Annotated in this window: 55 protein-coding genes (1 of these 55 cut by a window edge); 36 read left to right on the plus strand and 19 right to left on the minus strand. The window is 71.0% G+C overall.

Annotation, left to right across the window (positions count from 1 at the left end):
* Nucleotides 1-329: 329 nt before the first annotated feature.
* The 3 genes from JI739_RS23490 to flgA all read right to left on the minus strand — a co-directional run bounded on the left by JI739_RS23490 (nt 330) and on the right by flgA (nt 1801).
* Nucleotides 330-722, minus strand: a complete 393-nt coding sequence (locus JI739_RS23490) for a hypothetical protein (protein ID WP_201686460.1) — start codon at nt 720-722, stop codon at nt 330-332.
* Nucleotides 722-1024 (minus strand): flagellar biosynthesis anti-sigma factor FlgM, encoded by a 303-nt coding sequence (flgM, locus tag JI739_RS23495; protein WP_201686461.1) that lies wholly within the window; start codon nt 1022-1024, stop codon nt 722-724. Before flgM ends, JI739_RS23490 begins: the two co-directional genes overlap by 1 nt.
* Before the next feature lie 72 nt (nt 1025-1096).
* The gene (flgA, locus tag JI739_RS23500) at nt 1097-1801 is read right to left on the minus strand and encodes a flagellar basal body P-ring formation chaperone FlgA (RefSeq protein WP_201686462.1); all 705 of its coding nucleotides are present in this window, start codon (nt 1799-1801) and stop codon (nt 1097-1099) included.
* A 130-nt stretch (nt 1802-1931) separates the two neighbouring features.
* Between flgA and flgB the strand changes: the two genes are divergently transcribed.
* The 11 genes from flgB to flgL are packed head-to-tail and all read left to right on the plus strand — an operon-like array spanning nt 1932 to nt 11790.
* A complete protein-coding gene (gene flgB, locus JI739_RS23505; RefSeq protein ID WP_201686463.1) occupies nt 1932-2330 on the plus strand; it encodes a flagellar basal body rod protein FlgB in 399 nt (132 codons plus the stop codon).
* A gap of 13 nt (nt 2331-2343) precedes the next feature.
* Nucleotides 2344-2748: a flagellar basal body rod protein FlgC gene (gene flgC, locus JI739_RS23510; protein WP_201686464.1), complete on the plus strand. Its 405-nt coding sequence runs from the start codon at nt 2344-2346 to the stop codon at nt 2746-2748.
* Nucleotides 2749-2750: 2 nt separating this feature from the next.
* The gene (locus JI739_RS23515; RefSeq protein WP_201686465.1) at nt 2751-3416 is read left to right on the plus strand and encodes a flagellar hook assembly protein FlgD; all 666 of its coding nucleotides are present in this window, start codon (nt 2751-2753) and stop codon (nt 3414-3416) included.
* 24 nt (nt 3417-3440) lie between these two features.
* Nucleotides 3441-4736, plus strand: a complete 1296-nt coding sequence (gene flgE, locus JI739_RS23520; protein ID WP_201686466.1) for a flagellar hook protein FlgE — start codon at nt 3441-3443, stop codon at nt 4734-4736.
* Nucleotides 4737-4758: 22 nt separating this feature from the next.
* Entirely contained in the window at nt 4759-5490 is a 732-nt protein-coding gene (gene flgF, locus JI739_RS23525; protein ID WP_201686467.1) for a flagellar basal-body rod protein FlgF, read from the plus strand.
* Between the two features lie 18 nt (nt 5491-5508).
* Nucleotides 5509-6291, plus strand: coding sequence for a flagellar basal-body rod protein FlgG (gene flgG / locus JI739_RS23530; RefSeq protein WP_201686468.1), 783 nt, complete (start codon nt 5509-5511; stop codon nt 6289-6291).
* Nucleotides 6291-6974, plus strand: coding sequence for a flagellar basal body L-ring protein FlgH (locus JI739_RS23535; RefSeq protein WP_201686469.1), 684 nt, complete (start codon nt 6291-6293; stop codon nt 6972-6974). The genes flgG and JI739_RS23535 overlap by 1 nt, the downstream gene beginning before the upstream one ends.
* A complete protein-coding gene (locus JI739_RS23540; protein WP_201686470.1) occupies nt 6974-8110 on the plus strand; it encodes a flagellar basal body P-ring protein FlgI in 1137 nt (378 codons plus the stop codon). Before JI739_RS23535 ends, JI739_RS23540 begins: the two co-directional genes overlap by 1 nt.
* A complete protein-coding gene (gene flgJ, locus JI739_RS23545; RefSeq protein ID WP_201686471.1) occupies nt 8110-8955 on the plus strand; it encodes a flagellar assembly peptidoglycan hydrolase FlgJ in 846 nt (281 codons plus the stop codon). The genes JI739_RS23540 and flgJ overlap by 1 nt, the downstream gene beginning before the upstream one ends.
* Nucleotides 8952-10592, plus strand: coding sequence for a flagellar hook-associated protein FlgK (gene flgK / locus JI739_RS23550; protein ID WP_201686472.1), 1641 nt, complete (start codon nt 8952-8954; stop codon nt 10590-10592). Before flgJ ends, flgK begins: the two co-directional genes overlap by 4 nt.
* A gap of 13 nt (nt 10593-10605) precedes the next feature.
* Nucleotides 10606-11790 (plus strand): flagellar hook-associated protein FlgL, encoded by a 1185-nt coding sequence (flgL, locus tag JI739_RS23555; RefSeq protein WP_201686473.1) that lies wholly within the window; start codon nt 10606-10608, stop codon nt 11788-11790.
* Nucleotides 11791-11940: 150 nt separating this feature from the next.
* On the opposite strand, the gene JI739_RS23560 is transcribed toward flgL, so the two are convergent.
* Nucleotides 11941-12681, minus strand: a complete 741-nt coding sequence (locus tag JI739_RS23560) for an HDOD domain-containing protein (protein ID WP_201686474.1) — start codon at nt 12679-12681, stop codon at nt 11941-11943.
* A 227-nt stretch (nt 12682-12908) separates the two neighbouring features.
* Here JI739_RS23560 and JI739_RS23565 point away from each other — a divergent pair, with 227 nt between their 5' ends.
* A complete protein-coding gene (locus tag JI739_RS23565) occupies nt 12909-14141 on the plus strand; it encodes an EAL and HDOD domain-containing protein (protein ID WP_201686475.1) in 1233 nt (410 codons plus the stop codon).
* A gap of 30 nt (nt 14142-14171) precedes the next feature.
* Here the strand turns inward: JI739_RS23565 and JI739_RS23570 are convergent, their stop codons facing one another.
* Nucleotides 14172-14744 (minus strand): zf-HC2 domain-containing protein, encoded by a 573-nt coding sequence (locus JI739_RS23570; protein ID WP_201686476.1) that lies wholly within the window; start codon nt 14742-14744, stop codon nt 14172-14174.
* Nucleotides 14741-15322 (minus strand): RNA polymerase sigma factor, encoded by a 582-nt coding sequence (locus JI739_RS23575; protein WP_201686477.1) that lies wholly within the window; start codon nt 15320-15322, stop codon nt 14741-14743. Before JI739_RS23575 ends, JI739_RS23570 begins: the two co-directional genes overlap by 4 nt.
* A 103-nt stretch (nt 15323-15425) precedes the next feature.
* Here JI739_RS23575 and JI739_RS23580 point away from each other — a divergent pair, with 103 nt between their 5' ends.
* A complete protein-coding gene (locus JI739_RS23580; RefSeq protein ID WP_201686478.1) occupies nt 15426-16151 on the plus strand; it encodes an oxygen-binding di-iron domain-containing protein in 726 nt (241 codons plus the stop codon).
* Between the two features lie 91 nt (nt 16152-16242).
* The gene (locus tag JI739_RS23585) at nt 16243-17091 is read left to right on the plus strand and encodes an ion transporter (RefSeq protein ID WP_236590019.1); all 849 of its coding nucleotides are present in this window, start codon (nt 16243-16245) and stop codon (nt 17089-17091) included.
* 11 nt (nt 17092-17102) lie between these two features.
* Here the strand turns inward: JI739_RS23585 and JI739_RS23590 are convergent, their stop codons facing one another.
* A complete protein-coding gene (locus tag JI739_RS23590; protein ID WP_201686480.1) occupies nt 17103-18029 on the minus strand; it encodes a LysR family transcriptional regulator in 927 nt (308 codons plus the stop codon).
* A 56-nt stretch (nt 18030-18085) separates the two neighbouring features.
* Between JI739_RS23590 and JI739_RS23595 the strand changes: the two genes are divergently transcribed.
* The 6 genes from JI739_RS23595 (at nt 18086) to JI739_RS23620 (ending at nt 25134) form a co-directional block, all read left to right on the plus strand.
* The gene (locus JI739_RS23595) at nt 18086-19663 is read left to right on the plus strand and encodes an FAD-dependent monooxygenase (protein ID WP_354003794.1); all 1578 of its coding nucleotides are present in this window, start codon (nt 18086-18088) and stop codon (nt 19661-19663) included.
* Nucleotides 19660-20991, plus strand: coding sequence for an amidohydrolase family protein (locus JI739_RS23600; RefSeq protein ID WP_201686482.1), 1332 nt, complete (start codon nt 19660-19662; stop codon nt 20989-20991). Before JI739_RS23595 ends, JI739_RS23600 begins: the two co-directional genes overlap by 4 nt.
* Nucleotides 20988-21977: an alpha/beta hydrolase gene (locus JI739_RS23605; RefSeq protein WP_201686483.1), complete on the plus strand. Its 990-nt coding sequence runs from the start codon at nt 20988-20990 to the stop codon at nt 21975-21977. Before JI739_RS23600 ends, JI739_RS23605 begins: the two co-directional genes overlap by 4 nt.
* Nucleotides 21974-22951 (plus strand): Bug family tripartite tricarboxylate transporter substrate binding protein, encoded by a 978-nt coding sequence (locus JI739_RS23610; RefSeq protein WP_201686484.1) that lies wholly within the window; start codon nt 21974-21976, stop codon nt 22949-22951. Before JI739_RS23605 ends, JI739_RS23610 begins: the two co-directional genes overlap by 4 nt.
* Before the next feature lie 85 nt (nt 22952-23036).
* Entirely contained in the window at nt 23037-23900 is an 864-nt protein-coding gene (locus tag JI739_RS23615; protein WP_201686485.1) for a fumarylacetoacetate hydrolase family protein, read from the plus strand.
* A 64-nt stretch (nt 23901-23964) separates the two neighbouring features.
* The gene (locus tag JI739_RS23620) at nt 23965-25134 is read left to right on the plus strand and encodes an acyl-CoA dehydrogenase family protein (protein ID WP_201686486.1); all 1170 of its coding nucleotides are present in this window, start codon (nt 23965-23967) and stop codon (nt 25132-25134) included.
* 31 nt (nt 25135-25165) lie between these two features.
* Here the strand turns inward: JI739_RS23620 and JI739_RS23625 are convergent, their stop codons facing one another.
* The gene (locus JI739_RS23625; protein WP_201686487.1) at nt 25166-26152 is read right to left on the minus strand and encodes a helix-turn-helix domain-containing protein; all 987 of its coding nucleotides are present in this window, start codon (nt 26150-26152) and stop codon (nt 25166-25168) included.
* 127 nt (nt 26153-26279) lie between these two features.
* On the opposite strand from JI739_RS23625, the gene JI739_RS23630 reads away from it, so the two are divergent.
* Nucleotides 26280-27248, plus strand: coding sequence for a LysR family transcriptional regulator (locus tag JI739_RS23630; RefSeq protein ID WP_201686488.1), 969 nt, complete (start codon nt 26280-26282; stop codon nt 27246-27248).
* A 4-nt stretch (nt 27249-27252) separates the two neighbouring features.
* On the opposite strand, the gene JI739_RS23635 is transcribed toward JI739_RS23630, so the two are convergent.
* The 4 genes from JI739_RS23635 to JI739_RS23650 are packed head-to-tail and all read right to left on the minus strand — an operon-like array spanning nt 27253 to nt 30635.
* Nucleotides 27253-28173, minus strand: coding sequence for an ABC transporter substrate-binding protein (locus tag JI739_RS23635; protein ID WP_201686489.1), 921 nt, complete (start codon nt 28171-28173; stop codon nt 27253-27255).
* Between the two features lie 31 nt (nt 28174-28204).
* The gene (locus JI739_RS23640; protein ID WP_201686490.1) at nt 28205-28972 is read right to left on the minus strand and encodes an SDR family NAD(P)-dependent oxidoreductase; all 768 of its coding nucleotides are present in this window, start codon (nt 28970-28972) and stop codon (nt 28205-28207) included.
* The gene (locus JI739_RS23645) at nt 28969-29505 is read right to left on the minus strand and encodes an SRPBCC family protein (protein ID WP_201686491.1); all 537 of its coding nucleotides are present in this window, start codon (nt 29503-29505) and stop codon (nt 28969-28971) included. The genes JI739_RS23640 and JI739_RS23645 overlap by 4 nt, the downstream gene beginning before the upstream one ends.
* A 5-nt stretch (nt 29506-29510) precedes the next feature.
* On the minus strand, nt 29511-30635 hold the full coding sequence (locus tag JI739_RS23650) for an FAD-dependent oxidoreductase (protein ID WP_201686492.1): 1125 nt from the start codon (nt 30633-30635) through the stop codon (nt 29511-29513).
* 302 nt (nt 30636-30937) lie between these two features.
* On the opposite strand from JI739_RS23650, the gene JI739_RS23655 reads away from it, so the two are divergent.
* From JI739_RS23655 to pabB, 7 genes are all read left to right on the plus strand, one after another.
* Nucleotides 30938-33307 carry a xanthine dehydrogenase family protein molybdopterin-binding subunit gene (locus tag JI739_RS23655; RefSeq protein WP_354003795.1) on the plus strand — a complete coding sequence of 790 codons (2370 nt, stop codon included), beginning with the start codon at nt 30938-30940 and terminating at the stop codon, nt 33305-33307.
* Between the two features lie 11 nt (nt 33308-33318).
* Nucleotides 33319-33786: a (2Fe-2S)-binding protein gene (locus tag JI739_RS23660; RefSeq protein ID WP_201686493.1), complete on the plus strand. Its 468-nt coding sequence runs from the start codon at nt 33319-33321 to the stop codon at nt 33784-33786.
* A gap of 12 nt (nt 33787-33798) precedes the next feature.
* Nucleotides 33799-34596 carry an FAD binding domain-containing protein gene (locus tag JI739_RS23665; RefSeq protein WP_201686494.1) on the plus strand — a complete coding sequence of 266 codons (798 nt, stop codon included), beginning with the start codon at nt 33799-33801 and terminating at the stop codon, nt 34594-34596.
* Nucleotides 34597-34619: 23 nt separating this feature from the next.
* The gene (locus JI739_RS23670; protein WP_354003796.1) at nt 34620-35390 is read left to right on the plus strand and encodes an ABC transporter ATP-binding protein; all 771 of its coding nucleotides are present in this window, start codon (nt 34620-34622) and stop codon (nt 35388-35390) included.
* Nucleotides 35390-36151 carry an ABC transporter permease gene (locus tag JI739_RS23675; protein ID WP_201686495.1) on the plus strand — a complete coding sequence of 254 codons (762 nt, stop codon included), beginning with the start codon at nt 35390-35392 and terminating at the stop codon, nt 36149-36151. The genes JI739_RS23670 and JI739_RS23675 overlap by 1 nt, the downstream gene beginning before the upstream one ends.
* Nucleotides 36151-36918, plus strand: coding sequence for an ABC transporter permease (locus JI739_RS23680; protein WP_201686496.1), 768 nt, complete (start codon nt 36151-36153; stop codon nt 36916-36918). The genes JI739_RS23675 and JI739_RS23680 overlap by 1 nt, the downstream gene beginning before the upstream one ends.
* 72 nt (nt 36919-36990) lie before the next feature.
* Nucleotides 36991-38724 carry an aminodeoxychorismate synthase component I gene (pabB, locus tag JI739_RS23685; RefSeq protein WP_201686497.1) on the plus strand — a complete coding sequence of 578 codons (1734 nt, stop codon included), beginning with the start codon at nt 36991-36993 and terminating at the stop codon, nt 38722-38724.
* A 9-nt stretch (nt 38725-38733) separates the two neighbouring features.
* Here pabB and JI739_RS23690 read toward each other — a convergent pair whose 3' ends face one another.
* On the minus strand, nt 38734-39552 hold the full coding sequence (locus JI739_RS23690) for a DODA-type extradiol aromatic ring-opening family dioxygenase (RefSeq protein WP_201686498.1): 819 nt from the start codon (nt 39550-39552) through the stop codon (nt 38734-38736).
* A 23-nt stretch (nt 39553-39575) separates the two neighbouring features.
* Nucleotides 39576-40025: a DoxX family protein gene (locus JI739_RS23695; protein ID WP_201686499.1), complete on the minus strand. Its 450-nt coding sequence runs from the start codon at nt 40023-40025 to the stop codon at nt 39576-39578.
* A gap of 143 nt (nt 40026-40168) precedes the next feature.
* Between JI739_RS23695 and JI739_RS23700 the strand changes: the two genes are divergently transcribed.
* Both JI739_RS23700 and JI739_RS23705 read left to right on the plus strand, forming a co-directional pair.
* Nucleotides 40169-41140, plus strand: a complete 972-nt coding sequence (locus JI739_RS23700) for a LysR family transcriptional regulator (RefSeq protein WP_201686500.1) — start codon at nt 40169-40171, stop codon at nt 41138-41140.
* The gene (locus tag JI739_RS23705) at nt 41137-41562 is read left to right on the plus strand and encodes a DoxX family protein (RefSeq protein WP_201686501.1); all 426 of its coding nucleotides are present in this window, start codon (nt 41137-41139) and stop codon (nt 41560-41562) included. Before JI739_RS23700 ends, JI739_RS23705 begins: the two co-directional genes overlap by 4 nt.
* Nucleotides 41563-41578: 16 nt before the next feature.
* Here the strand turns inward: JI739_RS23705 and JI739_RS23710 are convergent, their stop codons facing one another.
* The gene (locus tag JI739_RS23710) at nt 41579-41854 is read right to left on the minus strand and encodes a hypothetical protein (RefSeq protein ID WP_201686502.1); all 276 of its coding nucleotides are present in this window, start codon (nt 41852-41854) and stop codon (nt 41579-41581) included.
* A gap of 84 nt (nt 41855-41938) precedes the next feature.
* Nucleotides 41939-45268, minus strand: coding sequence for a PAS domain S-box protein (locus JI739_RS23715; RefSeq protein WP_201686503.1), 3330 nt, complete (start codon nt 45266-45268; stop codon nt 41939-41941).
* Nucleotides 45269-45448: 180 nt separating this feature from the next.
* Here JI739_RS23715 and ftsH point away from each other — a divergent pair, with 180 nt between their 5' ends.
* From ftsH to JI739_RS23745, 6 genes are all read left to right on the plus strand, one after another.
* Entirely contained in the window at nt 45449-47452 is a 2004-nt protein-coding gene (gene ftsH / locus JI739_RS23720) for an ATP-dependent zinc metalloprotease FtsH (protein ID WP_201686504.1), read from the plus strand.
* A gap of 80 nt (nt 47453-47532) precedes the next feature.
* Entirely contained in the window at nt 47533-47799 is a 267-nt protein-coding gene (locus tag JI739_RS23725) for a hypothetical protein (protein WP_201686505.1), read from the plus strand.
* A gap of 106 nt (nt 47800-47905) precedes the next feature.
* On the plus strand, nt 47906-48628 hold the full coding sequence (locus JI739_RS23730) for a response regulator transcription factor (protein WP_201686517.1): 723 nt from the start codon (nt 47906-47908) through the stop codon (nt 48626-48628).
* Nucleotides 48625-49995: a sensor histidine kinase gene (locus JI739_RS23735; protein WP_201686506.1), complete on the plus strand. Its 1371-nt coding sequence runs from the start codon at nt 48625-48627 to the stop codon at nt 49993-49995. The genes JI739_RS23730 and JI739_RS23735 overlap by 4 nt, the downstream gene beginning before the upstream one ends.
* Nucleotides 49996-50164: 169 nt before the next feature.
* Nucleotides 50165-50605, plus strand: a complete 441-nt coding sequence (locus JI739_RS23740; protein ID WP_201686507.1) for a tripartite tricarboxylate transporter TctB family protein — start codon at nt 50165-50167, stop codon at nt 50603-50605.
* Nucleotides 50606-50621: 16 nt separating this feature from the next.
* On the plus strand, nt 50622-52163 hold the full coding sequence (locus JI739_RS23745; protein WP_201686508.1) for a tripartite tricarboxylate transporter permease: 1542 nt from the start codon (nt 50622-50624) through the stop codon (nt 52161-52163).
* 28 nt (nt 52164-52191) lie between these two features.
* Here the strand turns inward: JI739_RS23745 and JI739_RS23750 are convergent, their stop codons facing one another.
* The 3 genes from JI739_RS23750 to JI739_RS23760 all read right to left on the minus strand — a co-directional run.
* Nucleotides 52192-53064, minus strand: a complete 873-nt coding sequence (locus JI739_RS23750) for a DMT family transporter (protein WP_201686509.1) — start codon at nt 53062-53064, stop codon at nt 52192-52194.
* A 13-nt stretch (nt 53065-53077) separates the two neighbouring features.
* Nucleotides 53078-54139: an NAD(P)-dependent oxidoreductase gene (locus JI739_RS23755; RefSeq protein WP_201686510.1), complete on the minus strand. Its 1062-nt coding sequence runs from the start codon at nt 54137-54139 to the stop codon at nt 53078-53080.
* 76 nt (nt 54140-54215) lie between these two features.
* Nucleotides 54216-55015, minus strand: the 3' portion of a protein-coding gene (locus JI739_RS23760; RefSeq protein ID WP_201686511.1) for a Bug family tripartite tricarboxylate transporter substrate binding protein. It continues 184 nt past the right edge of the window; 800 of the gene's 984 nt are visible here — the last part of the coding sequence; its start codon lies beyond the right edge, outside the window; it ends in the stop codon at nt 54216-54218.

Here is a 55015-nt window from a genome sequence, read left to right on the forward strand (position 1 = left end):
CGCTGGAGCCGGGCAAGGTTGTTTGTACGCGCACCCTTCGACGCGCTCAGGGCGAGCGGGTGGGTGAGCTCACGGGGGTGGTGCGGCCCCCCCCACTCCGTTCGCCCTGAGTCCGCCCCCCCCGTTCGCCCTGAGCCTGTCGAAGGGCCCCTGAGAAGGTGTTGCCGGAGAACACTCTTTGAACCAGGTTTTGTAGCAGTCGTGGCAAGCCGGGTCTCGCTCCGGCACGCGACGATCGCCACAAAAGCCAGTACGAAGAAGTTGCCCCTTATAAGAGTGGGTGCGCAGGTTCAGCCACCCATGCACGCTCAACCCCGAGACAGCCGGGTTCAAGCCTGCCCCAGCGTCCTCTTCCCCACGTGACCCGCTTCCATCCGCCCCGCCGCCTCATAAGTCGTCATCGCCTTCGACTCCTCCAGCGCCGGCACCCCAGCGCCCAGCGCACCGATCGCCGACTGCGTCTCCACCAGCCGCCGCTGCAGCAACTCCAGGTTCATCGTCGCCAATTGGTTCAACTGCTCGATCTCCGACCTCGCCTGCGCATCGGCCGGCGGCGGCCCGACCTGGCCGGCGGCCTGCTTGATCTGGGCGATCTGCTGGCGGATCTGCGCGCCCAGCGCGTGCAGGTCGTCCGCCCGGCCCTCGACCAGGGCCGACCGCTGGCGCTCCATCAGCGCCTGCAGCCCGGCCAGGCCAGGCACGGCGGGACGCAGCGGCAGCATCACTGGCTCCGCGGCCCCAGCAGGGCGGTGGCCTCGGCGATGAGGCGGTCGGCGATGGCGCCGGCGTCGACCTGGAAGCGACCTTCGGCGATGGCCTGCCGGATCGCCTGCACCTTGGCGGAGTCGAAGTCCTCGCCGCCGGCCTGCAGGGCGCCGATGCGCTGGGCGGCCGGCGACAGGCTGACCGAGTCGGCCGCCGAGCGGCCCGGCTCGCGGGCGGCAACCGTGCCGTGCGCGATGCCGGATGCCGGCTTGTCCTCGACGAGCGGGGGCTGTACGGGGGGCAATGGGCCGATAGTCATGGGTGATCTCCTGGAGGCCTCGCGGCCCTCCGCCGGGTTATCGGTCGGGGCGACGCAATCTTGAGGGTTTTTTTACAAGGCGATTTCAACGACCCGCCCCTCGCGCGCCACGCCGCTGAGCACCTTGCCGGCCTCGGTGCGCACGCGCACGCTCTGCCCGGCGCCGGCGCTGCCCAGGGCCTGGCCCGACGAGGTGATCTGGAAGCCGCTGCCCACCACGCGCAGCCGCACCGGGTCACCCGCCTGCACCACGGGCGTGGCGCGGGTCATGTCCAGGCGCAGCGGCTGGCCCGCTGGCACGGTGCGCAGCAAGGTGCGGCCTTCCAGACCGGCGACGTCGCCCACCGGTGCAGCGGGCTCAAGCGTGAGCTCCACCTCCTGCTGCTGCAGGTCTTCGGCGGCGAGCTGGGCGCCGGCGGGCAGGGCCCGGGCGGCCACCCACGCCGGCCCCCAGGTGGCCACGGTCACCGGCAGCATCACGGTCCAGCGCGCGCCCTGCAGGCAGCGCATGCCCACCGAGGCGCGACCCCAGCCGCGCATCCCGGGGGGCAGGAAGTACTCGGCCCGCTCGCAGGGCGCCAGGCGCGACAGGCTGGCGGGCCAGCGGCCGGGGGTGATCTCGAAGCGGCTGAAGCCCTGGCGCGCGGCGATGTCGGCGACCTGCGGCTCCAGCCAGTCGATGAGCGAGGTCTCGTCCGGCGCGGCCGGTGCGGCCGCCGCGCTGGCGGCGAGGGCGAGGGTGCCGAGCAGGAAGAAAGGGCGGCGAAGCGCGGGCATCGCGGCAACTCTAGCTGCGCGCGCGCGCGCAAGGCCGCGTCAAAAGCTGCGGAAACCCGGCGCTTATCGGTGCTTCGCCGCGCCAGGGGCACTTCGATACTGCCGCTTCCATCCTGCTGGAGGCGCGCCCATGGATTTGCTGACCCAACGACTCGATGCGCACGGCCGTGCGCTGGAGCTGCTGGCGCGGCGCCAGCAGGTGCTGGCCGCCAACATCGCCAACGCCGACACGCCGGGCTACCAGGCCCGCGACATCGACTTCGCCGCCACCCTCGCGCAGGCGCAGGGCGGCCCCAACGCGCCGGGGCGACTGGTCGCCACCGCGACGCGCCACCTGCAGCCGCACGGCGGCGCGCCGCAGGCCGACTTGCTCTATCGGCAGGCCGAGCAGCCGGCGCTGGACGGCAACACCGTGGACCTGGACCGCGAGCGCGCCAGCTTCGCCGACAACGCGCTGCGCTACGAAGCCACGGTGCGTTTCATCAACAGCAACGTGCGCACCATGCTGTCGGCCATCACCGGCCAGTGAGGCGGCAACCACCATGAGCCTCTTCAACGTGTTTTCCATCGCCGGCAGCGCGGTGTCGGCGCAGAGCAAGCGCCTGAACGTGGTGGCCAGCAACCTGGCCAACGCCGAGGCCGTGGCCGGACCCGACGGCAAGCCCTTCCAGGCGCGCCAGGTGCACTTCCAGTCGCTGCCGGTGGAAGGCGGCGACCTGCCCGGCGTGCGCGTGGCCGCGGTGACCGAGAGCACGGCGCTGGGCAAGCGCGTGCACGACCCGCGCCACCCGCTGGCCGATGACCAGGGTTACGTGACGCAGTCCAACGTGAGCGTGGTCGACGAGATGGTCAACATGATCTCGGCCTCGCGCGCGTACCAGAACAACGTGGAAGTGATGAACACCGCGCGGCAGCTGCTGTCCAAGACGCTGCAGATGGGGTCCTGAGCATGGCCATCTCCGCCACCGGATCGGCCGCGCCCGCGGCCAGCACGACGCCATCGAACGGCGCCGGCACCACCAGCGCCGCCGAGCAGCAGGACCGCTTCATGAAGCTGCTGGTGGCGCAGATGCGCAACCAGGATCCGCTCAACCCCATGGACAACGCGCAGATGACCAGCCAGATCGCGCAGATCAACACCGTGGCCGGCATCGAGAAGCTGAATGCCACCGTGCAGGGCCTGGCCGGCGCCATGGTCGCCATGCAGGCGCAGACCGCCAGCCAGCTGCCGGGCCGCGCCGTGCTGGTCGAAGGGCGTGCCCTGCGCCTGGCGGACGGCCCTGCGCAGGGCGGCGTGTCGCTGGCGGCCCGTGCCGACCGGGTCAGCGTGGAGATCGTCGCGGCCGATGGCCAGGTGGTGCAGACCCTGGAGTTGGGTGCGCTGCCAGCCGGCGTGCGCAGCTTCACCTGGGACGGCCGCACGGCCGAAGGCGGCACGGCGCCTGCGGGCGAGTACCGCCTGCGGGTGAACGCCCGCGCCGCCGGCGAGCCGGTGCAGGCCACCACGCTGGCCGCGGCCAGCGTGCGCTCGGTCGTGCCCACGCCGCAAGGCATCGAACTCGACCTGGGTGCCTCCGGCCGTGCCGGCTGGGGCGATGTGTACGCCTTTCTCTGAGCCACGAACAAGACGGAGTCCCCCATGAGCTTCCAGCAAGGAATCAGCGGCCTGAATGCCGCCGCCCGCAACCTCGAGGTGATCGGCAACAACATCGCCAACGCCACCACCGTCGGCTCCAAGCTGGCGCGCGCGGAGTTCGCCGACCAGTACTCCAATGCGGCCGCGCTCGGCTCGGGGCAGGAGACCGGCATGGGCGTGCGCGTGTCGGCCGTGGTGCAGCAGTTCACGCAGGGCGGCATCCGCGCCACCGACAACCCCATGGACGTGGCGATCAACGGCAGCGGCTTCTTCCAGCTGGCGCGCGGCGACGGCAGCGACGTGGCCTACACCCGCAACGGCCAGTTCAAGCTGGACAGCGCCGGCTACATCGTCGACGCCAACGGCCTGCGCCTGCAGGGCTATGAGATCGACCCGCTGACCGGCCGCACCGGTGGCGTGACCGGTGCCATCGTGCTGCCCACCCAGGGCATCGCGCCGCAGGCGACCGCCAGCGTGGCCATGCAGCTGAACCTCGATGCCCGCATCGCGCCGCCAGACGGCAGCACGCCCGCGTTTTCGATCGGCAACACCGCCTCGTACTCGGCGTCCACCTCCAGCGCGGTGTTCGACGCCCAGGGCAACGAGCGGGTGCTGTCGTTCTACTTCCGCCGCAACGCCACCGACAACACCTGGGACGTGTACGCCGGGCTGGACGGCCAGCCGGTGCCGGCGCTGGTCGGCGGCGACCACCTGCCGGCGGGGCGCATCACCTTCAACCCGGACGGCAGCATGAACGTCGCCGCCAGCGGCAGCCTGGACACCAGCGGCAACTTCACCGCCGGTGACATGAGCCTGGGCGTGCCTTTCGCGGCGTCCACCCTGTCCGGCGGCACCACCGCGCCGGTGAGCGTGAGCTTCACCGGCAGCACGCAGTGGGGCACGACCTTCGGCGTGACCCGCCTGTCGCAGGACGGCTATGCCGCCGGGCAGATCACCGGTTTCAGCATCGCCGCCGACGGCACGGTGGAGGCCCGCTACTCCAACGGCAAGACCGTGGGCGCCGCCAAGATCGCGCTGGCCGACTTCCGCAACCCGCAGGGCCTGGCAGCGGTGGGCAACAACCTGTTCCGCGCCACGCCCGCCTCGGGCCAGGCCGCGGTGGGTGGCCCCGGCTCGGGCAACCTCGGGCTGCTGCAGGGCGGCGCGCTGGAGGAGTCGAACATCGACATCACCCAGCAGCTGGTGGCCATGATCGAGGCGCAGCGCGCCTACCAGGCCAACGCCCAGGCCATCAAGACGCAGGACCAGGTGCAGTCGGCCGTGGTGAACATGCGCTGAGGCACGCGGGGCACGCTGACGCATGGACCGCCTGATCTACACCGCCGCCTCCGCCGCCCGAGCGCTCATGCAGCGCCAGGACGGCCTGGCGCACAACCTCGCCAACGCCACCACGCCGGGTTTTCGCGCCGACCAGGTGGCCTTTCGCGCGGTGCCGGTGCGCGGCGAGGGCGCGACCACGCGGGTGGTGGCGCTGGAGGCGAGTGCCGGCTTCGATCCGCGCAGCGGCCCGGTCCAGTCGACCGGGCGTGAGCTGGACGTGGCGCTGGCCGGCGAAGGTTGGTTCGCGCTGCAGACGCCCGAGGGCAACGAGGCCTATACCCGGCACGGCGGATTCGAGATCGGCGCCGACGGCACGCTGCAGGCGGGGAACGGCATGGCGGTGGCCGGCGAGGGCGGGCCCATCGTGGTGCCGCCCGGCATGCAGGTGCGCATCGGCAGTGACGGCAGCGTGAGCGCGCAAGGCCCGGGTGGCGTCGCCCAGGCGCTGGGCCGGCTCAAGCTGGTGAACCCGCCGGTGGCCGAGTTGCGCAAGGGCGCCGACGGCCTGGTGCGGATGGCCGGGGGCGACACCGCCGATGCCGATGCCACGCTGCGAGTGAAGTCCGGTGCCCTCGAGGGCAGCAACGTGAGCCCGGTCGACGCCATGGTCGGCATGATCGCCGCGGCCCGCCAGTTCGAGACCCAGATGAAGCTGCTGCAGAACGCCGAGCAGAACGACCGCCAGGCCGCGCAATTGCTCGGTCCGACCTGACACGAGGAGTGACGAGACATGATGCGATCCCTGTCCATTGCCAAGACCGGCCTGGAGGCGCAGCAGACCCAGCTGGACGCCATCACCCACAACCTCGCCAACAGTTCCACGCACGGCTACAAGCGCAGCCGCGCCGTGTTCGAGGACATGCTCTATCAGAACGTGAGGCAGGCCGGCGCCAACGAGACCGCGCAGAACCAGCTGCCCACCGGGCTGCAACTGGGCACGGGCGTGCGCACCGCGGCCACCGCGCGCAACTTCGGCCAGGGCAGCCTCGACCAGACCGGCAATCCGCTCGATCTGGCGATCAGCGGCCAGGGCTTTTTCCAGGTGCAGCTGCCCGACGGGACGCAGGCCTACACCCGCGACGGCTCGTTCCAGGTGGACGCGCAGGGCCAGCTGGTGACCAGCGCCGGCTACCCGGTGAGCCCGGCCATCACCCTGCCGGCCAACACCTTGTCGGTGACCGTGGGCAAGGACGGCGTGGTCACCGCCCAGGTGGCCGGCTCCACCGGCCCGCAGCAGGTGGGCCAGTTGCAGCTGGCCAACTTCGTCAATCCGGCCGGCCTGGATCCGCGCGGCGGCAACCTGTTCGCCGAGACCGCGGCTTCGGGCACGCCCCAGACCGGCCAGCCGGCCACCAACGGCCTGGGCTCGCTGCACCAGGGCGCGCTGGAGGCGTCGAACGTGAACGTGGTCGAGGAGCTGGTGGCGATGATCCAGGCGCAGCGCGGCTACGAGATCAACTCCAAGGCCATCCAGACCGCCGACCAGATGCTGGCGCGGCTCGCGCAGCTGTGATGGCGCGGGCGCGCACCGGCCGGGTGATGCTGTGCGCGGCGGCCGCGGCGCTGGCCGGCTGCGCGGCCATGGTGCCCAGCCCGCCGGTGGAGATGGTGTCGCAGCCCGCCATTCCGGTGGTGGCGCCGAAGGCAGCGCCGGCCACGCCGGGGGCGATCTTCCAGGCGGCCACGCACCGACCGCTGTTCGAGGACCGGCGCGCGCGCCTGGTGGGCGACACGCTCACCATCGTCATCGAGGAACAGGTCAGTGCCCGGCAGCAGTCCACCAGCAAGGTCGATCGCAGCGGCTCGCTCGGCATCGCCGCGAATGCGCTGCCCTATGCCTCGGCCCGCACGCTCGGGCGCCTGGGCGTGGACGTGGAGTCGAACGTGGCCAACAAGGCCGATGGCCAGACCGGCACCGCCAACAGCTTCTCGGGCTCCATCACGGTGCTGGTGCAGCAGGTGCTGGCCAACGGCAACCTGCTGGTGGCCGGCGAGAAGCAGATCGGCGTGAACGAGAACGTGGACGTGCTGCGCTTTTCGGGCGTGGTCAACCCGGTCCACATCCGCGGCGGCAACCTGGTCAGCTCGACCCAGGTGGCCGAGGCCCGCCTGGAGCAGCGCGGGCGCGGCGACCTCGGGCGCGTGCAGCCCATGGGCTGGCTGTCGCGCTTCTTCCTCAGCGTGGCGCCGGTGTGATGAGGCCGCGGTTGCTTCGCCTGCTGCAACGAGGCCTGCTGGCGGCGGCGTGCGTGCTCACGGCCGCCAGCGCAGGCGCGGCCACCGGCTCCCTGGGCACCGAGCGCATCCGCGACCTGGCCAGCGTGGCCGGCGTGCGCATGAACCAGTTGATCGGCTACGGCGTGGTGGTGGGCCTGGACGGCAGCGGCGACGCCACCAACCAGGTGCAGTTCACGGGCCAGAGCGTGCAGTCGCTCTTGTCGCAGTTCGGCGTGACGCTGCCGCCGGGCACCAACCCCCAGATGCGCAACGTCGCGGCTGTCATGGTCACCGCGGCGCTGCCGGCCTTCGCGCAGCCGGGGCAGCCCATCGACGTGACCGTCTCCTCGCTGGGCAACGCGCGCAGCCTGCGGGGCGGCACCCTGCTGCTGACGCCGCTGCGCGGGGCCGACGGCCAGATCTACGCCATGGCGCAGGGCAACCTGGTCATCGGCGGTGCCGGCGCGCAGGCCGGCGGCAGCAAGGTGCAGATCAACCACCTGCTGGCCGGGCGCATCCCGGGGGGCGCGACGGTGGAACGCAGCGTCCCCAGCGACGCCATGGCGGCCGAGACCCTGCAGCTCGAACTGCACGCCAGCGACTTCGGCACCGCGCGGCGCGTGGCCGAGACCATCAACCAGCGCCTGGGCGTGGGCCTGGCCGAGCCGCTGGACGCGCGCGTGGTACGGGTGCGCATGCCCTCGGGCGGCAGCCGCGTCGCCTTCATCGCCGACATCGAGGCGCTGGAGGTGCAGGTGCCGCCGCCGCAGGCCAAGGTGATCGTCAATGCGCGCAGCGGCTCGGTGGTCATGAACCAGTCGGTTCGCCTGGGTGCCTGCGCGGTGGCGCACGGCAACCTGTCGGTCACCGTCTCCACCACGCCGGTGGTGAGCCAGCCCGCGCCGCTCTCGGCCGGCCAGACCGTGGTGGCCGAGAAGAGCGACATCCGCGTGCAGCAGGACGGCGGCGTCCTGTTCAACGTGCCCGCCGGCGCCGAGCTGGCCGAAATCGTGAAGGCGCTCAATGCGCTGGGCGCGACCGCGCAGGACCTGATCGGCATCCTGCAGGCCATGAAGGCGGCCGGCGCCCTGCGCGCCGAGCTGGAGATCATCTGATGGCCATCCCCGGCACGACGGGCCTGGACGCCCGCGCCCTCGACTCGCTGCGCCAGCAGGCCGCGCGGGACCCGCACGGCGCCACTCGGCAGGCGGCGGTGCAGTTCGAGGCGCAGTTCATGCAGCTGGTCCTCAAAAGCATGCGCGACGCCACGCCGCAGGCCGAACCGGCCTCGACGGGGCAGACCGAGTTCACGCGCATGCTGGACGCGCAATTCGCGCAGCAGTTCGCCGGCCGCCCCGGCGGACTGGCCGACCTGATCGAGCGGCAGCTCGCGCAGCAGATGAAGCAGCTGCCGCCGCCCACCGAGCCGCCGCCCGCCGCGCCGGCTGCCACGGCGCCGCCCGCCGCGCGCCCCGCCGGCGCGCCCTCGGCGTTCCTGCGAGACATGCTGCCGCACGCGCAGGCCGCCGAACGCGCCACCGGCGTGCCCGCGGCCTACATCCTGGGCCAGGCGGCGCTGGAGTCGGGCTGGGGCCGGGGCGAGATCCGGCATCCCGATGGGCGGCCTTCGTTCAACCTGTTCGCCATCAAGGCCACGGGCGGCTGGCGCGGCGACTCGGCGGCGGTGATGACCACCGAGTTCGTGGAGGGTCGGCCGCAGCGCCAGGTGGAGCGCTTCCGCAGCTACGGCTCCTACGCCGAGGCGTTCACCGACTACGCGGCGATGCTGGCGCGCAGCCCGCGCTATGCCGGCGTGCTGCGCGAGGCCAGCACCGTCGAGGCCTTCGCCGGCGGCATGCAGCGCGCCGGCTACGCCACCGACCCGCAGTACGCGGCCAAGCTCGCCCGCACCATCCACCAGACGCTCGCCATGCAGCGAAACACCGGGGGCGACGCATGACGACTTCGCTGCTGCAGATCGGCGTGCGCGGCCTCACGGCGGCGCAGGGCGCGCTGGCCACCACCTCGCACAACATCGCCAACGTCAACACCGCCGGGTACGTGCGGCAGGAGGCGGTGATGGCCACGGCCGGCGGCCTGTCCACGGGGGCCGGCTTCTTCGGCGGCGGTGTCGACGTGGCGACCGTGCGGCGCCACTACGACCAGTTCCTCGCCGGCAGCCTGCAGGCCCTCGGGTCGCAGCGCGCGGCCGATGCGGCCCGCTCCGATGGCCTGGCGCAGCTCGACGCGCTCTTCGCCGATCCCGAGCTGGGCATCGGCGCCGGCATCGACCGCGTCTTCGCCGCCCTCGGCGACATGGCCAGCCGGCCCGCGGACACGGCCGCGCGCCAGGCGGTCCTGGGCGCCGTGGACGAACTGGCCCGGCGCTTCAACGCCATGGGCACGCAGATCGACCAGCTCTCGGCGCAGGCCGACGCCCGCCTCTCGCTCGAAGCCGGCCAGGTGAACGAACAGCTTTCGCAGCTGCAGCGGCTGAACGAGGCCATCGTGCGCGCCCAGGCTTCGGGCCATGCACCCAACGACCTGCTGGACCAGCGCGAGCAGGCGCTGCAGCAGCTCGGGAAACTGATGGCGATCCGCACCGTGGACGCGGGCGACGGCGCGACGAACGTCTTCTCCGCGGACGGCCAGCCCCTGCTGGTGGGGCAGCAGGCCGCGCGGCTGGCGGCCGTGTCCGACGGCACGCGGCTCGTCCTGCAGCTGTCGGCGGCCGGTGCGGTGCACACGCTGGACGCGGACGCCCTGGGTGGCGGCAGCCTGGCCGGCACCCTGCGCCTGCGCGACCAGGACCTGGCGGGTGCCGGCGCCGAGCTCGGCCGGCTGGCGCGGGCCGTGACCGACGCCCTGAATGCGCAGCAGGCGCTGGGCGTGGACGCGCGGGGCAACCCCGGCGCTCCGCTGCTGGCCATGGACAGCGGGGCCACCAGCCTGCGCGCGCTGCCGCTGTCGCCGGCGCAGCTGGCGACCGGCTATGCGGCCGTGGCGCAGCCGGCCCAGGCCAACGCCGGCAGCGCCCGGGTGGCCGCCTTCGACGTGGTGCGCGCGGGGCCGGAGAACACCACGCCGGTGGGCATCGCCTTCGCCGACCCGCCGACGAGTTTCACCCTCACCGGCGTGCCGGGCGGGCCGCTCACCCTGCCCTATCAATCCGGCCAGCCCATCCCGCCCGCGCCGGCCGACTACAACGGCTGGCGCCTGGTGCTCCAGGGCACTCCCGCCGCGGGCGACCGCTTCGAGGTCGACCGCTCGCCCAACCCCGGCGCCGACAACCGCAATGCGCTGGCGCTCGGCCGCCTGGCCAACCAGGGCCTGGTGGACGGGGGCAGCCTGAACCAGGGCTATGCCAGCCTGCTGGCCAAGGTCGGCACGCGCGTGCAGGCGGCGCGCGGCGCGGCCGACCTGTCGGCCCGCATGGAAGGCGAGGCGCGCGCCAGCCGCGAGCGGGTCTCGGGCGTCAACCTGGACGAAGAAGCCGCGAACCTGCTGCGCTACCAGCAGGCCTACCAGGCCTGCGCCCGTGTCATCCAGGCCAGCCAGGCGCTGTTCGATTCGCTGCTGGCGGCATCCGGCCGCTGAGGAGGATTCCTTCATGCGCGTGCCCACGCTGTACACCGCCCAACGCGCCTTCGAGGCCATCGAGCAGCGCCTGGGCCGGCAGGCGCAATTGCAGGAGCAGCTCGGCTCCGGCCTGCGCGTGACGCGACCCGGCGACGACCCGCTGGCCGCCGCGCAGGCCGAGCTGGCGCGCTCGCGGCTGGCGCGCCTGTCGCAGGACCAGCGGGCGAACGATCTGGCCACCTCGCTGCTGTCCACCGCCGAGGGCGCGCTGGGGCAGGGCGTGTCGCTGCTGCAGTCGGCGCGCGAGCTGCTGGTGTCGGCCGGCAACGCGGCCTACGGTCCGGCCGAACGGCAGGCCCTGGCGGTGCAGCTGCGCTCGCTGCGCGAGCAGCTGCTGGAGGTGGCCAACGCCTCCGACGGCGTGGGCGGGCGCGTTTTCGGCGGCCTGGCCGGCGCCGCTCCCGTGGCGACCGGCGACACGCCGGAGTGGCTCTCACCCGCCGTGGCGCAGCGCATCGGCGAGGACGGCCGCTACCTCGCGGCCGTGGATGGCCGCTCGACGTTCATGGCCGTGCCGCAAGGCAACGGCCATTTCGTGACCGCGTCCGATCCGGCCAACACCGGAAGCGGCTGGATCGACGTGGGCAGCCTGGGACAGGCAGGCCTGCTCACGGCGCAGAACTACCGCATCGAGATCGGCGGCACCGCCGGCGGCCTGACCTATGCGGTGCGCAACCTCGACACGGGCAGCCTGGGCCCCGCGCAGCCGCTGCCGGCCGATGGCCGCCTGGACATCGACGGCCAGCGCGTGGCCGTGGCCGGGACGCCCGCGCCGGGCGATGCATTCAGCCTGGGCCCGGCGGGCCGGGCCAGCGTGTTCCAGGTGCTGCAGGACGCGGCGCAGCTGCTGGAGTCGCCGGCCACGTCGGGCGCATTCCAGGAGCGCCTGCAGCGCGTGCAGGCCACGCTCGACCGGGGGCTGGAGGGCTTGTCGCTGCTTCGCAGCCAGGTGGGCGGGGAGTTGCAGCGGCTGGAGTCGGCCCGCTCCCAGGGCCAACTGGAGGAGTTGTCGCAGGCGACGCGGCGCAGCCAGTTGCAGGACGTGGACGTGGCCAAGGCCATCTCGGAACTGCGCACGAACGAGCTGGGTGTGGAAGCCGCGCTGCGGTCGTACGCCAGCATCGGGCGCGTGTCCCTGTTCGAGTACCTGGGGTGATCCGGGTGGCGCCAAGGACGGCCTTCGGGTTCCGCCGGTGCCCAAGGCTTCCCCGTTCGTCCTGAACCTGATCGGTCCGTGGCGGATCCGCCACGAACGATCTAGATTCGATAACGAAGCGGTAAGCTTCCGGCGGCCGGACCGGGCATCTCAGGCGGCATCCGCGTCCGCCTCCTCCAGCACCTCATGCACCAGCAACCGCGCAGCACCCACCGACAGATTCAGCAGGCGCGCCACCTGCGCCATCGCTGCGCCCTGCTCGGCATCGCAGCCGCCGGGACTTGCCAGCCGCAGCGCCAGGGACACCGTTTGCGCACTGGCGGAGGCGGCCAGACCCGGCTGGGCCAGGTCCAGCAGCATGCCCGACAGGCCCCACTGCGCCATCAGCTGCGCCTGCACCGCCTGCATCTCCACGCCCAGCACCGCTCGCTGCGCGGACTCCCAGCCGAGGGCCGACTCGCGGGCATGCGCCTGCACGGCGAGCGCGTCGGCCGGTGCCTCCACCCACAGCAACAGGCTGCCGAAGTCCGACAGCAGCGCGGCTTCATACAGCGACTCGGCATGGCCGTCCTGGCGGTGCACGGCGAAGGCGGCGGCCAGGCGGGCCGCGCGGGCGGTGCGGTCGAGGCTGGCGTTGAATGCGGCCAGCGCTTGCGGCCACGCCGACAGCCGATCCTCCACCGTGTCGCAGGCCTCGAAAGCGCCCAGGAACGGATCGACCCCGAGCAGCACCAGCGCCGCGGTGACCGTCTCCATCGGCCGGCTCAGGCGCGCCGCGAAGCGCTGCTGCGCCAGGGCCAGCACCCCCACGGCCATCAGGGGGTCGCGCAGCACCACCTGGGCGAGGGCGTTCGCGTCCAGCCAGTCGGCCTTGGGACGAAGCGCGTCCATCGTGGCACGTGTCGAGGCCCGCACCGGCAAGGGGCGGGCGGCCAGGCGCGCTGCCCAGGTCGCAACGAGTGGATGGGGCGGGGACATATGCATGGCTTATCGGCGGCGTTCCGGGCGACTGAAGGCGGCGCTGCCCGCTCGCCGAAAAAGCCGGTGCACGTGCCGCTATTCGGCGCATGGCAGCCGGCGGTCGCATCGACAATCGTGCACGACCACCTCCTCGCCCCATGAGCGCTTCCAGGCCCATCCGCCCTTCACCGGTGGCTATCGATTTCGACGCCGGGAGCGTCGGCGAGGCCGCCTTCTCGCGCCAGGCCCTGCTGGACGCCGAGGGCTCGGTCCTGGGGTGGAAAGTCGGGCTTTTCTCCGGCGACCGCAGCGCCCTGGCGGCCGCCGCCCGGGCCGTGCAGGGCACCAGTGCGGCCGGCGTGCTGGTGTGGTGGCAGGCCAGCCTCGACACCCTGCTGGATCCGCAGCTGGAGCAGTTCGACGCCCGGCGCACCGTGCTGCAGTTCGAGCCGCCCGCCCGGAACGACGCCGACGTGGTGGCGCAGTGCGTCTCCAGCCTGGCGGCCTGCCGGCGCCTCGGTTTCCGGGTCGCCGGTTCGTCCGACCTGCCGGCATCCGGGCATCCTCTGTCGAAGCAGTTGGACATCCTGGTGGTCGATGTGTCGGCGGCCGATTCGCCCGCGGCCATCCAGAAGGCGCGCGAGCCCGGGCTGCCGCTGCTGGTCCAGCAGGTGCATACCGAGGAGCAGCGCCGCCAGGCGCAGGCGCTGGGCGCCCGATGGTTCGCCGGCGACTGGTTCATGGCCGCGCCCGTCGCGCAGCGCACCACCATCCGGCCTTCGCATGCGCTGCTGCTGGAACTCATCTCGATGGTCAAGCGCGAGGCCGAGCTGGCCGAGATCGAGACCGTGCTGCGCCGCGACCCGCTGCTGGCGCTGCGCCTGCTGCGCCTGATCAACCACTGCGGCTACGGGCTGCCGGTGAAGATCACCTCGTTCGCGCATGCGGTGATGCTGCTGGGCCTGCGAAAGCTGCTGCGCTGGTGCTGCATGCTCATGGCCACCGACAAGGGCGACGTGCCGCCAGCCACCGGCTACACCGCCGTCGTGCGCGGCCGCTTCATGGAGGTGCTGGCGCAGCACCTGCTCGGCGAGGCCGAGGGCGACTCGGCCTGCATCGCCGGCATGTTCTCGCTGCTCGATGCGATGACCGGATTGCCCTTCGACCGCCTGCTCAACAACCTGGCACTGCCGCAGGACGTGGTTGCCGCCTTGTGCGAACAGCGCGGGCCGCTCTATCCGCTGCTGCAACTGGCCGTCGCCATCGAGCGCGACGACCGCGCCGGGTTCACCCGCGCGCGAAGCGAGCTGGGCCTGAGCGACGCGCAGGTGGCCCGGGCGCACCTGGAAGCCCTGGCCTGGACGGCCGACGTGCTGGCGCGCCAGCAATAGGCTGCGTCGTCCCAGCCCTGATGCGAAACCTCATCCGGCCCAGGGCCGGTGGTGGAACTGGTAGCGGCCGATCTCCCGCTCCGTGCCGGTCTCGTCGGTCGCCAGCAGTGCCACCTGCAGCGTCTGGGCCGCGAGCGTGCGGACCCGGGCGATGCTCGGCAGGTAAAGGACCTCGCCGGACGGCGGGTCGAACGGGATGTCATCGGCACGGGCGGCCCTGTCCGGCGCCAGCGAGGAGCGTTCGACGAGCGCCAGCCGCTGCACACCGTCCAACGGCGCCTCCAGCCGGCTGGCCAGCACCTGGTCTTCGGGCGCCACGGTGCAATGGACGCTTCCGTTGTGCGGCACGCGGTACTCGCGCACCCGCACGCCCTGCTGAGTGAGGCGGTCCAGCAGGTCCGCGCTTGCGACCGTGAACACCTGGCCGGCCAACAGGGCTGTGCGGACGCCCCGCCCCAGGGCCAGCATGTCGTCGAACAAGTTCCCGCAGGCGTCGCAGGCCATCAGGTGCGCGTCCACGGCTGCGCGGGTGTCCGGGTCGGTTTCACCCAGCCAGTCCTGAAGCAGCACGTCCAGCGGAAGGTGTTCCCCGGCTTCGATCATGGCGGCCTCCGGTGGGCGTCGACGCAGCGCCGCAGCTTGTCGATGCCGCGATGGCGGATCACGCGCACGTTGCCGGCGGACAGGCCGAGCTGCGTGGCAACGGCGTCGGCCGGCTGGTCGTCGTAGAAGGTGAGCACCAGGACCGATCGCTCCCGCTGCGCGAGCCGTTCCAGGCAGGCGACGACGCGTTCATGGTCGAGCCGGTGGGTGGCCTCGACGCTCGCGGTGGGCTCGGGGTCGCCGTAGCGCTCGAGCAATTCGCCGTGGCGGGCGCGCGAGCGTCGCTCGTGCATCACGGACATGCGGCAGCTGCCGAGCACGAAGGACACCACGCGTTCCGGCTCGCGCACCCGGCCGGCGCGCAGTTGCTCGATGGTGAGGGTCATGACCTGCTGCATCAGGTCTTGAGCCGCATGCGGATCGCGCAGGTGGCGCAGCCCGTAGCGCCGCACCCGCGGGGCCAGCAGCCGATAAAGCTGAGCTTCGGCATCCGCCGCCTGCCCCGGCGGCGACTGCGCGATGAGGCAGGCCAGCCGCGCCTCGCGGCTGTCGACGGCGGACTCGGGCAGGGCCTGCATGGTGGCCAAAGCATAGCCACCGGTGACGCGCAAATAAAGCTGTAATGACACGCCGGTTCGCGCCACATCCTCGCTCCCAACCACTCTTCGACGAGGCGAGTCCATGATCACCAACGCACAGTCCCGCACCAACGTGCACGAGATCGCCGAGGGCATCTACCGCATCAACACGCCGGTGGACGCACCCGATGGCAGCAGCTTCAGCTTCAACCAGTACCTGGTGCTCGATGACGAGCCGCTGCTGTTCCACACCGGGCCGCGCCGCATGTTCCCCTTCGTGCGCGAGGCCATGGCCGCGGTCATGCCGGTCGAGCGGCTGCGCTATGTGGGCTTGTCGCACTTCGAAGCCGACGAGTGCGGCGCCATGAACGAGTGGCTGGCCGCGGCGCCGTCGGCGGTGCCGCTGTGCGGCCGGATCGCGGCGATGGTTTCCGTGGGCGACGTGGCCGACCGCGCGCCACGGGCGCTGGCCGACGGCGAAGAGCTGTCGCTGGGCAGGCACAGGATGCAGTGGCTGGACACGCCCCAGGTGCCCCACGGATGGGACTGCGGCCTGCTCATGGATTCGCTCACCGGCACGTTTTTCTGCGGCGACCTGTTCACCCAGCCGGGCCATGGCGAGCAGCCGCTGACCGAAGCCGACATCCTGGGGCCGAGCGAGGACTTCCGAAAGGCGATGGACTACTACGCCCATGCGCCGCAGACGGCGGACACCCTGAAGCGGCTGTCCCGGCTGCGTCCGACAACCCTGGCCTGCATGCACGGCAGTGCCTGGCGCGGCGATGGCGCCAGCCTGCTGCGCCACCTGGCCGAATCCGTGACGGCGTAGCGGCCGACCCCGGGGTGCGCGCGCGGCGGCAGGCCGACCCCCACGCGCCACCCGAACCCCGGCGGGGAGGCCTCCTAGAATGGCCGCGACCATGGGCCATCCTTCCGCTCCTCCTGGCCGGCTTGCCGAGTGGCGCCGCCGCTTGTACCGCGTGATCTGGGAATCGGACACCCACGCGGGCCGGCTGTTCGACAAGATCGTGGTGGTGGCCATCGTGCTGAGCGTCGGCGTGGTGTTGCTGGACAGCGTGCAGTCGATCCGCGCGCGCCACGGGCCGGTGCTGAACGTCATCGAGTGGGGTTTCACCGCCCTGTTCACCATCGAGTACATCGCGCGGCTGGCCACGGTCGACCGCCCGCTGCGCTACGCGCGCAGCTTCTTCGGCATCGTCGACCTGCTGGCGGTCCTGCCCACGTACCTCGCGCTGTTCACGCCCGAGCTGCACGCACTGATCGATGTGCGCATCCTGCGGCTGTTGCGCGTCTTCCGGATCTTCCGCCTGACCGAATACGTGGCCGAGTACCAGGTCATGGGTGCGGCCTTGTGGGCCAGCCGGCGCAAGATCCTCGTGTTCCTGGCGGCCGTGGCGATGATCGACCTGATCATGGGAACGATCATGTACGTGGTGGAAGGCCCGTCGAACGGCTTCACCGACATCCCCACCTCGGTGTACTGGGCCGTGACCACCATGACGACGGTGGGCTTCGGCGACATCACGCCGCAGACCGACGTGGGGCGCTTCATCGCGTCGCTGATGATGCTCGTGGGCTGGGGCACGCTGGCCGTTCCCACCGGCATCGTCACGGCGGAGATGACGGTGCGCCGCCAGGCGCGCACACCGCTCGCGCTGCGCAGCTGCCCGGCCTGCGGCACCGGGAGCTACGGCCCCGAGGCGCGGTATTGCCAGCAGTGCGGCCACGCGCTGCCGCCCCTGCCCTGAGACACCGCCGGTCAGCGCCTGCCGCTTGTCCGCGGCAGTGAGGCCGCCACTTCCCGGATGAGCGAGCGCAGCCACAGGATGGCCGGGTCGCGCTCCTGGTACTTGTGCCACTGCAGCGTTTCCTTGAAGGCCGGGATGTCCACCGGGCAGGGCAGCACGCGCAGCGCGAAACGTTCGGCCATCAGCCGGGCCAGGCGCGTGGGCAGGGTGGCGATGCGCGGCGTGCCCACCAGCAGCTCGGGCACCAGCGTGAAGTTGGGCGCGATCACATCCTGCCGCCGCTGGCGCCGCGAGGCCGCGAGCATGCGCGCGTCGAAGGTGATGCGGCGCCCGCCCCCCCACTCGACGCCGACGTGGCCGGCCTTGAAGTAGTCGTCCTTCGACAGCCGCGCGCGGGCGCCGAAGTGATCGCTGCTGACCAGGCAGGAGAAGTTGTCCTCGAACAGCGCCTCGCAGGGGTGGTCGGGCACGGTGGCGAAATCCGGCGCGACCAGCAGCTCGCACTCGCCGTTGTTCAGGTTCTGCGGCGACTGCGGGCTGAGGCTGCGCACGTCGAATTGCATCAGCGGCGCCACCGTGGCCGCGCGGCGCACCACTTCGGAAAACAGCACCGTGATGACGTAGTCGGACGACTCGATGGTGAAGCGCCGGGTGGACGAGGCCGCATCGAAGGTGGGCCGCGCGCGCGAGATGGTCTGCACCTGCAGCAGCACGTCGCGCACCGGCGTCACCAGCTGCTCGGCCAGCGGCGTGGGCACCATGGCCTTGCCCACCGGCACCAGCAGTTCGTCCTCGAAGTAGCTGCGCAGCCGGCCCAGCGCCAGGCTGGTCGCCGGTTGGCTCAGGAACAGCCGCTCGGCCGCGCGGCTGACGCTGCGCGTCGCCAGCAGCGCGTCCAGCGCCACCAGCAGGTTCAGGTCGAGTTTGTTGAAGCGCACGGTACCGCTCTCCTATTTGCGCCGCAAATCGGACGCTTTTGAAGAATTCATTTTCCATGAGGCCGCCCAAGGCCGAATATCGCGCCACTGCCTGGGGCCATGAGCGCCGCGGGCGCTGGAGACAAGCGATGGAATGGGATGTGATCGTGGCCGGCGGCGGCCCTTCGGGACTCACCGTGGCGGCTGAACTGGCCGCAGCCGGCGTGCGCACCCTGGTGCTGGAGCGGCGCACCGAGGGCGTGCAGTCGCGGGCCGGCACCCTCTTGCCGCGGGTGCTGGAGTTGTTCGACGCGCGTGGCATCGCCGACCGCTTCGTGCGCCAGACCCGTGAAGTGGCGCAGCAGCCCTTCCGCTCCTCGCACATCTGGGCCGGCTTCCATCCGATCCGCTGGGAGTACCTGCAGTCGAGGTTCGGCTTCACGCTGGGCCTGCCGCAGAACATGACCGAGGAGATCCTGTGGGCCTGGGCGCAGGAGTGCGGCGCCCAGGTGCAGCGCGGGGCCAGCCTGGAGACCTTCACGCAGCATGCCGACCACGTGCAGCTGAGCGTGGTGGACGACGGCGGTGCGGCACGCACGCTGCGCGCCCGCTACCTGGTGGGCGCGGACGGCGGCCGCAGCACGGTGCGCAAGGTGGCGGGCATCCCCTTCGAAGGCCACTCGGGCACCTTCCGCGGCATCGTCATCGACACCGAGCTGGAGGCGCCCTGGCCGGGCGGCCGCATCAACGTGGACAACGAGATGGGCTGGGTACGCGGCTATGTGTTCGGGCGCGGCATCAGCCGCTTCAACATCGTCCACCGCGACCGCCGGCACGCGCCCAAGGACGAGCCGGTCACCCTGGAAGAAGCGTTGCGGTGCATCCGCGACGTGCACGGCACCGACTACGGCATCACCTCGTACCGCTGGGCCTCGCGCTTCGACGACCAGATGCGCGCGGTGCCGCGGCTGCGCGAGGGCCGCGTCTTCCTGGTGGGCGAATCGGCCCGCATCCACTACCCGGCCAGCGGGGTCGGCATGAACTTCTGCCTGCAGGATGCCTTCAACCTCGGCTGGAAACTGGCCCACGTGGTGCGGGGCCTGGCCGATGAGAGCCTGCTCGATTCCTATGACACCGAGCGCATGCCGGTGCTGCGCGAGCTGCTGGCCAGCGTGCAGGCGCAATGTGCGCTGCAGTTCAACTTCGAGCCCACCGGCATCGCCCTCAAGCGGCACCTGGAGCGGCACCTGGTGCCACTGCCCGACGTGCAGCGCCAGCTGGTGCTGGAGCTGTGCGGGCTGACCCAGCCCTATGCCGCGCCTCCCGGCAGCCACGCGCTGGCCGGCCTGCGCGCGCCCGATCCCGACCTGGTGCTGATGGATGGCCGCACGACGCGACTGGCCGAGCTGCTGCGCGAGCGCCGCGCGGTGCTGCTGGACCTGGAGGGTGATGCACCCGCCTTGCCCGACCCCGGCCCGGTGCCGGCCAGCGTGGTCCGGGTGCGCGCCAGTGCGCCGCGGCGGCCCGCCGGGCTGGAAGGCGTCAAGCGGCTGCTGGTGCGCCCCGATGGCTACGTGGCCTGGGCCACCGACGGCGTGGCGGCCGGGCCGAGCCTGGCCGAGGCCTTGGCCTTCAGCCTGAAGGTGGCCGCATGACCCGCGTGCTCCTGAGGGGCGGCTGGATCATCTCCATGGACCCGGCCATCGGCGACCTGCGCACCGGCGACCTGCTGATCGAAGGCGAGCGCATCGCCGCCGTGGCGCCGCGCATCGAGGCCGACGACGCCGAGCACGTCGACGCGCGCGACATGATCGTGCTGCCCGGCTTCGTCGACACGCACCGCCACACCTGGCAGACCTGCGTCCGGCACCGCTATGCCGACATCGACCCGCAGATCTACTTCGCGGAGATGCTGGGCCGCAAGGGCGCGGCCTTCCGGCCCGAGGACGTGTACGTGGGCACGCTGCTCGGGGCGGTGTCGGCGCTGGACGGCGGCATCACCACCCTGCTGGACTGGGCCCACGTGCAGAACAGCCCCGAGCACACCGATGCCGCCATCCAGGCGCTGCGCGATGCGGGCATCCGCGGCGTGTTCGCGCACGGCTGGCCGCTGGTCGACGGCGCCTCGTGGATGTTCGACAGCGAGCGCGGCCACCCCGAGGACATCCGCCGCCTGCGCGCGCAGGTGTTCGCCTCCGACGACCAGCTGCTCACCCTCGCCATGGCCGCGCGCGGCCCCGAGATGGCCCGGCGCGAGGTCTGGCTGGCCGACCTGCGGCTGGCGCGCGAGCTGGACATCCGCTCGAGCATCCACATGGGCGCCTACGCGCGCAACGCGCCGGTCCGGGCCATCGCCCAGATGCACGAGGCCGGCGTGCTGGCCGACGACCTCACCTTCGTGCACTGCTGCCACTGCGGTGACGACGAGATCTCGATGATGGCCGACGCCGGCGTCAGCGCATCGCTGGGCGTGCACTGCGAGATGAACGCGCAGGGCATCGGCGACATTCCGTTCGACCGGCTGCTGGCGGTGGGCATCCGCCCCAGCCTCAGCGGCGACACCGAAACCAAGTGCTCGGGCGACATGTTCACGCAGATGCGCCACGCTTTCGCGTACTACCGCTCGTGGATGGGCGGCGGCCATTCGACCGCGACCCATGCGCCGCCGACGATGTCGCTGCGCGACGCGCTGGAGTTCGCCACCGTGGCCGGGGCGCGCGCCAACGGGCTGGACCGCCAGGTGGGCTCGCTCACGCCCGGCAAGCAGGCCGACCTGATGCTGCTGCGCACCACCGACCTGAACCTCACGCCTGTGTCCGACGCGGTGGGCGCGGTGGTGCTGGCCGCGCATCCGGGCAACGTCGATACCGTGTTTGTCGCCGGGCGCGCGGTCAAGCGCGGCGGTCGGATGGTCGGCGTGGATCTCGATGCCCTGCGCCAGCGCGCGCAGGACTCGCAGGCCTATGTGCTGGGGCTGCCATGAGCGCGCACGTGCCCCTGGACCCGCAGCTCGCGGCCATCGTGGCGGCCATCGGTGCGCGCGGCGAGCCGCCGCCCTTCGAAGGATCGGCGCCGGAAAGCCGCGAGCGCATGCGGCGTGCGGTGCGGTCGGCACGCGAGCGCACGCCGCCCATCGCCGTGGGCGGTACCGAGGACGCGCTGGCGGTGGACGGACCCTTGCAGGTGCCGGTGCGCGTGTACCGGCCGCCCACCGCATCGGCCTTGCTGCCCACCGTCGTCTTCTTCCACGGCGGCGGCTTCGTGCTCGGCAGCGTCGAGACCGCGGACGACATCGCGCGCAAGCTGTGCGCGCAGGTGAACGCGGTGGTGGTCTCGGTCGAATACCGCCTCGCGCCCGAACACCCCTATCCCGCGGCGCACGACGACGCCCTGGCAGCCACCCGCTGGGCGCTGGGCAACGCGCAGGCGCTCGGTGGCGACGCGGCCCGTGTCGCGGTGGCCGGTGAGAGCGCCGGCGCCAACCTGGCGGCGTCCACTGCCTTGCGCCTGCGCGACGAAGGGGTACGGCTGGCCGCGCAACTGCTGGTGGTGCCAGGTGTCGACGTGGCGCGCGACACCTCGGCGCTGCCCACCGACACGCCCCTGCTCACGGCCGCCGACCTGCGCGCCATCTCGCGCCTGCTCATGGGCGGCCGCCCTGAACTTGCTGCCGGCTTCCCGCCTTCGCCGCTGCGTGCGCCGTCGCTGGCGGGCTCGCCACCGGCCGTCATCGCGCTGGCCGGCCACGATCCGCTGCAGGGCGAGGGCGAGGCCTACGCGCGCCGCCTGCAGGCCGACGGCGTGCCGGTGGACCTGATGCGCTTCCCCGACATGTTCCATCCGTTCTTCGGCTTCTTCGCGGCCAGTGCCGCGGCATGCCGCGCCCACGACCTCATCTGCCGTGCCTTCAGGGCACGCTTGCACTCGCCCCTTCCCTTGCCATCACAGCCCCCAAAGGAGACACCATGAAACCGATCGACCTCGTGCGCCGCGCCGCGACCCTGCTCACCCTGCTGGCCGCCGTCGGCGCCAGCCATGCCCAGGGCTACCCGACCAAGCCCATCCACGTGGTGTTCCCGTACCCGCCCGGCTCGCCGCCCGATGCCATCGGCCGCCTCATCGCCGACAAGGCCTCGAAGATCCTGGGCCAGCCGCTGGTCTTCGAGAACAGGCCCGGCGCCAACGGCATCCTGGGCACCGGGCAGGTGGCGCGCGCCACGCCCGATGGCTACACGATCCACCTCAACACCACCTCGGGTTTCCTGCTGAACAGCTTCGTGCGCAAGGACCTGGCCTACGACCCGGTCAAGAACTTCACGCCCATCATCGCGCTGGCCGACATCCCGGTGGCGCTCATGACCAGCGCCCGGGTGCCGGCCAGCAACACGCGCGAGTTCGTGCAGTACCTGAAGCAGAACCCCGGCAAGCTGAACTACGCCAGCGTGGGCAACGGATCGTTCAACCACCTGTTCATGGAGCAGCTCAAGGCCGCGGCCGGCGTGGACCTGGTCCACGTGCCCTACCAGGGCGCGGGCACCATCCCGGCCGAGCTGATGTCGGGCCGCATCGACGCCACCGTGCTCAGCGTGGCCAGCGTGATGGGCCAGTGGAAAGCGGGCCAGGTGAAGGTGCTGGCCATGATGTCGAGCAAGCGCAGCCCGGCGCTGCCGGAGGTGCCGGCGATCACCGAGACCTTCAGCGACTTCCGGCCCTTCACCAACTGGATCGGCTTCCTCGCGCCCGCCGGCACGCCGGCCCCCATCGTGGCCCGCCTGAACGAGGCGTTCCGCGCGGTGCTGCAGCAGCCCGACGTGCTGGCCAGGATCGAGCAACAGCAGTGGACCCCCATCGGTGGCACGCCCGAGGACTTCAAGGCCAGCATCGCCGCCGACATGAAGGTCATCGGGGACGCGGTCGGCAGCGCGGGCATCAAGCCGGAGTGAGGATGCGTCATCATGGCGCGCCGGCGTGCCGGCGGGCATCCCCCGCCGCCCGGCCGACGACGACCGAACCACCACAAGGACAACCATGAGACTCATCGCCTTCGTCAATGACCAGGGGCGGCCCGCGCTCGGCGCCCGGGTCGACGCCGACCACCTGCTCGACCTCACCGCCGCCGGCGCCCCCGCCACGCTGGACGAGGTGCTGCGCCAGGGCGAGGCCGGCTTTGCCGAGCTGCGCCGCACCCTCGATCGCGCCACCCGCCGCGTGCCCTTGGCCGGCCTGCGCTGGCTGCCCCCGGTGGCGGACCCGGCCAAGGCCTTCGCCATCGGCCTGAACTACCTGGACCACGCCGCTGAAAGCAACTTCGAGCCGCCGAAGTACCCGGTGGTGTTCCAGCGCTACCGCTCATCCTGGGTGGCCCACGAACAGCCGCTGGTGCGCCCGCGCGTGTCCACGCAGTTCGACTACGAAGCCGAGCTGGTCGCGGTCATCGGCAAGGGCGGTCGCCACATCGCGCCCGAGCGGGCGCTGGAACACGTGGCGGGTTATTCGATCTTCAACGACGGCTCCATCCGCGACTGGCAGCTGCGCACCAACCAGTGGCTGCTGGGCAAGAACTTCGACGCCAGCGGCTCCTTCGGCCCCGAGTTCGTCACCGCCGACGAGCTGCCCGAAGGCGCCAAGGGCCTGCGCGTGCAGTGCCGCCTGAACGGCCAGGTGCTGCAGGACGCCAACACGCGCGACATGATCTTCGACGTGGCCACGCTGGTGTCCACCTGCTCGTCGGCGATGGCGCTGCAGCCGGGCGACATCATCATCACCGGCACCCCGTCGGGCGTGGGCATGGCGCGCAAGCCGCCGGTGTGGATGAAGGCCGGCGACGTGTGCGAGGTGGAAGTCGAGAAGGTGGGGGTGCTGCGCAACCCGGTGGTGGACGAAGCGGCCTGAGGCCCGCCAGCCCCGGCTGGTGCCGCACTGGGGCCACCCAGCGGGTGCAGCTGGAGCCCCGACCATGACAACCCAGATCCCCACCCCCGACGCCCACCAGGAACTGCGCGAGGCGCTGCGCGACCTGTGCGGCCGCTTCGACAGCGCCTACTGGCAGAAGGTCGATGCCGAGCGCGGCTACCCCGAAGCTTTCGTCGACGCGCTGACCGAGGCCGGCTGGATGGCCGCGCTCATTCCGTCCGAATACGGCGGCTCGGGGCTGGGCCTGACCGAAGCCTCGGTGATCTTGGAGGAGATCAACTTCTCCGGTGGCAACTCGGGCGCGCTGCACGGGCAGATGTACAACATGAACACGGTGCTGCGGCACGGCTCGGACGAGCAGAAGCGCATCTACCTGCCGGACATCGCCGGCGGCAGGCTGCGACTGCAGTCCATGGCCGTGACCGAACCCACCACCGGCACCGACACCACCCAGCTCAAGACCACCGCGGTGAAGCAGGGCGACCGTTACGTGGTCGACGGCCAGAAGGTCTGGATCTCGCGCATCCAGCACTCCGACCTGATGATCCTGCTGGCCCGCACCACGCCGCTGTCGCAGGTGCGCAAGAAGAGCGATGGCATGAGCGTCTTCATCGTCGACCTGCACCGGGCCATCGGCAACGGCATGACGGTTCGGCCCATCATGAACATGGTGAATCACGAGACCCACGAGGTGTTCTTCGACGGGCTGGAGATTCCCGAGGAGAACCTCATCGGCGTCGAAGGCCAGGGCTTCCGGTACATCCTCGACGGGCTGAACGCCGAGCGCACGCTGATCGCCGCCGAATGCATCGGCGACGCCTACTGGTTCGTGAACAAGGCCCGCGCGTACGCCGCCGAACGCGTCGTCTTCAACCGCCCCATCGGCCAGAACCAGGGCGTCGCGTTCCCGATCGCCGACGCCTACATCGAGGCCGAGGCGGCCAACCTGATGCGCTTCAAGGCCTGTGCGTTGTTCGACGCGCACCAGCCTTGCGGGGCCGAGGCCAACATGGCCAAGTACCTGGCGGCCAAGGCCTCGTGGCAGGCCGCCGACATGTGCCTGCAGACGCACGGCGGCTTCGGCTTCGCGCACGAGTACGACGTGGAGCGCAAGTTCCGCGAGACGCGGCTCTACCAGGTGGCGCCGATCTCGACGAACCTGATCTACGCGTACGTGGCCGAGCACGTGCTGGGGCTGCCGCGGAGTTTTTGAGCGCGGACCGTGCCAGGGTCGCCGGCTTGTCTCAACCGCCAGCCGCCTCCGCTGACACCGAGCCTCGGCGGAACTCCCGGGGAGAGGCACCGTACCGCGCCTTGAACGAGCGGCTGAAGTGCGAGATGTCGCTGAAGCCCCAGGCGTAGGCGATCTCGCTGATGGTGCGGCGGGCCAGGCGAGGTTCCGCGAGATCTCGATGGCAACGCTCCAGCCGCAGTGTCCAGACCCATTTCATGAGCGGTTCCTGCTCGTCCTCGAACAAGCCGTGCACATGGCGAGGTGACAGCCGGACGGCTTCGGCAATGCTGGACGGGTCCAGTCGATGGTCGCCCAGGTTGGCATGGACATGGCGCCGGATCTGCTCCTTGTGCAGCGCGGCGATGCGGGAAGGCATGGACTGCTCACCGGCGATATCGAGAATGGCGGGCGCCAACAGGTGGGGGAGGGCGTCCGCCATGCGGTCCGCCGTCTCGGGCTTCATCGACGGCGCGCTGTCGAACAGCGCGTCGATGGCCGCCCTCAGCACGGCGCCGGGGCCGTGCCCGCCCGGGATGGGCTGGGCGGTGATGTCTTCCAGTCCGGGGACCAGGGCGAGCATGGTGGCCCGCGGCAGGTAGACCGACCGTGCCTCCATCTCACCGGTCGAGATGCTGAAGGGCCGGCAGGGATCGAGCACGAAGATGTCGCCCTCGCCGATGCTGTTGCCCCGCCCTCCCTGGGATACGAACACGTCGCCGCGCTGGTGCAGCGACACCAGCACCCGGACGTCCGGCCTCGGCGGGCCGCCTTGTGACGAAGTGAAGTGCGCCGAAAAGCGCAGCTGTGCCAGGCGCAGGTTCTGCCCGCCGTACGGCAGCAGTTCGGCCGACATCGGTCGGTCGGCGCTCATGAGCGTGAGGTCGGCCGCGAGCATGTCGCGCAGGCGGGCCTGCACGGCCTCGGGCCGGGAGATGCAGGGGAGCGGCATCTGCGGTCGGGCGCCGCCGTGGTCGGGGAAGGCGTGCGTAAGCGGCATGCGGTGTGTCTCCAGCGACGTCGAACGCGTCGTCGGCCCGCACTGTGCGGCGTGATGGACAGAAGTGGAAATGATTCTTCCCGATAGCACCCATAATTTGCGTGGATAGTTCGAATGGAGAGCGGCTTTGCGCATCAACAAGCTAGACCTCAACCAGCTCGCCTGCCTCGATGCCCTGCTCCAGGAGCGCAACGTCAGCCGCGCGGCCGAGCGGGTGCACCTGAGCCAGCCGGCGCTCAGTGCCACGCTCGCTCGCATGCGCGAGTACTTCGGTGACCCACTGCTCATACCCTCCGGCCGCACGCTGACCCTCACCCCGTTCGCGCACAGCCTGCTGGTGCCCATGCGCGACTTGCTGTTGCGGGCGCAGGCGCTGACCCAGCTGCGGCCCGAGGTGGATCCGGCCCGCTTCCAGCGTGACGTGACCATCGTGAGCTCGGATTACGTGCTGCACCTCCTGCTGACACGCGTGTTCGAGCGCGCTGCGATGGAAGCGCCGGGGCTCCGTTTCGAGGTGCGCTCCATCGGCGGGTATATCGAGCAGGAACTCGAACAAGGTGACGTGGACCTGGTGGTCTCGTTGGCCAGCGCGCTGATCCTCAAGGACCACCCCAGCGAAGAGGTCCTGCGCGACTCGTTCTGCTGCATCGCATGGGACGGCAACACCGAACTGGCCGCAGGCCTCACGCTCGAGGCCTATCTGCGCCTTGGACACGTGGTCACGCTGCTCGGGCGTGGGCGCGTGCCCACCCTGGACCAGCTTGCGGTCGAGCGGCTGGGCCTGGAGCGGCGGGTGGAGGTGCGGGTGCCGGGGTTCACCTTCCTGCCGTCCTGCGTGGTCGGTACGCAGCGCGTGGCGACGCTGCAGACCCACTTCGCCCGAATGCTTGCGACGCAATACCCCTTGCGTCTCCTGCCCTGTCCGATGCCGATCGAGGAGATCGTGACGGCGGTGCAGTGGCACAGGTACCAAACGATGGACCCGGTTGTGCGATGGGTGCGACAGGCCTTGCACGACGCCGCCCGCGCGGTGATCGCATCGGCGCCGGCGTCTCCCGTGGCCGCCCCCCGTCGGCCACCGCGCAGACGGCGCTAGCGCCTCATTTGGCCATCAGGCGCGATCCGTCCACTGGCTTTTGCAGGTAGCCCACTTCGCGCCCGATGCGACCGTAAACCTCGAAGTCAGCAGGGTTGAGGCTCACGGAGTAAGGCAGGGCCACGGGGGTCGTGAAGCCCAGGTGCTTGGCCTCGATGGCCTTGGCTTCGTCCGGGTTCTTGCGCATGAACTCGATCGCTTCCGTCAGTGATGCGCGAAAGGCCTGTGCCGCTTTCGGGTTCGCGTTCAGCCACTGCTGGCGCGCCACCCAGATGCCGCCCAGCAGGTCGGGGTTGACCTCTGCCACATAGTCCGCGAGCCGGTAGCCGGTCTGGTCGCTCACGATGCGCGAGCGGAACGGCTCCAGAACGGCCACCGCATCCACCGTGCCACCCTTGAGCAGGTCCTTCATCTGCGGAAACGAGGCCTCGACCAGGTTCACCTTGGAGGGCTGCACGCCTTGGTCGAGCAGCCACTTGCGCAGCAGCACGTCGGCGATGCTGCGCATTCCGGGCACGCCCACGCGCTTACCCTCCAGGTCCTTGGCGGACTTGACCGTGAGGCCGTTGCGGACCACCACGCTGAAGATGGCCGGGTCCTTCACGAAGCGGGTGCCGCCGGCGATGGCGGCCATGTCGAGGCCGCTGTCCGCGGTGTCGATCAGCACCGTGGGTGTGCTCACGCCGATTTGCAGGCTGCCCGACATGAGCGCGGCGGGGATGTTGGAGATGATCGCCACCTTGGTGAGCGTCACGTCCAGACCGTGCTTGTCGAAAATGCCCTTGTCCTTGGCGACCAGCGCCGGCACCCAGTCCCCGGCGGGCACGTAGCCCACGTTGACCTTGGTGGCCTGTGCCGATGCACCCAGGCTGGCCAGGCCGAGGGTGGCCATCCCCAGCAGGCGTGCAATCTGTCGTCCGATCATGTCTGTCTCCTTCGAGGTCGTGCGGAATGGATCAGGATGCCGAGTGCCCCGCATCGGCGGCGATCACGGATCCGGTGAGAAAGCGGGCGTCGTCGCTCGCCAGGAAGACCAGCGTCGCGGCCATCTCCTCGGGCGTGGCGAAGCGCTTGAGCAGCTGGCGTCCGGTCAGGCGCGCCAACAGCTCCGGGCGGTCCTCCGGCGGCACCGAGGCGAGCAGGTTCCTGGCCATCGGCGTGTCGATGCCCCCCGGGCACACGGCGTTGCAGCGGATCGCCGGGGCCAGCTCGGCGGCGAGTGCGCGCGTCAGGCCGACCACGGCGGCCTTGGAGGCGCAGTAGGCGCTCATCATCGGCAGGGCCACCAGGGCGCCCACCGAGGCGACGTTCACGATGGCTGCACAGGGCGACTGCCGCAGCAGCGGCACCGCAGCCTGCGCCGCCAGGAACTGGGCCATGCAGTTGATGCGCATCACGCGTTCGAACTGCGCGGCGCTGGTGTTCCCGACCGCGCCAGCGCCCAGCACCCCAGCCACGTTGCACAGGATGTCCAGCCGGCCGAAAGCGCGTTGCGCCATCTCCACCAGGGCCTGGTGGGTCTCGGGCGCGGCGACGTCGCCAGCCATGGCCACCGATTCGCTCCCGGCCCTCGTGGTCAGCGCGGCGGTTTCGCGCAAGCCGTCTTCATCCCGGTCGGTCAATACCAGCCGCGCGCCCTCGGCCGCCATGGCGAGGGCGGTGGCCCGGCCCAGGCCCCCGGCAGCCCCAGTGATGAGGGCGACCCGCCCCTGCAAGCGGCTCATGGCGCGGCCTCGTCCGGGGCTGGCTTGCCCGTGAGGCGCGCCCACAGCGAGGCCGGCCGGGAAGCTTCTGGATCTGCCTGCGGGGCCGGCGCCGGCTGCAGCTGCTCGTTGAAGTTCCTGAAGAAATCGGCCGCCATGCGCTGGGCTGCCATGTCCACCAGGCGCTGGCCGATCTGGGCGATCTTGCCGCCCACCGTCGCGGTCGCTGCGTAGTGCAGCACGGTCTGCTGGTCTGCGGTCGGCTCCAGCCGCACCGCCGCCTGTCCCTTGCCGTGGCCGGCCACGCCACCCTGGCCTTCGAACTGCAGCTCATAGGACTCGGGCGGCAGCTTGTTCGACAGCGCGAGCTTGCCCTTGAAGCGCGCTTTCACCGGTCCGATGGCGGCGAGCACCACGAGTTCGTAGCTGTCAACCCCGGTGCAGACCAGGGACTCGCAGCCCGGGATGCAGGCCTGCAGGATGGCGGTGTCGTTCAGGGCCCGCCAAGCGTCGTCCCGCGGGACGGGGAGGGTTTGCTGATTGCTGATCTTCATGGGTTTCAGATGGGTTGGGCGAGGGCGCGCAGCGACTCCTCGACGATGTCGGTCTGGGCGGCAATGGGCGCACGGGCCTGCTCGCGGCGGCCGATCTCCAGGGAGTTCTCCACGACCAGCCGGCAGCGCTCGTACCGGCGACGCATGAAGCCCGCGAGCGCTTGCGGCACGTCGTCGGCGTAGGCGAGCTCGTCGCCCAGCACCAGCGCGTCTTCGACGGCCATGCCGGCGCCGGAGGCGAGCTGCGGCGTGGTGGGATGCGCCGCATCGCCGATCAGCACGCAGGCGTCGCGGTGCCAGGGGGCCGGCAGCAGGAAGCCTTCCAGCGGCCGCAGCACGATGTTCGACTGGGGGCCGAGCGATCCGCGCAGCTCGGCCAGGATGCCGCCGTAGCCTTGCAGCAGGCGGGCCAGTTCGCTGGGCAGCACCGCGTCGGGCAGGACGGGGCGCCTGGGCGTGGTCTCCAGCAGGAACATGTACATCTGCTCGCGCGAAACCGGCGTGAGGCCCACCTTGACGGGCCCGCCGAGGAAGAAATGGCGGCGGTCGATCTCGGGCGGGCGCGGCGCGACGATCCGCCACACGCACTGTCCGGTGTACCGGGGCCGGGGTGCGTCCGGAAAGAGCAGTTCCCGCACCCGCGAAAACACGCCATCCGCGCCGACGACCAGGTCATAGTGGCCCTCGCTGCCGTCGGCCAGGCGCACCGACACGCCCGGTCCCTGCGGCACCAGCTGGTCCACGGTCAGCCCCAACCGTACGTGGGTGCCCACGGCCCTGGTGCGCTCGGACAGGATGCGGTGCAGCACGGGCCGCATGATCCCGCCGGTGCCGGGAACGTCGGCATCCGCGACCTGCGGCGTCGGCAGCACGGTGAGCGGGTGGCCGGCGGTGTCGCAGACCTGGATGCCCGAGCCCGTGTAGGCCGTGGCCATCACCTCGCCCAGAACCCCCAGGCTCTTGAAGGCGCGCAGCGTGGCGCCGGTGATGGTGATGCCGGCGCCGTAGACGCGCCAGTTGGGGTCGAGGTCGATCAGGTCGACCTCGTGGCCGAGTCGCCGCAGCGTGATCGCGGTCGACATGCCGCCGATGCCGCCGCCGACGATCAGCGCCTTCAGGGGAGTTTTCATGAGTGCTTGCGTGCCTGGGTTTCGATGTGGGCTGGGCGATGCGTGATGCAGGCTTGCTGCAGTTCGCTGGAGCGGTATTAGCCGTTCGCGGCACAGCGAGCGTCAATGCCTCGGAGCCGCGAGCGCGCTGGGAGGCAAGAGAGTCGGCGGCGTCGATCAACTCCGTGCCGGGCATCGCCGGACCTGCGGGTTTCTCCCAGTCGCGGGTTGCGACCCCAGTCAAGTTCCGTTTCCGCGAGGACCAAGCCGGTGGCGGGGCCCGCTCCTAGCATTCCGCTTTCCATGAATCCAGGAGACCGGACGTGACCGCCACGACCTCATCCCCGCCCGCCGCCGAGACCGGCATCGGCCAGTCCGCCCGGCGGGTGGAAGACAAGCGCTTCCTGACCGGCCGCGGCCGCTACATCGACGACATCACGCTGCCGCGCATGGCGCACGCCGCGCTCGTGCTCTCGCCCTATGCCCACGCCAGGATCCGGTCCATCGACACCGCGCAAGCCCTGGCCGCCCCGGGCGTACTGGCCGTGCTGACCGGGCAGGACGCACGGGCCGAAGGGCTGGGCGGCATGCCGCCCTTGTTCATGCCGGAAGACATGGGCGGGCCCAAAGGCCATCGCACCTACCGGCCCCTGCTGGCCACCGACCGCGCGCGATGCGTCGGCGATCGCGTGGCCTTCGTCGTGGCCGAAACACCGGCCCAGGCGCGCGACGCGGCCGAACTGGTGGAGGTGGACTACGAGCCGCTGGACGCCGTCGCCTCGCTGGAGGACGCGATGCGTGCGGACGCCCCGCTGGTCTGGGACGAAGCCCCTGGCAACCGCTGCTGCATGGTCATGTACGGTGATGCCGTGGCCACGGATGCCGCCTTCGCGTCGGCCCCGCACGTCACGCGGCTGAAGCTGCAGAACAACCGCCTGTCCGCCAACTCGATCGAGCCGCGCGGCGCCATCGGCCTGTGGAACGAGGCCGACGAGCAGTACACGCTGCACACCAGTTCGCAGAACCCGCACGGCGCGCGATCGATGTTGTGCAGCCATGTCTTCAAGGTGCCCGAGACCACGATGCGCGTGATCTCGCCCGACGTGGGCGGCGGCTTCGGCATGAAGGCCGATGCCTATCCGGAGGACGGTCTGGTGCTGTGGGCCTCGCGCCGCTGCGGCGGCCGGCCGGTCAAGTGGATTCCCACGCGCAGCGAGAGCCTGGCGACCGACAACCATGGCCGCGACCAGCTGGTCGAAGCCGAGATGGCGCTGGACCGCGCGGGCCGCATCCTCGGCGTGCGCGCCCGGTCGGCGCACGCCTTCGGCGCCTACGTGGTGTCGGCAGCGGTCGCGCCGTTGAACTTCGCGATCCGCTTCATTCCCAGCGTGTACGACGTGCCTGCCTTCCATGGCGTGAACGTCGGCGTCTTCACCCACACCTCGCCCACCGGCCCCTACCGCGGAGCCGGGCGGCCGGAAGCGGCCTACGTGATGGAGCGGCTGCTCGACCAGGCGGCGAACGAGCTGGGCCTGGAGCCGGCGGCCATCCGCGAGCGCAACTTCATCCGTCCCGAGCAGATGCCCTATGCCACGCACACGGGCTTCGTCTACGACAGCGGCGATTTCGGTGCGCTGCTGGATCGCTGCCTCGACCTGTCCGACGAGGCCGGGCTGGCCGCGCGCAAGGCGGATTCGCGCAGCCGGGGCCTGCTGCGCGGGCGCGGCATCGGGCTGTTCATCGAGCAGGGCGGCATCTTCAACGACCAGATGTCGCTGCGCTTCGACCCCGGCGGCACCGTCACCATCGTGGCGGGCACGCACTCGCATGGCCAGGGGCATGCCACGGTCTTCGCGCAGCTGGTGTCGGAGTGGCTCGGCGTGCCCTTCGAGACCGTGCGCTACGTGCAGGGGGACACCGACAAGGTGCCCTTCGGGCGCGGCACCTATGCGGCGCGCTCTTCCATGATCGGGGGCTGTGCGCTGCGCATGGCGGCCGACCGCATCATCGAGCAGGCGCTCCCGGTGGCTGCCCGCATGACCGGCAATGAGCCGGCTGGCATGTCCTTCGACCGCGGCATCTACACCGGCGCGAACGGCAAGCAGGTCACGCTGGCCGAGGTGGCGCGGGCGCACTTCATCAAGGCGGGTCCGATGGCGCAGCTGGGCGCCGGACTGCAGGCCACGGGCACCTGGAACACCGATCCGCCCAACTTCCCCAATGGCTGCCACATCTGCGAAGTCGAGATCGACCCGGAGACCGGCCACGTGCACATCGACCGCTACAGCGCCGTGGACGACATCGGGCGCGCGCTCAACCCCATGATCTGCAAGGGGCAGATCCAGGGCGGCGTGGCGCAGGGTATCGGCCAGGCCTTGCACGAGCACCTGGTGTACGACCGCGAGTCGGGCCAGCTCGTCACTGGCAGTTTCATGGACTACGGCATGCCGCGCGCCGATGACCTGCCCTCGTTCGACCTGCGCTTTGCCAAGGTGCCATGCACGACCAATCCGCTGGGCGTCAAGGCCGTGGGCGAGGCCGGGACTATCGGCGCACCACCGGCCGTGATGAACGCGGTGCTCGATGCCCTGCGCCCGCTCGGTATCCATCACCTGGACATGCCCGCCACGCCGCTGAAGGTCTGGACCGCCATCCGCGAGGCCAGCGACATGGCCCGCACCCACGAACGCTGAACGAGGCCACCATGAATGTTTCACTCACCGTCAACGGCAAACCCGTCGAATGCGATATCGAGGAACGGACGCTGTTGTCCGACCTCCTGCGCGAGCAGCTCGGCCTGACCGGCACCCACCGTGGCTGCGACACGGCTCAATGCGGCGCCTGCACCGTGCACCTGGACGGGGTCGCGGTGAAGTCATGCAACCTGCTGGCCCTGCAGGCGGCAGGCGGCTCGGTGACCACGATCGAAAGAATCGCCGCGGGCGACGGATCGCTGCACCCGATGCAGGAAGCCTTTCGTGAGTGCCACGGCCTGCAGTGCGGCTTCTGCACGCCCGGGATGGTGATGAGCGCGATCGACCTGGTGCGCCGCTGCCCGGAGCCCGACGTCGGCGCCATCCGCGAGGGGCTCGAAGGCAACCTGTGCCGGTGCACGGGGTACGACAACATCGTCCAGGCCGTTGCCCTGGGCGCCCGTCACATGCGCGGCTGAAGGGCGGTGGCCATGTATCCGTTTCAATATCACCGCGCGACCAGCGTGGCCGATGCCATCGACGCGATGGACGCGGTCGATGACGGCAAGTTCCTCGCCGGCGGCCAGACCTTGTTGGCATCTCTGAAGCTGCGGCTGGCTCGGCCCGACCGGCTGGTGGACATCGGCGGCATCCCGGAACTGCGGGGCGTGTTCATGGATGGCGATCACATCCGCATCGGCGCGATGACCAGGCATGCGGATGTCGCGGCATCGCGCCACCTTGCCGAGGCCATCCCGGCGCTGGCCCGGCTCGCCGGTGGCATCGGCGATCCGATGGTGCGCCATCGGGGCACGCTGGGCGGCTCGATCGCCAATGCCGACCCGGCCGCCGACTATCCGGCGGCTGTGCTGGGGTTGGGCGCCACCGTCATCACCTCGCGCCGGCGCATCGCCGGGGACGCGTTCTTCCGCGGTTTGTTCGAGACGGCGCTGGCACCCGGGGAAATGATCACGGCGGTGGAGTTCCCCGTCCCCCGACGCGCGGCCTACGTGAAGTTCCGCCACCCGGCATCGCGCTTCGCGCTGGTGGGTGTGTTCGTGGCCGACACGGCCGCCGGGCCGCGCGTGGCAGTCACCGGTGCGGCTGCCTCGGTGTTCCGCCTGGAGGCTTTCGAATCCGAGCTCGCCCGGAACTTCACGGTCGGAGCGCTGGCCGATCTGTCCGTCGATCCGGGCGAGTTCAACAGCGACCTGCACGCCAGCGCCGAGTACCGGGCCCAACTCGTGGGTGTCATCGCGCGGCGCGCCGTTGCCGCCGCCCTGGCATGAACGCACAACTCGAAGGACTGGGCATGCGATCTCCCAAACTGAACGTGGCGCTGCAGGTGCGTAACCTGGTGATGCGTTTCGGCGAACGCACCGTGATCGACCGGCTGGGCTTCACGGTGGTGCCGGGCGAGTTCCTTTGCATCGTCGGCGCATCCGGCTGCGGCAAGACCACCCTCCTGCGGATCCTGGCCGGCCTGACCCTGCCGACCGAGGGCGAGGTGCGCTTCGAGGGCCAGCCGATCACCGATACGGCGCGCGAGCGTGCCATCGTCTTCCAGGACTATGGCCGTGCCCTGCTGCCCTGGCGTACGGTGGCCGGCAACATCGCGCTCGCCCTGGAGTGCTGCGGAGTACCGACCGGGGAGCATGCCGCGCGCACAGCCGAACTGGCGGCCACGATGGGCCTGGGCGCGTCGATCGACCGGTATCCCAACCAGCTCTCCGGCGGCATGCAGCAGCGCGTGCAGATCGCGCGCTGCCTGGCGCAAAGCCCGCGCCTGCTGCTGATGGACGAGCCCTTCGGCGCCCTCGACGCCATCACGCGGCAGCACCTCCAGGACGAAGTGGCTGGGCTGGCGCAGTCGCAGGGGACCACAGTGGTCTTCATCACGCACGACCTGGAGGAGGCGATCTATCTGGGTGACCGCGTGATCGTGCTGGGCAGCAATCCGGGGCGCATCGTGGAGGAGGTCTCGGTCGACATTCCGCGCCCGCGAGACCAGCTCTCCACGCGTGAGCATCCTGAGTTCCTCTCGTTGCGGCATCGCCTGCACGGGCTGCTGGAGGGCCACTGATGCGGCGCCGCGCCTGGCTGGGATGGGTTCTTCCGGTGGCCCTGCTGGCCGTTTGGGAGTTGATGTGGCATGTGCCTGGTTATCGTTTCGAGACGGTTTCCCGGCCGGTCGAGGTGGTGAAGGCGCTGGCGGTGGGCTTGGCCGATGGCAGCCTGTGGCTGGCGACACGCGAGACTTTCGAGGCCGCGCTGGCAGGTTTCTCGATTGCTGCGATCGCCGGCATTGGCATCGGCATCGCCCTGGGACTCATGCCGCGGCTGGAGCGGGTGATGGCGCCGTCGATCGATGCCATGCGTCCCGTGCCATCGGTCGCACTGATCCCGCTGGCCCTGATGTTGTTCGGCTTCGGCGTCTGGATGGAAGCCGCGGTGATCGCGTTCGCCTGCTTTTGGCCGATCCTGCTGGTCACCATCGCCGCGGTGCGCGGCATCGAACCGCGCTTGCTCGAAGTGGCGCGGGTGCTGCGGATGTCGGTGGTCCGGCGCACCGTGCGCATCGTGTTGCCGGCCGCGCTGGCCCGGATCGCGGTGGGTCTGCGGCTCGCGCTGGCCATTGCGCTCGTGGTCGCCGTGACGGTGGAGATCGTGCTCAATCCGCGGGGATTGGGTCACGCCATGATGTCGTCGCAGCAGGCACTGCGTTTCGATCAGATGTACGCACAGCTGGTGTGGATCGGCTTGATGGGGTGGGCCGTGGGTGCGGTGGCGCAACGCGTCCTGCGCTGGCCCGGGGTGAGCGAGTCGGCCGGAGGAGCACGATGATGAAGAAGAGCCACGCCTGGATCGAGCGCGCGGCGGCACTCGGCTTCGCGGCCAGCGTGCTGCTGCTCTGGCAACTGCTCGCGGCGACCGAATTCATCTCGCCCTTGTTTTTTCCCTCCCCGGGGCGAACCTTGTCGGAGCTGTGGGCGCAGGCGTCGGACGGACGCCTCTGGGCTCCGCTGCTCGCCTCCACGCAGCGCATGGTGCTGGGCTGGCTCGTGGCCTCGCTGCTGGGCGTGGTGGCAGGCGCGCTGATCGCGAGCTCGCGGACTGTTCACCAGCTGTTCAACCCTTTGCTGGAGTTCCTGCGGCCGCTGCCGGCGGCGGCGGTCATTCCGGTCGCCATCCTGGCGTTTGGACTGTCGGACCGCATGTCCACGGCAGTCATCGCATTCGGCTCGATTTGGCCCGTCCTGCTGGCGAGCGTGCATGGCTTCAGCGCCGTCGACGAGCGCCTGCACGAGGTCAGCCGTGCGCTGCGGATGCCCATGGTGGCCCGCTTCTGGAAAGTAGCGCTGCCCAGCGCCCTACCGGACATCCTGGCTGGCGCGCGGGTCGGCCTTGCGGTGGCGCTGATCCTGGCCGTGGTGACCGAGATGCAGGCCTCGTTGCCCGGCATCGGGCAGAACCTCCTGATGGCCCAGCGCGCGTTCCGCACGCCCGAGCTGTACGCGGGCGTCGTCGTCCTGGGGCTGCTCGGCTTCGTCGCTTCGGCGCTGCTCACCGGCATCGAACGGCGCATGCTGCGCTGGCGCGAGCGGCCCTGATGGGCGTGCGGGAGCGCCCGGAGGGCTGTGGCACAGTCCGGCGCCTGTGCGCCCGAGTGGCGTGTGCTCCCCATGACCCCCCACGCCGTCATCGACTTCTCCGCCGGCGACCTGGACCCCATCCAGGTCGCCTTCGCCACGCCCGAGATCGAACTCGCCGCCTGGCTCCCGTCCGAGGTGCACGCCGTCCTGCAATCGGTGGACGACTGGGCGCGGCGCGGCTACTGGTGCGTGGGCTACCTGCGCCACGAGGCCGCCACCGCCTTCGAGCCGCGTGCCGCGGTGCACGCCGCCGACGGACCGCTCGCCTGGTTCTCGGTGCACCGCGAGCCGGTGGCTTTTCCGGCCACCGACCTGGAGGCGGCTGAAGCGTTGAAGTGGAAGCCCATGCTGGACCGCGCCGGTTTCGATGCCGGTATTGAGCGCATCCACCAGGCCATCGCCGATGGCGAGGTCTACCAGGTCAACTACACCGCCGCCTGGGACGCGGCATTCGCGGGTGACCCGTTCGCGCTGTTTTGCGCATTGCGGCGCGCGCAGCCAAGAGCCAATGCGGCCTTCCTGTCGAACGCCCACGAGCAGGTGCTGAGCGTCTCGCCGGAGCTGTTCTTCGACTGGCACGGCGAGGTGCTGCGCTGCGCGCCCATGAAGGGCACGACCGCGCGCGGCGACTCGCCGGAGAGCGACCGCGCGCAGGCCGAGGCCCTGCGCGCGAGTGCCAAGGAGCGGGCCGAGAACGTGATGATCGTGGACCTGATCCGCAACGACCTCTCGCGGTTGGCCGAACCCGGCTCGGTCCAGGTGCCGCGACTGTTCCATTGCGAAGGCTGGCCCACGGTGTGGCAGATGACCTCGCAGGTGCAGGCGCGAACCCGGCCCGGCACGCGCCTGGCCGATGTCTTCGGCGCGCTCTTTCCCTGCGGCTCGGTGACTGGGGCGCCCAAGCTGCGGGCGATGCACTGGATCCGCGAACTCGAACCCCAGCCGCGCGGCGTGTACTGCGGTGCGGTGGGCGTGGTGCGCCCCGGGGGCGATGCGCGGTTCAATGTGCCGATCCGCACGGTGGTCGTGCGCGAGGGGCGCGCGCGCTGCGGCATCGGCAGCGGCATCACCTGGGACGCCGAGGCGGATGCCGAGTGGCGCGAGTGGTCGCAGAAGGCCGCGTTCCTGGAGCAGGCCGCGCAGCCGTTTCAGTTGCTGCAGACGCTGCGCCACGACAGCGGCCAGTGGCATGGCCTGGCCTTGCACCTCGACCGCCTGGCCGCCGCGGCCGAACACTTCGGCTTCCTCTTCGACCGTGCGGGCGTGCAGGCCCGGTTGGCCGCCGCCCTGCGCGGACGGGCCGGCGAGGGCCGCAGCCGGGTGCGGGTCATGGTCGATCCCGCGGGCCGCGCGCAGGTGGACGTGTCGCCGCCGCCGGCCACGCCCGAGGGCACGTTGCGGGTGCGGCTGGCCTCGCGGCCGATCGATGCGCCCATGGCCTTCCTGCGCCACAAGACCACGCGCCGCGCGCACTACGAGGCATTCGACGCGGATGCGGATGGCTGCTTCGACGCGCTGCTGTGGAACGCGGCCGGCGAGGTGACCGAGTTCACCCGCGGCAACGTCGTCGTGGAGTTCGACGACGGCCGCATCGTGACGCCGCCCCTGTCGTGTGGACTGCTCGACGGCGTCGGCCGCGCCATGGAGCTGGCCGCCGGCGGCGTGCAGGAGGCCGTGGTGCGGGTCGGTGACCTCGCCCGCGCGCGGCGCATCTGGTTCGTCAATGCCCTGCGCGGGCGCCTGCCGGTGCGGCTGGAGCGGTAGGCCCGCCCGTCATGCGTGCGTGGCGGCCTCGACCTGCAGCGGCAGGCTCTGGCCGAACACGTACGACTCCATGGCCAGCACGCCGTGGCGGATGCCGCCGTCGAGCACGGTCGTCGGTGTGCTCGCGCAGGCGGCGCCGGCCGCCACCAGCAGCGGCAGGAAGTGCTCGCTGGTCGGATGCGCGCGCGAGGCGTGCGGGGCCTGCTCCAGCGCCCGTGCGAGCCGGCCGGTGTCGCCTTGCACGACCGCCTCGCGGATCCACTCGGTGAACTCGCGGGCGTAGCTCGCCTCGGCGGCGTCGCCCCCCATCCGGAACTCGTGGAGGTTGTGCGTGAGGCTGCCGGAGCCGACGATCAGCACGCCTTCATGCGCCAGCGGCGCCAGGGCGCGCCCGAGGGCGAGGGCCTTGGCCGCGTCGGTATCGACGGGCAGTGAGACCTGCACCACCGGCACGTCGGCCTCGGGGACCATGTGCAGCAGCGGCACCCAGGCGCCGTGGTCCAGGCCGCGGCCGGTGTCCAGCGACGCCTGGATGCCCTGCGCTGCCAGCGCCTGCTGCGCCCGCGCCGCCAGTCCGGGTGAGCCGGGCGCCGGGTACCGGATGGCATAGAGCGCGCGCGGAAAGCCGCCGAAGTCGTGCACCGTCCCGGGCTGCTCCGTGGCCGTGATCTCCACGCCCCGCGTCATCCAGTGGGGCGAGACGACCAGGATGGCGCGGGGCTTGCCCAGCGCCCGCCCCAGGGCGCGCAGTTGCGCACCCGCCAGGCCGGGCTCGATGGCAAACGTGGGGGCGCCGTGCGAGACGAAGACGGTGGGAAGCGCGGTCATGCGGTTGTCCTGGGGGTGTGGGCTCAGTCCTGCGCGCGGCTGAGGGCGCGGTCCACCGAAGCGCGACCCGCGCCCGAAAAGAGCAGGGCGACCGTGACCGCGAGCAGGGCCAGCGCGAATTCATAGCCGTTGTTGGCGACGAACAGGCCCTTGTCGATGTGGGTGCTGAAGATCGCGACCACCATGGCGAAAGCCAGCGCGGCGGACGCCGGGCGCACCAGCAGGCCGGCGATGAGCGCCAGTCCGCCGAAGAACTCGGCAGCACCGGCCAGCAGCGCCATGAGGTAGCCGGGCGACAGGCCGATGGAGTCCATCCACTGGCCGGTGCCTTCCAGGCCATAGCCGCCGAACCAGCCGAAGAGCTTTTGCGCGCCGTGGGCCGCGAAGATGATGCCCACGGGCAGGCGCAGGGCGAGGGCGCCCCAACCGGCGTCGGTGGCGAGAAGTCGTCGGGTGAAGGTGGCGTGGCTCACAAGTGGTCCTTTCGATCGTGAAGTCGCGGGTCGGTCGTGGCACCCCGGCTGGGGCGCACGGCCAGCACGGAACCCAGTCTATTGGCGCTGGGAAATTGGATAAACCGCTTGAATCGAGATGGTTCGTTCACCAAAATGAGCCAATGGACAAGTACCAGGAGATGCGGGCCTTCGCGGCGGTGGTCGATGCCGGCAGCTTCGTGGCCGCGGCCGACGCGGTCGGCATGTCCAAGGCGGCGGTTTCGCGCCACGTGTCCGAGCTGGAGCAGCGCCTGGGGTCCAGGCTGCTGCATCGCACCACCCGCAAGCTGTCGCTCACGGCCGAAGGCGAGGTGTTCCTGGCCCGGTGCCGCGACATCCTGGCCAGCATCGACGAGTCGGAGGCCGAGATCTCCACCCGCAGCCACACCGCCAGCGGCCTGCTCAAGGTGAGCGTGCCGGTGAGCTTCGGCATCCAGCACCTGGCGCCGCTGTGGAGCGAGTTCATGCAGGCCCATCCCCGGGTGTCGCTCGACGTGCAGCTGGCCGACCGCATCATGGACCTGGTCGACGAAGGATTCGATCTGGCCGTGCGCATCGCCCGGCTGCCCGATTCCTCGCTGGTCTCGCGCCAGCTCGCGTCGACCCGGCTGGTGCTGTGCGCGTCGCCGCGGTACCTGCGCGCGCGGGGCACCCCTGGGCACCCGAGCGAGCTGGCCGACCACGACGTGATCGGCTACAGCCTGTTCGCCATGGGTGACCAGTGGCAATTCAGCGGACCCGGGGGGCCCGTCACGATCAAGGTCCGGCCGCGCCTGTGGTCCAACAACGGCGATACCTGCGTGGCCGCCTGCGTGCGGGGCGCCGGCATCCAGCTGCAGCCCACCTTCCTGGTGGCGCCCGCGCTGGCATCCGGGCAGCTGGTGGAGGTGCTGCCGTCCTACCGGCCGATGGAGCTGGGCATCTACGCGGTCTACCCGACGCGCAAGTTCGTGATGCCCAAGGTGCGGGCCCTGGTGGAGTTCCTCTCGGTGAAACTGGCCCAGGCGGACTGGGCGAGCGGAAGCACGCAGAATGAATCCGCGCCGCGACGGCGCTCCCTGCGCACACCCACCCACCACAAGGAGCTCCCATGACCCTGATCGACCGACCGAATGCCGCCCACGACGCGCTGGCCCTGGTAGGGCGGCTGTTGATCGCCTGGATGTTCATCCCGGCCGGCTGGGCCAAGATCGGCGGCTTCGCCGGCAGCGTCGCCTACGCCACTTCAGCGGGGCTGCCCCTGCCGCAGGTCGGGGTGGCCGTGGGGCTGGTGGTCGAACTGGTGGGCGGGCTGATGCTGCTGGTCGGTTTCAAGACGCGCTGGGCCGCGCTGGCGCTGGCGCTCTTCACCCTCGTGGCCAGTTTCTTCTTCCACGCCTACTGGGCCATGCCCGAGGCGCAGCAGATGATGCAGAAGTTGATGTTCGACAAGAACATGGCCATCGTCGGCGGCCTGCTGGCCTTCGTGGCCTTCGGGCCCGGGCGCTGGAGCATGGACGGGCGCCGCGGGGCCTGAAGCCCCGCATCCGGCCCTAGACCGCCCGCTTGGGCAGCGTGTCCCGGTTGCCCCAGTCGTCCGCGTAGGGCATCACCCGCCGCAGCTGCCGGGGCACCTGCGTGCCCGAGGCGGCACGCGCCACCAGCACGCCGCCCGCGATGCCGGCCAGGAGGCGCACCACGACGGAGGGGTGCTTGCGCGTGGCCAGCCACAGGCCGAGGCCGGTGGCCAGGGTGACCCAATGCTCGGCGGGCAGGTTGTCGCGACTCTCGTCGAAACGCTTGAGGCGGGCGATCGGTTGCCAGGTCATGCGGTGCTCCTTGGGGGTTCACGCGCATTCTTGACCGCTGCGTCCCGGGCCGGGCCCCACATGAACAAATTGCAAGCGGCAGGCTCAGCCGGGGGTGTCGCCGCCCAGGGGCACGCCTACCCGCGACAGCAGCTCGACCACGGCCTGCACGTCCACCGGCTTGGTCAGGTGGGCATCGAAGCCGGCTTCCGTGGTCAGGGCGCGGTCGGCCGGCTGGCCCCAGCCGGTGACCGCCACCAGCAGCACGTCGGACCCGCCGGGCCGCTGGCGCAGGGCCCGCGCCACGGCATGCCCGCTCATGCCCGGCATGCCGATGTCCAGCAGCACCGCGTGCGGTCGCAGCCGGTCGAAGGCGTCCAGCCCGGCCGGCCCGTCGTAGGCCACGGCGGTGATGTAGCCGCAAGCCGAGAGCACCAGCGAAAGGGTGTCGGCCGCATCGGTGTTGTCGTCCACGATGAGGACGTGTCGCGCGGCGGCCGCGCGGGTCGGCTGCCGGGGCGACGCCACCGGCGCGGGGGCGTCGCCCGTCGCGGCGGCGGGTAGCCGCACGGTGAAGGAGGCGCCGCGGTCCAGGCCCGGGCTCTCGGCGCTCACGCTGCCGCCTTGCAACTGCACCAGCTCGCGCACCAGGGCCAGGCCGATGCCCAGCCCGCCCTGCGAGCGCCCGATGGTGCGGTCCACCTGCGTGAAGAGATCGAAGATGCGGTCGAGCATGTCGTGGGGAATGCCCACGCCGGTGTCCGCCACCGCGAGGGCGACCTCGCCCCGTTCCCGCCACGCCCGCACCTCGATGCGCCCGCCTTCGGGCGTGTACTTCACCGCGTTGTTCAGCAGGTTGTCCACCACCTGCTTGATGCGCGCCGGGTCGGCCTGCACCGGCAGGGGATCGGCAGCCAGGTCCAGCCGCAGCTGCAGCCGCTGGCGCGCGATGGCGCCGGCCATCGCTTCCACACTGGCGCTGACGACTGTTCGCAGGTCCAGCCGCTCGGGCCGCAACTCGACCTTGCCGCGGGTGATGCGCGAGACCTCCAGCAGGTCGTCCACCAGCCGGATCAGGTGCTCCACCTGGCGGTGCGAAATGTCCAGCATGCGCTGGCGCAGGGCATCGCCGCTGCCGGGCATGCGCAGGATGGTGAGCGCGTTGGCGATCGGCGCCAGTGGGTTGCGCAACTCGTGGGCCAGGGTGGCCAGGAAGGCATCCTTGGCGGCATCGGCGGCGCGCAGGGCGCGCACGAGCTCGGCGTTCTCCACGGCGACGGCGGCGCGGCCGGCCAGGTCGACCATGTTGGCGAGGTCGCGCTCGTTGAACACCCGGCTCGAGTGGGAGGTGACCAGCGTGATGACGCCGAGCACCCGCCCGCGTGAAAGGATGGGCACGCCGATGTACGAGTGCAGCCCCAGCGCCAGGATGCCTTCGAGGTACTCGGGCTCGCTGATGCCTTCGCGCAGCATCTGTTCGGTGATGACCGGCACCATTTCCGGCTGGCCCGAGTGGATGACACGCCAGGGGCCGGTGCCGGCTTCGCGGTCGGGCGGGAATCGCTCGTGCAGCCGCTGCGCCAGCTCGACCTTCGCCGGGTCGACGTGTGCCACCGCCAGCCGCTCCAGCCGCTGGCCTTGCGGATCGAGCATGTCGATGGCGCACCAGTCGGCGAAGTGCGGCACCGCCAGGGCGGCAATACGCGCCAGCGTCTGCCGATGGTCGGTGACCGCGGCGAGCTCGGCGCTGGCGGTGGCCATGAAGCGCAGTTCCGCTTCGTTGAGCTTGCGATCGTCGATGTTGCGGCACACGCCCATCATCACGCGGTGGTGCGAAGGCCCCGAAAGGCGCGTGCTGCCGCTGCCTTCCAGCCAGTGCACCGAACCGTCGGGCCAGGACACGCGGTACTCCAGGGTGTGCTCGCCCAGCCGCTCCAGGGTCTGTTCGATGAACTGGCGCACGCGCCCGCGGTCCGCTTCGAAGATGAGGTCGAGGTAGCTTGGCGGCGGATCGGTGGCGGACAGGCCATGCAGCGCGAACATCTCGGGGGACCACCAGGCTTCGCCGGTGCTGAAGTTGCGCTGCCAGGTGGCCATGCCGCCGGCCTGCAGGGCCAGCCGCAGCCGTTCATCGCTGGCCTGCAGGCGTTGCTCGGCCAGCCGTCGGTCGTGGATGTCGACCGAGCAGCCGAACCACTTGACCTGGCCGTCCGAGGCGGGGTCGGGGAAGGGCTCGGCGCGCACCAGGAACCACCGGAACTCACCGTCGGCGCGGCGGATGCGGTGCTCCACCGAGAAGGTGCCGCCGGTGCGGCGGGCCTCGTCGAAGCGGGCCATGGTGATCGCCGCGTCTTCGGGGTGGACGAAGTTGTCGGTCACCTGCACGGCGGTGCCGGACCAGCGGGGCTGTCCCGTGTAGGCGGCCCATTGCCGGTTGAAGAACTCGACGCGGCCCTGCGCATCGGTGATCCAGATGATCTGGGGCACGGCGTCGGCCAGGGTGCGAAAGCGCTCTTCGTTGCGGCGCAAGCCTTCGGTGGCCGTGATGCGCTCGGTGACGTCGACGCCCTGGGCCAGGATGCCGGTCACGCGCCCGTGCCGGTCGCGCAGCGGCTGGAAGATGAAGTCGAGGTAGCGCGGGTCCAGCCCGCCATGCGGGTTGCGCAGCAGCGCCAGCACCCCTTGGCCGCGATGCGATTGGCCGCCGACGTAGACCTGGTCGAGCAGCTCGAAGTAGCCCTGGCCTTCCAGCTCGGGCAGGGCCTCGCGGGCCGGCAGCTCCAGCAACGGGCGGTTGCCGCACAGGCGCCGCACGGCCCGGTTGGCGAGTTCGACCCGGTGCTCGCTGCCGCGCAGCACCAGCACGAAGCTCGGCGCCTGGTCGAACAACTCGCGGAACTCCGCGCGTTCGTGCTCGATGCGCCGCGAGCCCAGCACCGCGTCGGTGGTTTCCGTGATCGCGCAGTAGATGCCGGCCACTTCGCCCGCGCGGCGGATGGGGGCGTAGCTGAAGGTGAAGAACGCCTGCGCCGGCGCATCGCCGCGTCGCACCGTGACCTCCAGGTCGCGGAACGACTGCGGCTCGCCGGCCAGCGCTTTCGCGATCCATCCCTGCACCGCGGGCCAGGCTTCCCGCCAGACCTGGGGCATCGGGGCCCCGAGCGCCGCCGGGTGCCGGTCGCCCAGGATGTCCAGGTAGGCGTCGTTGTAGATCAGGCGCAGCTGCGGGCCCCAGGCGATGAAGGCCGGCGTGGGTGTGTTCAGCAGCAGGTCCACCAGGGTGGCGAGTTCGCTGGGCCACTGCGCCATCGGGCCCAGGTCGGGCGGCCAGGCGGTCGTGTGCATCAGCGAAGCCAGTCCCGGGTGCCGCTGCGGCGCCGCATCGCTGGCAAGTCCATCCGCCTGTGCGGGCGCGGGTGGGACGATGGTGCTCATGGGCTGCGCAAAAAGTGTTGATTTTCGTCTCGAAACCTGATGAGCACCCTGTAGGACATGCACTCTTGCGCAGCCCGCTCCTCCACCGGGTCGGCCGCGCGAGCCGCCGAGCCGCCGCCACGGCGCCGAGGGGCGGGACGCCGGCCCCCGCAGCCTGCCCGGGCGCGGCATCATGGCCGCATGACACAGCCCGGCTCCCCCTCCAAGTCTGCCCCGGCTGCGCAACGCAAGCCGGGTCCTCAGCTGCCGCCGCGCCGCTACTGGCCCTGGTTCGTGCTCATCCTGCTGATCAACTACGTGCTGGTCAGCCGGCTGGTGCCGCAGCCGAACGCGCCGGTGACCGTGCCCTACACCGTCTTTCGCGAGGAGGTCGGCCGCGACAACGTGGTGGCCATCTACAGCCGGGGCACCGCCATCGAGGGCCGGTTCAAGAGCCAGGTGACCTGGCCCACGCCCGAGGACATCAAGCAGGCCGGCCAGCCGGCGACGCCCACGGCGCTGGACCGCCGCCTGCTGCCGCCGTCGAAGACGTCGATGTACTTCAACACCGAGCTGCCGACCTTCTTCGACCGCAACCTCGAAGACTTCCTGATCCGCCACGGCGTGGAGATCGCCGCGGTGCCGATCCAGCAAGGCGGCGTGTGGAACACGCTGCTGTACTTCGGCCCGGCGCTGCTGATCATCGGCTTCTATGTGTGGATGTACCGGCGCGCGGCGCAGGGCGGAGGGCTGGGCGGCGGCGGCATCTTCGGCATCGGACGCAGCAAGGCCAAGCGGTACGACGCCACCGACCCGGCCCACCGCGTGACCTTCAGCGACGTGGCCGGCATCGACGAGGCCGAAGCCGAGCTGGTGGAGATCGTCGACTTCCTGAAGGCGCCCGACAAGTACACGCGGCTCGGGGGCACCGCGCCCAAGGGCGTGCTGCTGATCGGCTCGCCGGGAACCGGCAAGACACTGCTGGCCAAGGCCGTGGCCGGCGAGGCCGGCGTGCCGTTCTTCTCGATGAGCGCGTCCGAGTTCGTGGAGATGATCGTCGGCGTGGGCGCGGCGCGCGTGCGCGACCTGTTCAAGCAGGCCCGCGAGCACGCCCCGGCGATCATCTTCATCGACGAGATCGACGCCATCGGCCGGGCTCGCGGACAGATGGCCATCGGCGGCCAGAGCGAGCAGGAGCAGACCCTGCAGCAGATCCTCACCGAGATGGACGGCTTCAGCGGCCGCGAAGGGATCATCGTGCTGGCCGCCACCAACGCCCCCGACGTGCTGGACCGCGCGCTGCTGCGGCCCGGCCGCTTCGACCGCCGGGTGGTGGTCAACCTGCCGGACAAGGCCGGGCGCGAGGCCATCCTGCGGGTGCATGTGCGCAAGGTGCCGCTGGATGCCGGCGTGAGCCTGCAGGAGCTGGCGCAGGCGACGCCGGGGTTTTCGGGGGCGGACCTGCGCAACCTGGTCAACGAGGCCGCGCTGCTGGCCGCGCGGCGCGAGCAGCAGGTCGTGCGCCATGCCGATTTCCTGGACGCGCTGGAGAAGATCGTGCTCGGCCCCGAGCGGCCGCTGCTGCTCACCGCCGCCGACCGCGAGCGCATCGCCTACCACGAGAGCGGCCATGCGCTGCTCGGCCTCCTGGTGCCGGGCGCCGACCCGGTGCACCGCGTGAGCATCGTCCCGCGCGGACAGGCACTGGGCGTGACCTACCAACGCCCGCAGACCGACCGCTACAACTACCCCGAGGCCTACCTGCGCGCCCGCATCATCGGCATGCTGGGCGGCCGCGCCGCCGAGGAGGTGGCCTACGGCACGCGCACGACCGGGGCCGAGAACGACATCGAGCAGGCGACCCAGCTCGCGCGCAACATGGTCACGCGCTGGGGCATGAGCGACGCCGTCGGCATGGTGCAGCTGGCCCCGCGCGAGAACCCGTTCCTGCGCGGGCCGGCCGGCGTGGGCGGCGAGCGCCCCTTCAGCGAACAGACCGCGGCGCTGGTCGACGCCGAGGTGCAGCGCATCATCGGCGGCTGCCACGAGGAAGCGATGCGCCTGCTGCGCGAGCATCGGCCGGCGCTGGACGCGCTGGTGGCGGCGCTGCTGAAGCACGAGACCCTGGGCGAGCAGGAGATCCTGGACGCGACCGGGCTGGCTGCGGCACCGCCGCTGGTGGAGCGGCATCCCCTGCAGGGGTGACGGTCCGCTTCCTTGCCAAACGTTCATGCACCCCGGGGGTAGCCCGGGGGATACTGAAACGCGTCAAGACCGGATCGTCCATGCTCCTGAGCCTGCTCATACCCATCCTGCTGGTGCCCTGCCTCGCCGCCGTGCTGCTCAGCGGCCTGGTGCCGTTCGATCGCGCCCTCATGCTCTTGTGCGCGCTGCAGGTCGGCCTGTTCGTGGTCCTGGCCTGCGTGATGGCCCGGCAGAAGAAGGAGCTGGAACGGCTGGAGCACTGGGCGACCCCCTTCCGCCCGCCGCTCGGCCGCCGGGCCGGCGCGGTGCTGCTGCCCGCCCGCCGCGGCCGCTCGCGCCTGCCCTGAGGCATGGGCGGCGAAGCTGGCCGAAACGGGATGCGGCGCGCCGGCAGCGCGCCAGCCCACAATCGCCCGTCGATTCGATTCAGGAGCACGGATGGAGCCCACCAGCATGTGGCGCTGCCTCGTCGTCGAGGACGACGCCCACAACGCGCGGTTCATCGCCGACGGGCTGCGTGAACTCGGCCACGTGGTGATCGTCTGCCACGACGGGGCCACGGCCCTGGCCCGGCTCACGGGCGAGGCCTGGGACCTGGTCGTCCTCGATCGCATGCTGCCCAACGGCGTCGACGGGCTGTCGCTGCTGGCCGCCCTGCGCGGGCTCGGCAAGAAGACGCCGGTGCTGGTGCTCAGCGCGCTGAGCGCGCTGGACGAACGCGTGCGCGGTCTCAAGGCCGGTGGCGACGACTACCTCACCAAGCCCTTCGCCTTCTCCGAACTGGCCGCGCGGGCCGAAGCCCTGGTGCGGCGCTCGCGCGCCGGCCCCGAGATCCGGGTGCTCGAACTCGGCGACCTCAAGCTGAACCTGGCCAGCCGGCGCGCCGAGCGGGGCGGCCGGCCCATCGCGCTGCAACCGCGCGAGTTCCGCCTGCTGGCGTTCCTGATGGCGCACCCCGGGCAGGTCGTCACCCGCGCCATGCTGCTGGAGTCGGTGTGGGACTACCACTTCGACCCGCAGACCAACGTGATCGACGTGCAGGTCAGCCGCCTGCGCAGCAAGCTAGAAGCCGCCGGCGGCAGGCCGCTGATCCACACCGTGCGCGGCGTCGGCTACCGCATGTCGCTCGATGCCGGGGAAGGGCCGGAGAGCCGCCCGGACGGCGCCGGCCCATGAGGTTCGAGAAGCCGCGCTTCTGGAGCTCGCTCGGGTTCCGGGTGTCCCTCTACTACGCGGTGCTGGTGGCCATCACGCTGCTGGCGGCCCTGGCCATCGTGCAACTGCAGACCGTGGGCGTGATGCACCAGGGCATGACGCGGCAGCTGGCGGGCGTGCAGGAGCAATTGCTTGCGCGGCATCGGGACGGCGGCCTGCAGGCCGTGGGCGACGAGATCCAGCGCGCCCTCACCGACCGCTTCCAGTCCGAATCCGAGATCTACCTGCTGCTCGATGCCAGGGGCCAGCCGCTGGCGGGCAACCTCGACGAGGTGCCGGCCGGCCTGGATGCGGCCGCGGGCGAATCGGGCGAGCTGCGCACCGGCGTCATGCGCCAGGAGCAGTACATGAGCGCGTACCTGCTGGTTCGGGCGCTGCCCGGTGGCGGCACGCTGGTCGTCGGGCGCGACCTGAGCGAGCAGCAGGCGATCGAGTCGCTGGTCGGCAACGCCAGCGCCGCCGCGGCCCTCGTCTCGGTGCTGCTGCTGATCGGCGGGACCTTCGTCATCCGCGCCGAACTCGAACGCAGCATCGCCGCGTTGCGCCGAACGGCCGCGCGCATCGGCGCCGGTGAACTGCACGAGCGGGTGGAGCTCACGGGGCAGGAAGACGAGTTCGAGCTGCTGAGCCATGAGATCAACCAGATGCTCGATCGCATCCAGCTGCTGATGGACGGCGTGCGCCATGTCTCGGACACCATCGCGCACAACCTGCGCACACCGCTCACGCGGGTGCTGCTGCGGCTGCGGGCGGCACAGGACGCCATGCCGGACGAGGGCTCGCGGCAGGCGGTGGAAGCCGCCGTGCGCGAGGTGGAGGGCATCACCGTCACCTTCGAGAAGCTGCTGCAGATCGCCGAGGCCGAGGCCGGCACGCGCCGGCGGCAGTTCCGGCCCACCGACCTGGGCGCCATCGTCGACGACGTACTGGACCTGTACGACGCGCTGGCCGAATCCCACGGGGCGGTCCTGCGGCGCGAGCCGGACGACCCGGCCGTGGTGCAGGGCGATCGCGACCTGCTTGCCGACGCGGTGGCCAGCCTGGTGGACAACGCGCTCAAGTACGGCGGGGACGGCGCGGTGGTCCGGGTGGGGACCACGCGCCGCGGTGGCACGGTGCTGCTCACGGTGCAGGACAACGGGCCCGGCGTGCCGCCCGGCGAGCACGAGCGCATCGGCCAGCGCTTCTACCGGCTGGACCGCCAGGCGCTGGGCTATGGCCTGGGCCTGGCGGGCGTGCGCGCGGTGGTGGCGATGCACGGCGGGCGGTTGCGGTTCGCCGATGCGGCACCCGGCCTGCGGGTCGAAGTCGAACTGCCGGCCGCCTAGGCCTGAGCGGCCTGCGCCGGTCGCGGGCGCGTGCGCGCCCACATGACCGAACGGCAATGTTCCGGCAACGGTCCGCGTCCTGAGTCCTCCCTACCATGAAGCGGCAGCCCAGCCATGCAGGCGCCGGGCGCGTTCACACACGCAGGCCGAAGGCCAAGGAGAGCAGGAGATGGCATCACGTGACTACAAGGACATCCTGGGGGGTGTCCTGCTGATGCTCACGGGCATCGTTTTCGCCCTGGGCGCGCACAACTACAACCTCGGCGACGCCGCCCGCATGGGCCCGGGGTACTTCCCCTCGGTGCTGGGATGGATCCTCGCGGTGCTGGGGGTGCTGATCGTGCTGCCAGCGCTGCGTCGCCCGGGCGAGCGCATCGTCGTGCAGTGGAAATCCGCCGCCCTGGTGCTGGCGGCGGTGTTGTACTTCGCCTTCTCGCTGCCGCTGCTCGGGCTGGTGCTGGCGGCCGCAGGCGCCGTGTTCATCTCGTCCCTGGCCGACCACGACCTGACCTGGCGCGGCCGCTTCATCCTGAGCGTGGCGGTCCCGGTGCTGATGGTGCTGATCTTCATCACGGGGCTGGGCATGACGCTGTCCCCGTTCCCCTGGTAAGTGCGCGGGAACCGACATGGACCTGTTCTCCAACCTCGCCATGGGCTTCTCGGCGGCCTTCGCGCCGTCGACGCTGCTGTACTGCTTTCTCGGCGTGTTCCTGGGCACGCTGATCGGCGTGCTGCCGGGCATCGGCGCCCTGGCCACCATCTCGCTGCTGCTGCCCATCACCTACCACATGACGCCGGCCGCGGCGATCATCATGCTGGCCGGCGTCTACTACGGCGCCTCGTACGGCGGCTCCACGGCTTCCATCCTGCTGAACCTGCCCGGCACGCCGTCCTCGGCGGTGGCCTGCCTGGACGGCTATCCCATGTCCAGGCAAGGACGCGGTGGCGTGGCCCTGTTCATGACCACGGTCGCCTCGTTCGTGGGGGCTGTCATCGGCCTGTTCGTCATGGCGGCCTTCACGCCGACCATCGCCGAGCTGGGCCTGAAGTTCGGACCGGCCGAATACTTCGCGATGATGCTGCTCGGCCTGATCGCCGCGTCGACGATCGCCACCGGCTCGCCCGTCAAGGGCATCGCGATGGTGGTGCTGGGGCTGCTGCTCGGCATGATCGGCACCGACGTCAATTCGGGCGTCGCGCGCTACAGCTTCGGCGTGCCGGAACTCACCGACGGCCTGAACCTGGTGGCGCTGGCCATGGGCATCTTCGGCATCTCCGAGGTGATCAGCAGCATCAACCGCATCCACCACGGCAAGGCCGAGAAGATCACGCTGCGCTCGATGATGCCCACGCGCGACGACAACCGGCGTTCGGTCATGCCCATGCTGCGCGGCTCGGCCATCGGCAGCTTCTTCGGCGCGCTGCCCGGCACCGGTTCGGCCATCGCATCGTTCATGTCCTACGCCACCGAGAAGAAGGTGGCCAAGCAGCCGGAACGCTTCGGCAGGGGCGCTGTCGAGGGCGTGACGGCTCCGGAAGCCGCCAACAATGCCGCCGTGCAGACCGCCTTCGTGCCCACGCTGTCGCTGGGCATCCCGGGTGACGCGGTCATGGCGCTGATGCTGGGCGCGCTGATCATCCACGGCATCCAGCCGGGCCCGATGATGATCACCGAGCAGCCAGAGCTCTATTGGGGACTGATCGCCAGCTTCGTGATCGGCAACGTGATGCTGGTGATCCTGAACATCCCGCTGATCGGCGTGTGGGTCGCGCTGCTGCGCATCCCCTACCGCGTGCTGTTCCCGGCCATCGTGGTGTTCATCTGCCTGGGTGTCTACAGCGTGAACAACAACCCGTTCGACGTCTACATGGTGGCGCTGGTGGGGTCCATTGGCTATTTGATGACGCTGCTCAAGTTCGAACCCGCGCCCCTGCTGCTCGGCTTCATCCTGGGACCGCTGATGGAGGAGAACCTGCGCCGCACGCTGCTGCTGTCGCGCGGCGACCCGATGGTCTTCGTCGAGCGCCCGATCAGTGCCACGCTGCTGGCCATCGGTACGCTGGTGCTGGCCTGGAGCCTGGTGAGCTTCATGCGCGGACGCCGCAGGGTCGTCGTGGCTCCGGGTGAGCCGGACCTGCCGGTCGAGCCGGCGCCGCAACAACGCTGATCGTGCGAGGCGCCCTCCCCGCAGGGCGCTAACGCCGCAGCACGTACAGCCCCGCCAGCACCAGCAGCGCACTCCCGGCCCAGGCCAACGCATTGGGCACCTGCCCCCACACCAGGAACCCGATCACGATGGCCACCAGCAGCCCGGTGTAGCGGAACGGTGCGATCACGCCCACCTCGCCGCCGGTGCGCATGCTCACCGTCAGCAGGTAATAGCCGCCACCGAGGAACACCGCCGCCGCCACCAGCATCGCGAGCTGCGCCGGCGACACAGCCTCCCAACCCTGCGTCAGCCCCCAAACCCCCGACAACAGCGTCACGGCCAAGGCGGTGCTGAAGGTCACCAGCAGCGACGAGATGCGCGCGTCGATGGTGCGGGTGACCAGGTCGCGCCCGGCCTGCATCAGCGTGCCCGCCAGGCACAGCAGCGCGTACGCGTTGAAGGCCGAGGGCGTGGGCTGAACCACCAGCAGCACGCCGAAGAAGCCGACGGCGATCGCCAGCCACTGCGACGTGCCCACGCGCTCGCGCAGCAGCAGGGCCGCGAACAGGATGGTGAAGATCGGCACGGCCATGTTGATCGCCATGGCGTTGGCCAGCGGCAGGTGGAACAGCGCGATCAGGTAGGCGAAGGTGGCGGTGGCGTCGAAGCCCGCACGCAGCAGCACCCGCCTGTCGAACAGCGCCCGCCACTGGCCGGCGGCGCCCATCGTCACCACCAGCCCGGCCAGCATGCCGGTGGCCGCGATGCCGCGCACGAAGATGGTCTGCCACGGGGGCAGCGATTCGGTGACGAACTTGATGATGGCGTCGTTGGCCACGAAGCAGGTGATGCCCAGGGCCATGGCCGCCACGCCGCGGCGCGTACCCGCGCGCCGGGTCGCTTCGAGAGATGCGCTCATGTAGGGCGCGATGTTAAGCGGCGCGCCCAGCCCCCAGCGCGTGGAGCCGCCGCCGCCAGGCCGGCTCCAGGTACGGGTTCTTGCACGACACCGGCAGCTCGCCCGCCAGGATGCGGGTCACGTTCTCGAACGCGATGCGCGGGATGGAGCGCACGCTCTCGCGCGTGTGGCCGACCATGTGCGGCGTGAGGATGACGTTGTCCAGCGTGCGCAGAGGGCTGTCCGCAGGCAGCGGCTCCACCTCGAAGGTGTCGAGCGCCGCGCCGGCGATGCGGCGCGTGCGCAAGGCCTCGACCAGGGCCGGCTCGTCCACCGCCTCGCCGCGCGCCACGTTCACCAGGAAGGCCGAAGGCTTCATCAGCGCCAGCGTGCGGGCGTTGACCAGGTGCCGGTTGTCGGGCCGCACGGCCACGAAAAGCCCGACCGTGTCGGACTCGGCCATGAGGCGCTCCAGGCTCACCAGCTCCACGTGGTCGGGCACCGCGGCCGGGTCCACCCGCGGGCTGTAGGCGAGCAGGCGCACGCCGAAGGCCCCCAGCCGCTCCATCACGGCCTTGCCGATGCGCCCCAGCCCCACCAGGCCGACGGTCGAACCCTGCAGCATGGCGGCGCGCACGTCCAGGATCGCCGGGCGCGGCTCGTCGCCGCGCATCACGGCCTGGCTGTGGGCCAGCGCATACCGCAGGTTCAGCATCAGCATGACCGTGGCTTCGGCCATGCTGGCGATGTGCTCTGGCGCGCCGCCGTGGCCCACGATCAGGCCCAGTTCGTCGGCGGCCTGCAGGTCGATGGTCTCCACGCCGATGGTCGCGCCGACGATGCCCTTGAGCCGGGGCGCGGCCAGCAGCGTCTCGCGCGGGCAGCGCCAGCGTGAGCTGAACACCGCCACGTCGGCAGGAGCCAATCCATGCGACACCACCTCGTCGGGCAGGGGCCGCACCACGCCCGGCTGGTTGACAGGCCCGCGCGTCACCTCGACGCCGGTGGCCTGCAGCTGCGCGGCCAGGTCGTCGAGCAGCGGGTCCATCGTGTGGTCGCGCACGATGAACACGCGCGGTGGCATGGCCGCGCTCATTGGATCACCTCCCCCAGGATGGCCCGCTGCGCGGGCTGTTTCTCCCCCCTGCGCAAGCGGAGGGGCCGAGCGGCGCTCATTCGGCGCGGATCTGGGCGCCCTTGATGATGCGGCCCCAGCTGGCGTGGCCGGCCTGGATGCGCTGGTCCAGTTGCTCGCGCGTGCCGGTGTTCACCGTCACGCCCTGTTCGTGCAGGGCGGCGACGACCTCCGGGCGCTTCATCACCTCGCGCACGTCGCGCTCGATGCGCGCGGCCACGGCGGGCGGCAGGCCGGCGGGTGCGCTGAGGGCCACCCAGGGCTCGTTCTCGAAGCCGGGGAAGCCGGCCTCGGCCAGGGTCGGCACCTGCGGCAACAGGGGGCTGCGGCTGTTGCCGGTGACGCCCAGCGCCTTGAGCTTGCCGGCCTTCACGTGCGGCACCACCTGGTTGACGCTGGCGAAGCTGATGTCCACCACGCCGGCCAGCAGGTCCACCATCGCGGGCGCGCCGCCCTTGTAGGGCACGTGCAGCATGGGCATGCCGGTGGCCGCGCGCATCTGCTCGGCGAACAGGTGCTGGTTGCTGCCGGGCCCGGAGGTCGCATAGCTGATGCCTTGCGGGCGCGAGCGGGCGACCGCCGGCAGGTCCTTGGCCGAAGCAGCCGGCACGCCGGGGTTCGCGACCAGCACGAAGGGGATGGTGCCCAGGAGCGTGATCGACTGCAGGTCCTTCAGCGGGTCGTAGCTCAGCTTCGAGTACAGGTGCGGGTTGATCTCGGGTATGAAGTTGACGATCAGGAACAGCGTGTACCCGTCCGGCGCCGAGCGGGCGACCGACTCGGCCGCGATGTTGCCGGCCGCCCCGGGCTTGTTCTCCACCACCACCGGCTGGCCCC

The sequence above is a fragment of the Ramlibacter aurantiacus genome, assembly GCF_016722895.1.
GTDB classification, from domain to species: Bacteria; Pseudomonadota; Gammaproteobacteria; order Burkholderiales; family Burkholderiaceae_C; genus Ramlibacter; species Ramlibacter aurantiacus.

Coding starts and splice junctions, on each gene's coding strand:
- JI739_RS23535 (WP_201686469.1), top strand. CDS start 6,291: ATGGCGCGGGCGCGCACCGGCCGGGTGATGCTGTGCGCGGCGGCCGCG.
- JI739_RS23730 (WP_201686517.1), top strand. CDS start 47,906: ATGTGGCGCTGCCTCGTCGTCGAGGACGACGCCCACAACGCGCGGTTC.
- JI739_RS23645 (WP_201686491.1), bottom strand. CDS start 29,505: ATGAAGATCAGCAATCAGCAAACCCTCCCCGTCCCGCGGGACGACGCT.
- JI739_RS23750 (WP_201686509.1), bottom strand. CDS start 53,064: ATGAGCGCATCTCTCGAAGCGACCCGGCGCGCGGGTACGCGCCGCGGC.
- JI739_RS23755 (WP_201686510.1), bottom strand. CDS start 54,139: ATGAGCGCGGCCATGCCACCGCGCGTGTTCATCGTGCGCGACCACACG.
- pabB (WP_201686497.1), top strand. CDS start 36,991: ATGACCCCCCACGCCGTCATCGACTTCTCCGCCGGCGACCTGGACCCC.
- JI739_RS23735 (WP_201686506.1), top strand. CDS start 48,625: ATGAGGTTCGAGAAGCCGCGCTTCTGGAGCTCGCTCGGGTTCCGGGTG.
- JI739_RS23600 (WP_201686482.1), top strand. CDS start 19,660: ATGACCCGCGTGCTCCTGAGGGGCGGCTGGATCATCTCCATGGACCCG.
- JI739_RS23575 (WP_201686477.1), bottom strand. CDS start 15,322: ATGCAGGCCCTGCCCGAGTCCGCCGTCGACAGCCGCGAGGCGCGGCTG.
- flgF (WP_201686467.1), top strand. CDS start 4,759: ATGGACCGCCTGATCTACACCGCCGCCTCCGCCGCCCGAGCGCTCATG.
- JI739_RS23745 (WP_201686508.1), top strand. CDS start 50,622: ATGGACCTGTTCTCCAACCTCGCCATGGGCTTCTCGGCGGCCTTCGCG.
- flgB (WP_201686463.1), top strand. CDS start 1,932: ATGGATTTGCTGACCCAACGACTCGATGCGCACGGCCGTGCGCTGGAG.
- flgL (WP_201686473.1), top strand. CDS start 10,606: ATGCGCGTGCCCACGCTGTACACCGCCCAACGCGCCTTCGAGGCCATC.
- JI739_RS23665 (WP_201686494.1), top strand. CDS start 33,799: ATGTATCCGTTTCAATATCACCGCGCGACCAGCGTGGCCGATGCCATC.
- JI739_RS23620 (WP_201686486.1), top strand. CDS start 23,965: ATGACAACCCAGATCCCCACCCCCGACGCCCACCAGGAACTGCGCGAG.
- flgA (WP_201686462.1), bottom strand. CDS start 1,801: ATGCCCGCGCTTCGCCGCCCTTTCTTCCTGCTCGGCACCCTCGCCCTC.
- JI739_RS23650 (WP_201686492.1), bottom strand. CDS start 30,635: ATGAAAACTCCCCTGAAGGCGCTGATCGTCGGCGGCGGCATCGGCGGC.
- flgE (WP_201686466.1), top strand. CDS start 3,441: ATGAGCTTCCAGCAAGGAATCAGCGGCCTGAATGCCGCCGCCCGCAAC.
- JI739_RS23635 (WP_201686489.1), bottom strand. CDS start 28,173: ATGATCGGACGACAGATTGCACGCCTGCTGGGGATGGCCACCCTCGGC.
- JI739_RS23615 (WP_201686485.1), top strand. CDS start 23,037: ATGAGACTCATCGCCTTCGTCAATGACCAGGGGCGGCCCGCGCTCGGC.
- JI739_RS23680 (WP_201686496.1), top strand. CDS start 36,151: ATGAAGAAGAGCCACGCCTGGATCGAGCGCGCGGCGGCACTCGGCTTC.
- JI739_RS23585 (WP_236590019.1), top strand. CDS start 16,243: ATGGGCCATCCTTCCGCTCCTCCTGGCCGGCTTGCCGAGTGGCGCCGC.
- JI739_RS23715 (WP_201686503.1), bottom strand. CDS start 45,268: ATGAGCACCATCGTCCCACCCGCGCCCGCACAGGCGGATGGACTTGCC.
- JI739_RS23675 (WP_201686495.1), top strand. CDS start 35,390: ATGCGGCGCCGCGCCTGGCTGGGATGGGTTCTTCCGGTGGCCCTGCTG.
- flgK (WP_201686472.1), top strand. CDS start 8,952: ATGACGACTTCGCTGCTGCAGATCGGCGTGCGCGGCCTCACGGCGGCG.
- flgJ (WP_201686471.1), top strand. CDS start 8,110: ATGGCCATCCCCGGCACGACGGGCCTGGACGCCCGCGCCCTCGACTCG.
- JI739_RS23595 (WP_354003794.1), top strand. CDS start 18,086: ATGAGGCCGCCCAAGGCCGAATATCGCGCCACTGCCTGGGGCCATGAG.
- ftsH (WP_201686504.1), top strand. CDS start 45,449: ATGACACAGCCCGGCTCCCCCTCCAAGTCTGCCCCGGCTGCGCAACGC.
- JI739_RS23700 (WP_201686500.1), top strand. CDS start 40,169: ATGGACAAGTACCAGGAGATGCGGGCCTTCGCGGCGGTGGTCGATGCC.
- flgC (WP_201686464.1), top strand. CDS start 2,344: ATGAGCCTCTTCAACGTGTTTTCCATCGCCGGCAGCGCGGTGTCGGCG.
- JI739_RS23670 (WP_354003796.1), top strand. CDS start 34,620: ATGCGATCTCCCAAACTGAACGTGGCGCTGCAGGTGCGTAACCTGGTG.
- JI739_RS23560 (WP_201686474.1), bottom strand. CDS start 12,681: ATGGACGCGCTTCGTCCCAAGGCCGACTGGCTGGACGCGAACGCCCTC.
- JI739_RS23515 (WP_201686465.1), top strand. CDS start 2,751: ATGGCCATCTCCGCCACCGGATCGGCCGCGCCCGCGGCCAGCACGACG.
- flgM (WP_201686461.1), bottom strand. CDS start 1,024: ATGACTATCGGCCCATTGCCCCCCGTACAGCCCCCGCTCGTCGAGGAC.
- JI739_RS23710 (WP_201686502.1), bottom strand. CDS start 41,854: ATGACCTGGCAACCGATCGCCCGCCTCAAGCGTTTCGACGAGAGTCGC.
- flgG (WP_201686468.1), top strand. CDS start 5,509: ATGATGCGATCCCTGTCCATTGCCAAGACCGGCCTGGAGGCGCAGCAG.
- JI739_RS23490 (WP_201686460.1), bottom strand. CDS start 722: ATGCTGCCGCTGCGTCCCGCCGTGCCTGGCCTGGCCGGGCTGCAGGCG.
- JI739_RS23640 (WP_201686490.1), bottom strand. CDS start 28,972: ATGAGCCGCTTGCAGGGGCGGGTCGCCCTCATCACTGGGGCTGCCGGG.
- JI739_RS23690 (WP_201686498.1), bottom strand. CDS start 39,552: ATGACCGCGCTTCCCACCGTCTTCGTCTCGCACGGCGCCCCCACGTTT.
- JI739_RS23625 (WP_201686487.1), bottom strand. CDS start 26,152: ATGCCGCTTACGCACGCCTTCCCCGACCACGGCGGCGCCCGACCGCAG.
- JI739_RS23565 (WP_201686475.1), top strand. CDS start 12,909: ATGAGCGCTTCCAGGCCCATCCGCCCTTCACCGGTGGCTATCGATTTC.
- JI739_RS23740 (WP_201686507.1), top strand. CDS start 50,165: ATGGCATCACGTGACTACAAGGACATCCTGGGGGGTGTCCTGCTGATG.
- JI739_RS23610 (WP_201686484.1), top strand. CDS start 21,974: ATGAAACCGATCGACCTCGTGCGCCGCGCCGCGACCCTGCTCACCCTG.
- JI739_RS23660 (WP_201686493.1), top strand. CDS start 33,319: ATGAATGTTTCACTCACCGTCAACGGCAAACCCGTCGAATGCGATATC.
- JI739_RS23540 (WP_201686470.1), top strand. CDS start 6,974: ATGAGGCCGCGGTTGCTTCGCCTGCTGCAACGAGGCCTGCTGGCGGCG.
- JI739_RS23705 (WP_201686501.1), top strand. CDS start 41,137: ATGACCCTGATCGACCGACCGAATGCCGCCCACGACGCGCTGGCCCTG.
- JI739_RS23570 (WP_201686476.1), bottom strand. CDS start 14,744: ATGATCGAAGCCGGGGAACACCTTCCGCTGGACGTGCTGCTTCAGGAC.
- JI739_RS23725 (WP_201686505.1), top strand. CDS start 47,533: ATGCTCCTGAGCCTGCTCATACCCATCCTGCTGGTGCCCTGCCTCGCC.
- JI739_RS23605 (WP_201686483.1), top strand. CDS start 20,988: ATGAGCGCGCACGTGCCCCTGGACCCGCAGCTCGCGGCCATCGTGGCG.
- JI739_RS23580 (WP_201686478.1), top strand. CDS start 15,426: ATGATCACCAACGCACAGTCCCGCACCAACGTGCACGAGATCGCCGAG.